This window comes from Paenibacillus sp. R-74696 (assembly GCF_055814915.1).
Map to the genome: position 1 here is coordinate 1 of NZ_JBPULM010000013.1, position 57,493 is coordinate 57,493.

The 57,493-nt window shown below is 48.6% G+C and carries 58 protein-coding genes and 2 riboswitches (1 of these 60 cut by a window edge); of the genes, 49 read left to right on the forward strand and 9 right to left on the reverse strand.

The genetic code is table 11. From position 1 onward, the window contains the following. Window positions 1-117: 117 nt before the first annotated feature. The gene (locus tag ACSR9A_RS02175) at window positions 118-648 is read right to left on the reverse strand and encodes a transposase (protein ID WP_338553784.1); all 531 of its coding nucleotides are present in this window, start codon (window positions 646-648) and stop codon (window positions 118-120) included. A gap of 216 nt (window positions 649-864) precedes the next feature. Between ACSR9A_RS02175 and ACSR9A_RS02180 the strand changes: the two genes are divergently transcribed. The 10 genes from ACSR9A_RS02180 to rsmI all read left to right on the forward strand — a co-directional run bounded on the left by ACSR9A_RS02180 (window position 865) and on the right by rsmI (window position 8,334). After that, window positions 865-1,056 (forward strand): sigma factor G inhibitor Gin, encoded by a 192-nt coding sequence (locus ACSR9A_RS02180; RefSeq protein WP_081418785.1) that lies wholly within the window; start codon window positions 865-867, stop codon window positions 1,054-1,056. 104 nt (window positions 1,057-1,160) lie between these two features. Continuing rightward, entirely contained in the window at window positions 1,161-2,687 is a 1,527-nt protein-coding gene (locus tag ACSR9A_RS02185; protein ID WP_473755463.1) for an aminotransferase class I/II-fold pyridoxal phosphate-dependent enzyme, read from the forward strand. 108 nt (window positions 2,688-2,795) lie between these two features. Beyond that, window positions 2,796-3,422, forward strand: a complete 627-nt coding sequence (gene tmk / locus ACSR9A_RS02190) for a dTMP kinase (protein ID WP_473755388.1) — start codon at window positions 2,796-2,798, stop codon at window positions 3,420-3,422. A 68-nt stretch (window positions 3,423-3,490) separates the two neighbouring features. Further along, a complete protein-coding gene (locus ACSR9A_RS02195; RefSeq protein WP_099517854.1) occupies window positions 3,491-3,820 on the forward strand; it encodes a cyclic-di-AMP receptor in 330 nt (109 codons plus the stop codon). A gap of 16 nt (window positions 3,821-3,836) precedes the next feature. Next, on the forward strand, window positions 3,837-4,280 hold the full coding sequence (locus ACSR9A_RS02200) for a YaaR family protein (RefSeq protein ID WP_338553787.1): 444 nt from the start codon (window positions 3,837-3,839) through the stop codon (window positions 4,278-4,280). Window positions 4,281-4,319: 39 nt separating this feature from the next. Further along, window positions 4,320-5,297 (forward strand): DNA polymerase III subunit delta', encoded by a 978-nt coding sequence (holB, locus tag ACSR9A_RS02205; protein ID WP_473755389.1) that lies wholly within the window; start codon window positions 4,320-4,322, stop codon window positions 5,295-5,297. Between the two features lie 4 nt (window positions 5,298-5,301). Continuing rightward, window positions 5,302-6,105, forward strand: a complete 804-nt coding sequence (locus tag ACSR9A_RS02210) for a PSP1 domain-containing protein (RefSeq protein ID WP_046234497.1) — start codon at window positions 5,302-5,304, stop codon at window positions 6,103-6,105. A gap of 121 nt (window positions 6,106-6,226) precedes the next feature. Next, the gene (locus tag ACSR9A_RS02215) at window positions 6,227-6,646 is read left to right on the forward strand and encodes an initiation-control protein YabA (RefSeq protein WP_445933818.1); all 420 of its coding nucleotides are present in this window, start codon (window positions 6,227-6,229) and stop codon (window positions 6,644-6,646) included. A gap of 121 nt (window positions 6,647-6,767) precedes the next feature. Beyond that, a complete protein-coding gene (locus tag ACSR9A_RS02220) occupies window positions 6,768-7,424 on the forward strand; it encodes a tRNA1(Val) (adenine(37)-N6)-methyltransferase (protein WP_473755464.1) in 657 nt (218 codons plus the stop codon). 31 nt (window positions 7,425-7,455) lie between these two features. Continuing rightward, window positions 7,456-8,334, forward strand: a complete 879-nt coding sequence (rsmI, locus tag ACSR9A_RS02225) for a 16S rRNA (cytidine(1402)-2'-O)-methyltransferase (RefSeq protein ID WP_473755390.1) — start codon at window positions 7,456-7,458, stop codon at window positions 8,332-8,334. Between the two features lie 120 nt (window positions 8,335-8,454). Here rsmI and ACSR9A_RS02230 read toward each other — a convergent pair whose 3' ends face one another. Further along, window positions 8,455-8,709 (reverse strand): AbrB/MazE/SpoVT family DNA-binding domain-containing protein, encoded by a 255-nt coding sequence (locus ACSR9A_RS02230; protein ID WP_012772023.1) that lies wholly within the window; start codon window positions 8,707-8,709, stop codon window positions 8,455-8,457. A gap of 280 nt (window positions 8,710-8,989) precedes the next feature. Here ACSR9A_RS02230 and ACSR9A_RS02235 point away from each other — a divergent pair, with 280 nt between their 5' ends. From ACSR9A_RS02235 to ACSR9A_RS02300, 14 genes are all read left to right on the forward strand, one after another. After that, window positions 8,990-10,285: an HD domain-containing protein gene (locus ACSR9A_RS02235; protein ID WP_473755391.1), complete on the forward strand. Its 1,296-nt coding sequence runs from the start codon at window positions 8,990-8,992 to the stop codon at window positions 10,283-10,285. A 116-nt stretch (window positions 10,286-10,401) separates the two neighbouring features. Continuing rightward, window positions 10,402-11,175 carry a TatD family hydrolase gene (locus ACSR9A_RS02240; protein ID WP_341280302.1) on the forward strand — a complete coding sequence of 258 codons (774 nt, stop codon included), beginning with the start codon at window positions 10,402-10,404 and terminating at the stop codon, window positions 11,173-11,175. Window positions 11,176-11,359: 184 nt separating this feature from the next. Next, a riboswitch (cyclic di-AMP (ydaO/yuaA leader) is annotated at window positions 11,360-11,567 on the forward strand. Between the two features lie 244 nt (window positions 11,568-11,811). Further along, entirely contained in the window at window positions 11,812-12,957 is a 1,146-nt protein-coding gene (locus ACSR9A_RS02245; RefSeq protein WP_473755392.1) for a resuscitation-promoting factor, read from the forward strand. Window positions 12,958-13,189: 232 nt separating this feature from the next. Then, on the forward strand, window positions 13,190-13,738 hold the full coding sequence (gene rnmV / locus ACSR9A_RS02250; protein ID WP_056034944.1) for a ribonuclease M5: 549 nt from the start codon (window positions 13,190-13,192) through the stop codon (window positions 13,736-13,738). A gap of 9 nt (window positions 13,739-13,747) precedes the next feature. Continuing rightward, window positions 13,748-14,662, forward strand: a complete 915-nt coding sequence (gene rsmA / locus ACSR9A_RS02255; protein WP_341280305.1) for a 16S rRNA (adenine(1518)-N(6)/adenine(1519)-N(6))-dimethyltransferase RsmA — start codon at window positions 13,748-13,750, stop codon at window positions 14,660-14,662. 103 nt (window positions 14,663-14,765) lie between these two features. Next, a complete protein-coding gene (yabG, locus tag ACSR9A_RS02260) occupies window positions 14,766-15,656 on the forward strand; it encodes a sporulation peptidase YabG (RefSeq protein ID WP_341280306.1) in 891 nt (296 codons plus the stop codon). A 203-nt stretch (window positions 15,657-15,859) separates the two neighbouring features. Then, window positions 15,860-16,129: a biofilm formation stimulator Veg gene (veg, locus tag ACSR9A_RS02265; protein WP_056034935.1), complete on the forward strand. Its 270-nt coding sequence runs from the start codon at window positions 15,860-15,862 to the stop codon at window positions 16,127-16,129. 174 nt (window positions 16,130-16,303) lie between these two features. Beyond that, window positions 16,304-16,492, forward strand: a complete 189-nt coding sequence (locus tag ACSR9A_RS02270; RefSeq protein WP_056034932.1) for a small, acid-soluble spore protein, alpha/beta type — start codon at window positions 16,304-16,306, stop codon at window positions 16,490-16,492. A gap of 144 nt (window positions 16,493-16,636) precedes the next feature. After that, window positions 16,637-17,491 carry a 4-(cytidine 5'-diphospho)-2-C-methyl-D-erythritol kinase gene (gene ispE / locus ACSR9A_RS02275; protein WP_338553799.1) on the forward strand — a complete coding sequence of 285 codons (855 nt, stop codon included), beginning with the start codon at window positions 16,637-16,639 and terminating at the stop codon, window positions 17,489-17,491. Window positions 17,492-17,574: 83 nt separating this feature from the next. Beyond that, window positions 17,575-18,405 carry a pur operon repressor gene (purR, locus tag ACSR9A_RS02280; RefSeq protein ID WP_341280307.1) on the forward strand — a complete coding sequence of 277 codons (831 nt, stop codon included), beginning with the start codon at window positions 17,575-17,577 and terminating at the stop codon, window positions 18,403-18,405. 32 nt (window positions 18,406-18,437) lie between these two features. Further along, complete coding sequence (locus tag ACSR9A_RS02285; protein ID WP_099521529.1) at window positions 18,438-18,836, forward strand: RidA family protein; 399 nt, start codon at window positions 18,438-18,440, stop codon at window positions 18,834-18,836. A gap of 129 nt (window positions 18,837-18,965) precedes the next feature. After that, entirely contained in the window at window positions 18,966-19,253 is a 288-nt protein-coding gene (gene spoVG / locus ACSR9A_RS02290; RefSeq protein WP_020620824.1) for a septation regulator SpoVG, read from the forward strand. Window positions 19,254-19,481: 228 nt separating this feature from the next. Beyond that, window positions 19,482-20,882, forward strand: coding sequence for a bifunctional UDP-N-acetylglucosamine diphosphorylase/glucosamine-1-phosphate N-acetyltransferase GlmU (glmU, locus tag ACSR9A_RS02295; protein ID WP_473755393.1), 1,401 nt, complete (start codon window positions 19,482-19,484; stop codon window positions 20,880-20,882). A 132-nt stretch (window positions 20,883-21,014) separates the two neighbouring features. Next, on the forward strand, window positions 21,015-21,662 hold the full coding sequence (locus ACSR9A_RS02300; protein WP_473755394.1) for a 50S ribosomal protein L25: 648 nt from the start codon (window positions 21,015-21,017) through the stop codon (window positions 21,660-21,662). Between the two features lie 245 nt (window positions 21,663-21,907). Here ACSR9A_RS02300 and ACSR9A_RS02305 read toward each other — a convergent pair whose 3' ends face one another. Then, a complete protein-coding gene (locus ACSR9A_RS02305; RefSeq protein ID WP_473755395.1) occupies window positions 21,908-22,447 on the reverse strand; it encodes a GbsR/MarR family transcriptional regulator in 540 nt (179 codons plus the stop codon). A gap of 285 nt (window positions 22,448-22,732) precedes the next feature. Here ACSR9A_RS02305 and ACSR9A_RS02310 point away from each other — a divergent pair, with 285 nt between their 5' ends. The 6 genes from ACSR9A_RS02310 (at window position 22,733) to ACSR9A_RS02335 (ending at window position 28,048) form a co-directional block, all read left to right on the forward strand. Further along, the gene (locus tag ACSR9A_RS02310; RefSeq protein WP_473755465.1) at window positions 22,733-23,557 is read left to right on the forward strand and encodes a carbohydrate ABC transporter permease; all 825 of its coding nucleotides are present in this window, start codon (window positions 22,733-22,735) and stop codon (window positions 23,555-23,557) included. 23 nt (window positions 23,558-23,580) lie between these two features. Continuing rightward, window positions 23,581-24,420 carry a carbohydrate ABC transporter permease gene (locus ACSR9A_RS02315; RefSeq protein WP_473755396.1) on the forward strand — a complete coding sequence of 280 codons (840 nt, stop codon included), beginning with the start codon at window positions 23,581-23,583 and terminating at the stop codon, window positions 24,418-24,420. A 40-nt stretch (window positions 24,421-24,460) separates the two neighbouring features. Further along, window positions 24,461-25,819 (forward strand): ABC transporter substrate-binding protein, encoded by a 1,359-nt coding sequence (locus tag ACSR9A_RS02320; RefSeq protein ID WP_473755397.1) that lies wholly within the window; start codon window positions 24,461-24,463, stop codon window positions 25,817-25,819. 3 nt (window positions 25,820-25,822) lie between these two features. Continuing rightward, complete coding sequence (locus ACSR9A_RS02325) at window positions 25,823-26,719, forward strand: HAD family hydrolase (RefSeq protein WP_473755398.1); 897 nt, start codon at window positions 25,823-25,825, stop codon at window positions 26,717-26,719. Between the two features lie 7 nt (window positions 26,720-26,726). Beyond that, entirely contained in the window at window positions 26,727-27,071 is a 345-nt protein-coding gene (locus ACSR9A_RS02330; RefSeq protein ID WP_473755399.1) for a DMT family transporter, read from the forward strand. Between the two features lie 62 nt (window positions 27,072-27,133). Next, window positions 27,134-28,048 carry a metallophosphoesterase family protein gene (locus ACSR9A_RS02335; RefSeq protein WP_473755400.1) on the forward strand — a complete coding sequence of 305 codons (915 nt, stop codon included), beginning with the start codon at window positions 27,134-27,136 and terminating at the stop codon, window positions 28,046-28,048. Here the strand turns inward: ACSR9A_RS02335 and ACSR9A_RS02340 are convergent. Further along, a complete protein-coding gene (locus ACSR9A_RS02340) occupies window positions 28,045-29,187 on the reverse strand; it encodes a WG repeat-containing protein (protein WP_473755401.1) in 1,143 nt (380 codons plus the stop codon). The two genes, ACSR9A_RS02335 and ACSR9A_RS02340, sit on opposite strands and share 4 nt — an antisense overlap. A 211-nt stretch (window positions 29,188-29,398) precedes the next feature. On the opposite strand from ACSR9A_RS02340, the gene ACSR9A_RS02345 reads away from it, so the two are divergent. The 8 genes from ACSR9A_RS02345 (at window position 29,399) to ACSR9A_RS02380 (ending at window position 39,480) form a co-directional block, all read left to right on the forward strand. Next, complete coding sequence (locus ACSR9A_RS02345) at window positions 29,399-29,992, forward strand: TetR/AcrR family transcriptional regulator (protein WP_473755402.1); 594 nt, start codon at window positions 29,399-29,401, stop codon at window positions 29,990-29,992. Window positions 29,993-30,120: 128 nt separating this feature from the next. Continuing rightward, window positions 30,121-30,573: a hypothetical protein gene (locus ACSR9A_RS02350; protein WP_473755403.1), complete on the forward strand. Its 453-nt coding sequence runs from the start codon at window positions 30,121-30,123 to the stop codon at window positions 30,571-30,573. A 54-nt stretch (window positions 30,574-30,627) separates the two neighbouring features. Next, on the forward strand, window positions 30,628-31,488 hold the full coding sequence (locus ACSR9A_RS02355) for an NmrA family NAD(P)-binding protein (protein ID WP_473755467.1): 861 nt from the start codon (window positions 30,628-30,630) through the stop codon (window positions 31,486-31,488). 274 nt (window positions 31,489-31,762) lie between these two features. After that, entirely contained in the window at window positions 31,763-32,374 is a 612-nt protein-coding gene (locus ACSR9A_RS02360; protein WP_473755404.1) for a hypothetical protein, read from the forward strand. Window positions 32,375-33,347: 973 nt separating this feature from the next. After that, window positions 33,348-33,908 carry an aminoacyl-tRNA hydrolase gene (gene pth, locus ACSR9A_RS02365; protein WP_473755405.1) on the forward strand — a complete coding sequence of 187 codons (561 nt, stop codon included), beginning with the start codon at window positions 33,348-33,350 and terminating at the stop codon, window positions 33,906-33,908. A 128-nt stretch (window positions 33,909-34,036) separates the two neighbouring features. Continuing rightward, window positions 34,037-34,270, forward strand: coding sequence for an anti-sigma-F factor Fin (gene fin / locus ACSR9A_RS02370; protein WP_046234476.1), 234 nt, complete (start codon window positions 34,037-34,039; stop codon window positions 34,268-34,270). 447 nt (window positions 34,271-34,717) lie between these two features. After that, the gene (gene mfd, locus ACSR9A_RS02375) at window positions 34,718-38,245 is read left to right on the forward strand and encodes a transcription-repair coupling factor (protein WP_473755406.1); all 3,528 of its coding nucleotides are present in this window, start codon (window positions 34,718-34,720) and stop codon (window positions 38,243-38,245) included. Between the two features lie 77 nt (window positions 38,246-38,322). Next, window positions 38,323-39,480: a peptidylprolyl isomerase gene (locus ACSR9A_RS02380; RefSeq protein ID WP_473755407.1), complete on the forward strand. Its 1,158-nt coding sequence runs from the start codon at window positions 38,323-38,325 to the stop codon at window positions 39,478-39,480. Between the two features lie 108 nt (window positions 39,481-39,588). Here the strand turns inward: ACSR9A_RS02380 and ACSR9A_RS02385 are convergent, their stop codons facing one another. Further along, the gene (locus ACSR9A_RS02385; protein WP_473755408.1) at window positions 39,589-40,473 is read right to left on the reverse strand and encodes an AraC family transcriptional regulator; all 885 of its coding nucleotides are present in this window, start codon (window positions 40,471-40,473) and stop codon (window positions 39,589-39,591) included. Between the two features lie 158 nt (window positions 40,474-40,631). On the opposite strand from ACSR9A_RS02385, the gene ACSR9A_RS02390 reads away from it, so the two are divergent. From ACSR9A_RS02390 to urtE, 6 genes are all read left to right on the forward strand, one after another. Further along, entirely contained in the window at window positions 40,632-42,032 is a 1,401-nt protein-coding gene (locus tag ACSR9A_RS02390; protein ID WP_473755409.1) for an MATE family efflux transporter, read from the forward strand. Between the two features lie 446 nt (window positions 42,033-42,478). Continuing rightward, the gene (urtA, locus tag ACSR9A_RS02395; protein WP_473755410.1) at window positions 42,479-43,741 is read left to right on the forward strand and encodes an urea ABC transporter substrate-binding protein; all 1,263 of its coding nucleotides are present in this window, start codon (window positions 42,479-42,481) and stop codon (window positions 43,739-43,741) included. 108 nt (window positions 43,742-43,849) lie between these two features. Continuing rightward, a complete protein-coding gene (gene urtB / locus ACSR9A_RS02400; RefSeq protein WP_473755411.1) occupies window positions 43,850-44,755 on the forward strand; it encodes an urea ABC transporter permease subunit UrtB in 906 nt (301 codons plus the stop codon). Between the two features lie 110 nt (window positions 44,756-44,865). Next, complete coding sequence (gene urtC, locus ACSR9A_RS02405) at window positions 44,866-45,867, forward strand: urea ABC transporter permease subunit UrtC (RefSeq protein ID WP_473755468.1); 1,002 nt, start codon at window positions 44,866-44,868, stop codon at window positions 45,865-45,867. Further along, window positions 45,836-46,615, forward strand: coding sequence for an urea ABC transporter ATP-binding protein UrtD (urtD, locus tag ACSR9A_RS02410; RefSeq protein WP_473755413.1), 780 nt, complete (start codon window positions 45,836-45,838; stop codon window positions 46,613-46,615). The genes urtC and urtD overlap by 32 nt, the downstream gene beginning before the upstream one ends. Further along, the gene (gene urtE / locus ACSR9A_RS02415) at window positions 46,593-47,306 is read left to right on the forward strand and encodes an urea ABC transporter ATP-binding subunit UrtE (RefSeq protein ID WP_473755414.1); all 714 of its coding nucleotides are present in this window, start codon (window positions 46,593-46,595) and stop codon (window positions 47,304-47,306) included. The genes urtD and urtE overlap by 23 nt, the downstream gene beginning before the upstream one ends. Window positions 47,307-47,474: 168 nt before the next feature. Here urtE and ACSR9A_RS02420 read toward each other — a convergent pair whose 3' ends face one another. Then, window positions 47,475-48,494, reverse strand: a complete 1,020-nt coding sequence (locus ACSR9A_RS02420; protein WP_473755415.1) for an iron chelate uptake ABC transporter family permease subunit — start codon at window positions 48,492-48,494, stop codon at window positions 47,475-47,477. Between the two features lie 119 nt (window positions 48,495-48,613). Beyond that, a complete protein-coding gene (locus ACSR9A_RS02425; protein ID WP_473755416.1) occupies window positions 48,614-49,210 on the reverse strand; it encodes a TetR/AcrR family transcriptional regulator in 597 nt (198 codons plus the stop codon). A gap of 145 nt (window positions 49,211-49,355) precedes the next feature. Here ACSR9A_RS02425 and ACSR9A_RS02430 point away from each other — a divergent pair, with 145 nt between their 5' ends. Next, on the forward strand, window positions 49,356-49,991 hold the full coding sequence (locus ACSR9A_RS02430; protein WP_473755418.1) for a DUF2306 domain-containing protein: 636 nt from the start codon (window positions 49,356-49,358) through the stop codon (window positions 49,989-49,991). Here ACSR9A_RS02430 and ACSR9A_RS02435 read toward each other — a convergent pair. Both ACSR9A_RS02435 and ACSR9A_RS02440 read right to left on the reverse strand, forming a co-directional pair. Further along, entirely contained in the window at window positions 49,988-51,820 is a 1,833-nt protein-coding gene (locus tag ACSR9A_RS02435) for an alpha/beta fold hydrolase (protein WP_473755419.1), read from the reverse strand. The genes ACSR9A_RS02430 and ACSR9A_RS02435 overlap by 4 nt on opposite strands. A 93-nt stretch (window positions 51,821-51,913) precedes the next feature. Next, a complete protein-coding gene (locus ACSR9A_RS02440; RefSeq protein WP_473755420.1) occupies window positions 51,914-52,489 on the reverse strand; it encodes a TetR/AcrR family transcriptional regulator in 576 nt (191 codons plus the stop codon). A 198-nt stretch (window positions 52,490-52,687) separates the two neighbouring features. On the opposite strand from ACSR9A_RS02440, the gene ACSR9A_RS02445 reads away from it, so the two are divergent. The 4 genes from ACSR9A_RS02445 to ACSR9A_RS02460 all read left to right on the forward strand — a co-directional run. After that, the gene (locus tag ACSR9A_RS02445; RefSeq protein WP_473755421.1) at window positions 52,688-53,863 is read left to right on the forward strand and encodes an asparaginase; all 1,176 of its coding nucleotides are present in this window, start codon (window positions 52,688-52,690) and stop codon (window positions 53,861-53,863) included. A 145-nt stretch (window positions 53,864-54,008) separates the two neighbouring features. Beyond that, window positions 54,009-54,158, forward strand: a riboswitch (guanidine-I (ykkC/yxkD leader). A 183-nt stretch (window positions 54,159-54,341) separates the two neighbouring features. Continuing rightward, on the forward strand, window positions 54,342-55,358 hold the full coding sequence (locus ACSR9A_RS02450; protein ID WP_473755423.1) for an ABC transporter substrate-binding protein: 1,017 nt from the start codon (window positions 54,342-54,344) through the stop codon (window positions 55,356-55,358). A gap of 5 nt (window positions 55,359-55,363) precedes the next feature. Next, window positions 55,364-56,164 (forward strand): ABC transporter permease, encoded by an 801-nt coding sequence (locus ACSR9A_RS02455; protein ID WP_473755424.1) that lies wholly within the window; start codon window positions 55,364-55,366, stop codon window positions 56,162-56,164. A 490-nt stretch (window positions 56,165-56,654) separates the two neighbouring features. Beyond that, on the forward strand, window positions 56,655-57,493 hold the 5' portion of the coding sequence (locus tag ACSR9A_RS02460; RefSeq protein WP_473755426.1) for an SPFH domain-containing protein. It continues 34 nt past the right edge of the window; only the first 839 of its 873 coding nucleotides appear in the window; its start codon is at window positions 56,655-56,657; its stop codon lies beyond the right edge, outside the window.

Consider the following 57,493-nt stretch of genomic DNA (forward strand, 5'->3'; position numbering starts at 1 on the left):
CAAAACCTTATAAATTTGAGTTTAAATATACATAAAAAGAAGCTGATCCTCCATTTCTGGCTGAGGGACAGCTTCTTTTTAATGATAATAAATATGATGCAGCTATGAAGAAGCAAGTTAACGGTGGTAGTACGAGGCTTCATATTTTCCTAGACGGAGAATGCCTTCTTTTTTTTGCTTGCGGAAGGTAACGGATAATAGGAGGCGTGGAACGATGAGCCACAGATGCCAACAGATTATGCTGATCATGAGCGATTCCGAAATCCATGGATATAAGATGCCTGTCCCGCAAAGTCCTATCCAGAATAACTGGCGATGTACGCGGCGAAAAAGCTGAAGCTTAATATCGTTGGCAGGCTTAAAGCCGAACCAAGGTGGCGTGATGCCCCAGACCCAGCGGCGATCAGCTGCCTCATCCACTCGAATAAAGGTTAGCAGCAAGATAATGAGATGAATGACCTGAATGACTGCAAAGCCGAACAACCAGCTGAAAAGTCCATCTCTTCCATACATAATAAGCTGAAAAGCCACGAATATAACCGCAATAAGGATATGGCTTTGGACAAGCTCTGGCCTAATAATTTTGCGTTTAACAAGCTGGTATTGATAAATCGTTGCAGCTTGCTGCTCAGATAATGATTGACGCATCTTTCTAACATCCCTCCATAACGTTCAAGCCTGTCCTATATATATCGGTTAATTAGAGTCTTCCCGCGATAGCATACGGGTAATTTTGTATTCACCATCTGGGCTCTCGCGGCATACGATATATAAATATTTGAAATGGGCTATGAAACAAGTTTAAAAAGCTAGAATATATGCCATAATAGTAGCTATAGAGTTGGGATGAAAGGCGGGATTCGAATGCTTGAAAATCATCAGCTTCATTGTATTATATGCGGTGAGCATAAAGCCGAGGGTGAAGGAATTCGCATCGTTACTGAATTTATATGCCAATCATGCGAAATTGAAATGGTGCAAACCGACGTTAAAGATGCTAAATATCCGTTCTTTATCCATCAGATGAAGCAAATCTTCATTGAAAAAAACGCTTGAGCGAACTCTAACTATAGAATTCGCTCTTTTTTTCTTGAAATATAAGCATGTTCAAATCCTTTAAAATAGATTTAAGTTTATAGTGAAAGGAACGGCTATCTTTGATGCAATATGTACATGCTCCATTATATGAAATGCTGCTTAAACATACAGATTCGCAGCCGGTTAGTTTCCACGTACCTGGGCATCGCTACGGCGAGGCATTTAGAGTGGATAAGCCTGAGTTGGAAGGCGAAGGGCTGGAGCCCATTTTTATAAAAGAAATGAAAGAGACTTTTGCAGCGATTATGAAGCTGGATGTGACAGAACTGTCCGCTACGGATGATTTGCATCATCCGGAGGGAGCCATTGCCGAAGCGCAAAGCTTGGCAGCACGCTGCTTTGGCGCGGAGGAAAGCTTTTTTCTCGTGGGAGGGAGCACCTCTGGCAATCTAGCTATGCTGCTGGCTGTATGTGAGCCTGGGGATTATATTCTTGTACAGCGCAACGTGCATAAGTCAGTCATTAACGGCTTGAAGCTGGCGGGTGCCAGGGCGGTATTTATAATGCCGCAAATCGATGAACCCACAGGAATTGCGACGCAGCCTTCCCTAGCACAGGTGGAGATGACGATGGACTTATACCCGCAGGCGAAAGCTGTATTTCTCAATAATCCTAATTACTATGGGATGAGCGTGAACCTCCAGCCTTACGCTGAAGCGATTCATCAGGGAGGCATGCTGCTGCTTGTCGATGAAGCGCATGGTGCCCATTACGGCCTGCATCCTGAGCTGCCAGGCTCAGCGATTGCGGCCGGAGCTGATGCCGTCGTGCAGTCCACTCATAAAACGCTCACTGCACTTACAATGGGAGCGATGCTTCATGTGCAGGGGGAGCTTATTAACCGATTCGCAGTACGGGAAGCTTTAGCTACGATCCAAAGCTCAAGCCCTTCTTTTCCAATAATGGCCTCGCTTGATATTTCCCGTGCAATGATAGAGGCAGCAGGAGCTGGATGGTTTGAAGATGCGCTAGCTGCTGCGGCATATTTGCGTATGGGAATAGAAGAGAGCTGTGCGGCAATTGAGATATTAACACCGTATGCTGATAGGTTAGCAGTATCTCCTGTTTACAATCAATTAGATCCATTGCGAATTGTATTATGGGATCGAACGGGTGCGTTAAGTGGTTTTGAGATATTGAAGCTGCTGGAACAGCAGGGGTGCTGGGCAGAAATGGCGGATACGCGCCATGTCGTTCTTTTGCTGGGAATAGGCATTCAGTTCGTGGACGTGGATCGTCTTATTCAAGCCTGTCAGGCGGTAGAGATGATTATCGCTTCTAAAGGACGGGTAATAGCTGAACAACCGCCTGCAAGAGCTGGGAGCCCTCTGTTTTTACCAGAATCGGTAGAGCCTATTACCTTTTCGAGAGCAAGTATTGGGTCCGTGGTAAGAGTAAAGCTGGAAGATGCGGTAAATTGTAGGGCGGCAGAGATGGTCGTTCCTTATCCTCCAGGCATACCAATTGTATATCCCGGAGAACGGCTGACTGTGGAAATACTGGGCTATATAAAGGAGCTTGCAAGCAGTGGAGCGAAGTTCCAAGGAGCGGTAGATCCAGCCATGCAATCCATTGCAATCGTGGAATAAATATGATTAAGCGGCAAAAGCTCGTATACAAGGGAAAGTCGCTTTGTTAAAATGGAAGTAAGCATTTCGCTGAAAAATTCAGTTTCATAGATTAGGAGTTACGAACCGTTGAATAAGGGTATTTTCATTACAATAGAAGGCGGCGAAGGAGCGGGGAAAACGACACTGATTGAGCAGCTTGCGCATAAGATGCAGCAGCAGGGCAAAGCAGTGTTGACCACTCGTGAGCCGGGAGGCATTCCTATTGCGGAGAAGATCCGATCGGTCATACTGGATCGGAATCATACCGCTATGGATGCTAGGACAGAAGCACTCTTGTATGCGGCTTCAAGGCGACAGCATCTTGTAGAGAAGGTCATGCCAGCACTTACAGCAGGCAAGCTTGTTATTTGCGACCGTTTCGTGGACAGCAGCCTAGCCTATCAGGGACATGCGCGCGGACTTGGCATGGAAGAGGTATGGTCGATTAACCAGTTTGCAATTGAAGGTGCGATGCCGCAGCTCACGATTTACATGGATGTGACGCCAGAGGTAGGTCTTGCCCGTATTGGACAATCGGATGAGCGTGAGATTAATCGGCTTGATTTGGAGGAAATCGCTTTTCATGAGCGAGTAAGGGAAGGTTATTTTATATTGCTGGAGAAGTTTCCTGAACGAATAGTCCGAGTCGATGCGAATCAGGAGCCGGATATTGTGCTCAACGATGTTTTGACCGCAATAGAGAGCCGGATCTAGCATTTATTTGGATAAAGCAGAGTTAACAGTTTACGTTTAAACGACAACAAATAATGGGAGGAATCAGGATGAAATTAGTCATTGCGATTATTCAGGATAAGGATAGCAACCGCTTGTCGAATGCGCTTGTGACAGAAGGATTTCGGGCAACGAAGCTGGCAAGTACGGGCGGTTTCCTGCGCGCTGGCAATACAACATTTATGATTGGTATTGAAGACGAGCGCGTACATGAAGTGTTTCAAGTGATTAAAACCAACTGCAAAGTGCGCGATCAACTAGTTACGCCTGTATCGCCAATCGGCGGCTCAACGGATTCTTATATTCCTTTCCCTGTAGAAGTACAAGTTGGTGGGGCTGCTGTATTCGTCGTTCCGGTAGAACGCTTTGAACATTTCTGATTGGACGTGATAACGGGTGAAAATTGATCCAGGCTTTCGTCCGCTTGGGGCGAATCGCGCGAATAACGACCTAGCTTCCAAGCAGCCGCAGATGAAGAGCTTCGGCGATGTTATGGTTCAGCAGGAAGCACAGCGGACACAAGAGCAGTTGCAGCAGAAGCTGCAGGACATTCATAGGCAGGGCGATCATTTATCCAGAGTGATGACGGTGCGCGAATTAAAGCTGTACCGCCAGATGGTAAAGAAATTTCTGGAGGACACCGTTAGGCGCGGTATTGGGCTTAAAGAGCTGAGAGGCTTTGACCGCCGAGGCCGCACGAAGCGCTACAAGCTGCTTGACGAGATTGATGCAGAGCTCGTTAACATGGCCGAGGAGCTGCTGGAGACCGAAGAAGGGCGTATTGAATTGCTAGCCCGAATTGGTGAAGTGCGTGGCATGCTAATTAATTTATTGTTTTAGGTCGGGAAGGCTTCGATCGAGGAAGGAATATTTGAGCTTATGAGCATGGAGCAGCTAACCGGTCAATGGAAAGCGAAGCGTATTTTACAGCATGCGCTGCAAAGCGGTAAAGTGTCGCATGCTTATTTATTTTATGGACCGAAGGGCAGTGGCAGACTGGCGATGGCGGAAGCTTTCGCTAAAGCATTATTCTGTACAAGCGGTGGAGATGATGCCTGTGGCCACTGCTTGGAATGCCGCAAGTTCGATAATAACAATCAGCAGGATATGATTCGAATCGCTCCGGAAGGTCAGTCGATCAAGATTGATCAAATTCGCGAGCTGCAGCGGGAGCTTGGGCTGCGGGGCAGCGGGGCGAAACGAAAAGTATACATGATTGAGCGAGTAGAGACGATGACGCTTCAAGCGGCGAACAGCCTACTGAAATTTTTGGAGGAGCCGCTATCCCCTGTTGTAGCGATATTAATAACCGATAATGGACAAGCTGTTCTGCCGACCATTCGTTCGCGCACACAGTGGGTGCCGTTCCTCCCGATGTCTTCCGCCGAGATGCTTCAAACGTTAACAAATGAAGGACTGCCCTCCATTCTTGCCCGCGCAGCTGTACAGCTGAGCTCAGGATTGGACGGTGCTAGGGAAATCATCCAGCAGAATCAGTTTGCAGAAATCCGAAACGTAGTGATACAATTAGGGAAGGACAGTCTGACCCGATTCACCGCGGCAATGATTACCGTCCAGCAGCAGTTCATTAAGAAGGATATTGGTGAAGATCCACAACTGCTGTTATCTCTGTTTGTATTATGGTTTAAGGACATGATTAAATTTCAGGCCGGAAGGCAAGAAGATATTGTATATATAGATCAGTTGGAATGGATAAGCAAGCATGCATTCAGCCGGCCAGTTGAAGGCTGGGTCACTTGCATGGAGCATACACTCGAAGCAAGCAAGCGTATTCGGTCGAATGTATCTGCTCAACTCGCTTTAGAGCAATTAATGGTAAACTTACAGGAGGGCTAAATCCTTGTATAATGTCGTGGGTGTCCGCTTTAAGAAGGCGGGTAAGATTTATTACTTTGATCCAGCCCTGCATCCCGTTGACAAGGACCAGCATGTCATTGTTGAGACGGCCAGGGGGATCGAGTATGGCAAAGTAGTGGTTGGACAAAAGCAAGTCGGTGAATCGGATGTTGTCCTTCCGTTAAAGCGCGTTATACGAATCGCCAGCGACGTGGATGCGAAGGTAGTAGAAGAGAATCGTTCTGCTGCTCAAGCTGCATTCTCAACCTGTTCAGACAAAATAAAAGACCATCAGCTGAAGATGAAGCTGGTTGATGTCGAATTTACGTTCGATCGCAACAAGATCATTTTTTATTTTACAGCTGAGGGCAGGGTAGATTTTCGCGAGCTTGTGAAAGATTTGGCTAGCGTATTTCGTACCCGGATCGAGCTGCGGCAAATCGGGGTTCGTGACGAGGCGAAGATGCTTGGCGGCATCGGACCATGTGGGCGGATATTATGCTGCTCCTCATGGCTGGGCGATTTCGAGCCAGTCTCAATCAAGATGGCGAAGGATCAGAATTTGTCGCTCAATCCGACAAAGATCTCTGGTTTATGCGGTCGCTTGATGTGCTGCTTGAAATACGAGCATGACAATTATGAAAGCTCGAGAGAAGAGCTTCCAGCCATCGGCAAAATCGTTATCACTTCGCTTGGTGAAGGCAAGGTAACGGGAATCAATGTTGGTTCCAAAACTGTGTACGTGCACTTGTTTGAAGTTTCGGGGAAACCGAAGGAACTTCCGTTAGACGATGTCATTTTGAAATGACAGCATTAAGAACAATTCATAGCATGTCCAAACGACCAAGCGCAATGCTTACAGCTAAGGTGCAAGACGATGCTTGAAGCTCTGGGGTGGGAACTTGGAGAAAAAAGAGATTTTTGTTCAAATGGATCAGCTTGATAGCCAAATGGGCGAGTTTCATCGCCAAGTTGGGGATCTGAAGCTGCGAGTGAAGGAACTGCTTGAAGAGAATAAGCGGTTAAGCATGGAAAACCATCAGCTGCGCAAAATTTTGAAACGGGAAACTGTTCCGCCACAAGTGGAGGAGCCTTTGCCAGTCAAGGCAGCAGGAGCTTCAAAATCAGCTGCGGGCAAGACGATGGGGACGAGCACAAAGGTAGAGCAGCAGGCAGAAGCAGCCGATCTGTTCACCTCCGCGGAAGATGCAGCTGCATATTCCGTAGGAGAAGGGCATGATAATTTGGCCAGACTTTACCATGAAGGCTTTCATATCTGCAATGTCTATTATGGGCATTTGCGGACAGAAGGAGATTGTCTCTTCTGCTTATCCTTCTTAAATAAATAATGCAATCGGTCAACACTATGCCGTCCTTGCTAAGAGGACGGTATCTTTATGTCAAGGGAGCAGTGGGAAAGTCGTGGAAGATCAAATCAAGCTGGAAGCCAATGAACGATTGGACGATTTAATGATGGATACCGGACTGCGAATTATCCAGAGCAGGGAAGTATTCAGCTTTTCAACAGATGCGGTACTGCTTTCCAACTTCGCAAGTATTCCGAAGAAAGGAAAGATTATTGACCTTTGTACAGGGAATGGAGTCATTCCATTGTTACTGACAGGGCGGACGAAAGCGCAAATTGATGCGGTGGAAATTCAGCCTAGACTTGCCGATATGGCTAGGCGGAGCGTTAGCCTGAATGGGCTGGAGCAGCAAATTAATATTGTAGAAGCGGATTTGCGACATTTTGCAGCGAATAAAGCGATTTATGGAACTTATGATGCGGTGACGGTAAACCCGCCTTATATGTCGGCTGAAGCAGGCGACTCTAATGAAAATGAGCATTATGCGATTGCCAGGCACGAGGTGCATGGTACCTTGCAAGATATTGTTGAAGCATGCTCAAGACTTGTGCGTCCAGCTGGAAAGGTCGCTATGGTTCACCGCCCATCACGCTTTGTAGAAATTATTGAGACGATGCGCAAGTATAAGCTGGAGCCGAAGCGGGTACAGTTCATTCATCCGAATAAAAAAGGCGAAGCGAATATGGTGCTTATTGAGGCTATGCGCGATGGAAGACCAGAGCTGAGACTGCTGCCGCCGATTATGGTATATGATACTTAACCTAGTGGAATGCTAGAAGGAGGGCTCAACAATGTTTGTACAAAAAAGCTTTAGCGGGCCACAGCAAAATGGTGCCGGGACGTTATATTTAGTCGGAACACCAATCGGAAACTTAGAGGATATGACCTTTCGCGCGATTCGCACGTTGAAAGAAGTTGATCTTATAGCTGCCGAGGATACGAGACAGACACGTAAGCTTCTTTCCCATTTTGAAATTGCTACACGCCTTGTCAGCTATCATGAACATAATAAGCAAGCGAGTGGCACTGAGCTTATAAGATTACTGCAAGAGGGCCAATCCATTGCTCTTGTAAGCGACGCGGGGCTGCCTGCTGTCTCCGATCCCGGTGCGGATTTAGTAGCCGAGGCGGTAGAGCAGGGTATTTTTGTCGTTCCGATTCCTGGTGCAAATGCGGCCTTGTCGGCTTTAATTGTATCCGGCTTGCCAACGGAGCGTTTTATGTTTGCTGGATTTCCGCCGCGCGAGAAAAGGTCGCTTGCGAAGTGGCTGCTTCAGCTTCATGCACAGGAAGGCACCTTGATGCTGTATGAGTCGCCGCATCGCTTACGGAAGACACTGGAGGCCATACTGGAGCATCTGGGAGATCGCCGCATCGCGATGGTGCGGGAGCTGACGAAACGTTTTGAAGAAATGGCGCGTGGGACAGTAACGGAATGTATCGCTTGGATTGAGGAAAATCCGCCTTTAGGGGAGTACTGTCTTATAATAGAAGGAAGTAACTCGGATGAGAATACGGGGGAACTTGCTGCCGCTTGGTGGGCGGAGCTGAGCATGGAAGAGCATGTGCAGCATTACGAAGCAGAGCTTGGACGTAAGGACGCGATTAAAAAGGCGGCTACAGATCGTGGTCTATCAAAACGTGATGTTTATAATGAAGTAAACCGCTAGCAAAACAAAAAATAGAGAAAAAAAAGACCTTCCTGGCCGGGTTCTAGCGCAGGAAGGCAATAAGGAGTATTAAAAGGTTAGAATTAACTAGTTGAATAAGGCTATTATAACCTATTTTTTTTATTTTGTCACAGGTGAAGGCATTTCTGATAAACAAATGTGACAAACAATTTTTCCTTTGAAGTAAGATACGTTCTCAGCGTTACCACAGAAGATACAAGCTGGCTCGTATTTCTTCAACATAATGCGCTCGCCGTCTACATAAATCTCTAGTGCATCTTTCTCTCCGATACCAAGCGTACGGCGAAGCTCGATAGGAATAACAACGCGACCTAATTCATCAACCTTACGGACAATACCTGTGGACTTCATCATAATAATTTGTTTCCCCTCTCATCAAAAAGTGTATTCGTCACTTTTCGACATAGTTTCTCTTTTTATGTCTACTATAATACCAACGTTTCCCATAATAGTCAACTGAAATTATTGAAGCAAATTGCAGCTACTAAGGGAGTTTGACTATATAGTAAGGTCATATTACTCTTACTATAGAATACAACAGCTTCGACATTTTGGAAACTGTTTTGCGACATTCTTCGACATATTTTTTACTTTTTTATGTCGAACCAGAGAACAAAAGGAGTTGATTTGTTGAATGAACCGACAGCTATCGGAAGAAAAAGTTTTTAAGGACCCTGTTCATAAATATATTTATGTCCAGGATCAGACAATATGGGATTTAATCAACACGAAGGAGTTTCAAAGATTACGGCGTATACGGCAGCTTGGAACCTCTTATCTCACTTTTCATGGCGCTGAGCACAGCCGATTCTCCCATTCCCTTGGTGTGTACGAAATCACTAGAAAGATTATTTCGCAATTCGAGCGGAATGGTTTTCCCGGCTGGCCGCAGGAGGAGCGGCTATTGGCGCTTTGCGCTGCCCTGCTGCATGACGTTGGTCATGGGCCACTTTCCCATTCGTTGGAGCAAGTATTCGATACCCATCACGAGCAGTGGACCTGCAGCATTCTGCTTGAGGATACCGAGGTCAATCGTGTACTACGAAATGTAGCAGACGACTTTCCTGAACATGTAACTGCTGTTATTAATAAGACATATCCAAATCCAATTGTCAGCGGGTTGATTTCCAGCCAGCTTGATGCGGACCGTATGGACTATTTATTGAGGGATGCCTATTTTACAGGCGTTAATTACGGCAACTTTGACCTGGAGCGTATTTTGCGCGTGCTCCGCCCTATAGATGGAAAGATCGTTGTTAAAGAAAGCGGCATGCACGCCGTAGAGCATTATTTGATGTCCCGCTATCAAATGTATTGGCAAATTTATTTTCATCCGGTGACAAGAAGCTCGGAAATCATCCTTAGACAAATATTTCGTAGAGCGAAGGAGCTTTATGAGGGTGGCTATGCTTTTGGCTGGATGCCGGAGCCGCTCAAACGGCTGCTTGACGGGACAATTGACGTTAAACAATATTTGAAGCTGGATGAGGCCTATTTGCAGACGGCCTTTACAGAATGGGGCGACGAGGGCGATGAGCTGCTCGCAGAGCTATGTGATCGTTTTCTGACGCGTCGCCTCTATAAATACATTATGCTGGATAAACCGGATATTAGCCTCTTTAATGAAGTAAGACAACAATTTGCAGCGATCGGATTGAATCCGGATTACCATATGGAAATTGATTTTCCATTTGATCAACCCTATGATGTGTATCAGCCCGATACGAAAAAAGGCGGAAAAGAGGAAAAGACGCCGATTTTGTTAATGGACGGGTATGAGGCTGTCAGTGAAATTTCCACGAAATCCGACATCATTCGTTCCATCACCGGGCTTCATCAGGGCCAGTCCCATTTGTATTATCCGGAAGAGAAGCTGCGTGCTTCTGCTGATCAATTAAGCGATAAAGTACGAAAGTTATTTAAAATATAGGAAAGTATTTGATTTTTCCATACTTTCTCTATATTTCTCGGACTGAAACACGCCGCCAAAGGACGGCTTTCGACCGTTTCACCTTAAACTATAATATAGAAGGAGTTTGCTGAGCTATGATTTCTTTATTCGACACACACACGCATTTGGACTCCCCACATTTTGACGAAGACCGCGAAGCCGTTATCGAAAGAGCGCGTGCAGCAGGGGTGGATTTAATGGTCAATATTGGCTTTAATAGGGAAACGATTCCAACTACGCTTGCACTTGCAGAAAAATATGATTTTATATACGCCGCGGTCGGCTGGCATCCCGTTGACAGCATTGATATGCTGCCAGAGGATCTTAATTGGATTGAGGATTTGTGCTCTAATCCTAAAGTGGTAGCCATTGGCGAAATCGGACTGGATTACCATTGGGATACGTCCCCTAAGGACGTACAACACCGTGTATTTCGCGAGCAAATTCGATTAGCCAAAAAGCTGAAAAAACCAATTATTATTCATAATCGCGATGCTCATGAGGATGTTGTCAAGCTGCTGAAGGAGGAAAATGCATCTGAAGTCGGAGGCATTATGCATTGTTTTTCCGGCAGTCCAGAAACGGCTCAAAAATGCCTAGATATGAACTTCTATATTTCGTTCGGTGGACCGCTTACATTCAAAAATGCAAGGGTGCCAAAAGAGGTGCTTGCGATGGTTCCGAGCGACCGAATTTTGATCGAAACGGATGCCCCATATTTGACCCCTCATCCATTCCGTGGGAAACGAAATGAGACGTCTTATGTGTCGCTCGTTGCGGAAGCGGCAGCAGAAATATTAGGAAAATCGGTGGCCGAAATCGCCAATTTGACGACCGAAAACGGTAAAAAATGTTTCGGAATTGAGTAAAAACGGCTATAAAAGCGAGAATAAGTGACCTTTACGGCGATAAAACTAATTTTTCATGCTGAAATAGACTCTCTTTTCCGTAAATATCCTAAAATTTCGCTTAAATCGGTTTTTATCTGATCTTTACAATTAGGCTCCGATGAAGGTATGATTCATTTCAGAGCTTTAAATTTTTGTATTGGATTTCCAGTTTGCGCTTAATCTTCGAACTTTGGAGAGCGGGGGAACCAGGCACGATGCTGTGAGGAAATTACGGATCACATTGCACGCGCACTTGAATTTCTTCTAGGGGTGAATTTGGCGGGGATTGCCATGAGCATTCTTCCGACGATAGGGCAGCTCTCTTGCCCGAACCCGACAGCTAACCTCGTAAGCGTTTATAGAGAGTGATCAACCTCGTGCATCCACCATTCCTGAATAGTCTATTCGACGTTCCCAGGAAGCCACGATACAGATCCTCTGTCGACGGGCTTTCTTTTTATTTTTGAATATTGGGTAAACCGTCGTCATAGGGTAAATCTAGGAGGTTGCAGAGGAAATATACTGGAGCGTGCTAGAAGCACGCCAATATACTATAGTCGCGTCAATGGTATCATGCGTAATTCGACGGCGGGGCTATGAAGGAGGACCGATGAAGTGGGCATTATTCAAGCAAGTGAGACCCATGGGAAACGATCATCCAGCATGTCTTTCGCATTGCGATGGAAGCGTGAAAACTTGCGTTTGATTCTTTTGAGTACTACGATCTCAATCGCTATGACTTTCATGTTTTTGGTGTTGTTGTACGGATCGGCTGACAAAAGCGTATCCGTAGTAGTGAATGGACAAGAAACTGTTGTTTCAACGAAACAATGGGTCCTGCAACGCCTACTGGATGAACAAGCTATTACAATTGGCCCGCATGATGAGGTATCTGTACCTCTGAATACGGCAGTAAAGGAAGGGGACCGCTTTGAGATTAAGCATGCGGTACCGCTACTTGTAAAAGCTGATGGCAAGACATCAACGGTGTACACGACAGAGAAAACCGTGCAGGCAGCGATAAAGAAATTAAATATTCCTGTTGAAGATGATGATAAAGTATTACCTTCGCTTGGCTCGGGCGTCAGCGCGGATATGACCGTAACGGTCATTCGCGTCGATACGAAGCTAGGCAAGTCGTCCAGCACAACACCGTTCACCATTGTGAAGAAGGAAGATCCGAACCTGGAAGTAGGCAAGGAAAAGGTTGTGCAGACGGGCAAAGAAGGCGTCGTAACGATCAAAATTGAGAAGCAGTTTGAAGATGGCGTGCTTGTCTCCAAGAAAGTGGTAGACAAGGTAGTCGAATCGGCTGCGGTTAATCAGGTCGTTGCAATCGGTACGAAAAAGCCGGAGCCTAAGGTTACTGTGCTGTCCACAGCGACAACCAGCAACAATGTATCGGTAGACGGCACCACGCTCACATCCAAAAAGGTGCTTAGCAACGTCACCTTGACGGCTTATTCAGCTGGCTTAGCTTCGACGGGCAAGAGCGAAGGCCACCCGGATTACGGTATTACGGCTTCAGGTGCTAAAGTATCGGAAGGACGGACGATTGCCGTTGACCCGGATGTCATTCCACTCGGTTGGTGGGTGTACATCGAGGGTATTGGTTTCCGCCGCGCTGAAGATACCGGAAGTGCGATCAAGGGCAATAAGATCGATGTATATTTTGACAGTGAAAAGCAAGCTAATCAATTCGGGAAGAAAAAAGGTTTTACCGTCTATGTGATTGGTCCTAATAAGCCATCGCTTAGCTAATTAGCATCAGTTCTTTATGGATTGTGCTCTAGTTTATCGCAATTATAAGCTAAATATGACAGGTTACGGAAGAGGCCTTGCCTCTTCTTTTTGTTTGCGTAAGATTCGCTTGAATAGCTAATTGGGGGTATAATAAAACAGACGCGAATGAGCGGGTTGTTGTTGCAGCAATCGCCCATTTTTTTGAAATATATGCATGTATAAGTTTCCCTTTGCGAAAGGATTGTTCGATGTGATCAAGGAAATGATTGTAGTAGAAGGCAAAGAGGATACGGTGGCGATTAAGCGGGCCGTTGAAGCCGATACGATTGAGACGAATGGATCGGCCATTGGTGAGGATGTGCTGCGGCGCATTGCGCTGGCACAGGAGCGCCGTGGCGTTATTATATTTACAGATCCGGATCATGCAGGAGAGCGTATTCGCAAAATCGTCGCTCAGCGCGTACCGGGCTGCAAGCATGCTTTTTTACCGCAGGAGCTGGCCTCCTATAAAGGGGATATCGGCATTGAGAATGCGGCTCCTGATGCAATCAGGCAGGCGCTCTCGGAGCTGCGGACAGAAACGGCTGAAAGCGTGGGGGCCATTACTTGGGATGATTTGATGGCGGCTGGCTTAATCGTGCATGAGGAAGCGGCGAAGCGGCGGCTGGTTATGGGCAAGCTGCTGGGCATCGGCTACGCTAATGGGAAGCAGTTCTATAAGCGCTGCACAAGCTTCTGCATTACGCGCGAGGAGTTTGAGAAGGCGCTGCAAGCCATGGAACAACAGGAACAGGGGTGACGAGGGCGTATGACGGAGCAACAAGGGTTGAATAAAAGCGCGGTTAAGACCGCAGAGGTAGCCACGCCTAAACGGACGAAGGAAATAATTGCAAAGTACGGGTTTTCCTTTAAGAAGAGCTTAGGACAAAACTTTCTCATTGACCAAAATATATTAAACAATATAGTCAGTGCAGCTGAGCTTGACGAGACAAAAGGGGCACTTGAGATCGGCCCTGGTATCGGAGCGTTGACGCAGCGCCTTGCGGCAGTTGCGGGTACCGTAACTGCTGTTGAAATCGACAATCGGCTTATTCCGATTTTGCATGATATTTTCGAAAACGAGGCGAATGTGGGCATCGTGCACGGCGATGTGCTCAAGCTAGACCTGAAGCAGCTGTTCGAAGAGCGTTTCAGCGGCGTAACGGGCGTCAGCGTCGTGGCGAACCTGCCTTATTACGTGACGACCCCAATTCTGATGAAGCTGCTGGAGGAGCGCCTGCCGCTGGAAAATATCGTCGTCATGATTCAGAAGGAAGTCGCACAGCGGATGGCAGCGAAGCCGGGCGGCAAGGAATACGGCAGCCTGAGCGTGGCTGTGCAGTATTATTGCGAGCCTAAGCTCGTCTGTACAGTTCCTCATACGGTGTTCATACCTCAGCCGAATGTAGACTCGGCGGTTATTAAGCTTGCGCTGCGGGACAAGCCGGCTGTTGATGTGCCCGATGAGGCACATTTCTTCCGCATTGTGCAGGCCAGCTTCGCACAGCGCCGCAAGACGCTCTACAACAATTTGACGGCGCTTGTGGGCAAAGAACAGCGGGAGGCGCTGACAACGCTGCTGCAGGGGCTTGCGATCGATCCTGCGCGGCGGGGTGAAACGCTGTCACTGGAGGAATTCGCCAAGATCAGCCGCGCATTTTTGGAAGTGGGCTGGAGAGGCTAAATAAAGATGGGCGCCGCCGGGCAATGGCTCCGGGGCGCCCGTTTGATTTTTCCGCACACTACACGCCATTTGCCCATAGGATAGACGAAGAGGTGATTTACCTATGGAGCAAGGGGAGCTGGTCGTCCGCAAATCGTATGGCGGTGACGTGCTATTCCGCGTAGAAGCTGTTCGAACGGATCATGCCCTGTTGAAAGGCACGGATTACCGATTGCTTGCGGATGCACCGATTCCTGATTTATCGGTTGTTCGCGATCCAAAGAAAGAAAAAGCTACGCAGCTGGTCCGAGTGAAAGTAAATGACTCGCTCAGCCGCATACGTCAGCAGCATGAGCAAATGGCCGTTCAGGTGAAGGCGGATATTCGGCATGCGATGCCACAAAGCCAGCCTTTCTTCGAGGTGCCCGGCAAAGTGCTGCATTTGGACGGTGACGGCAATTATTTGCGTAAAAGCATGCAGCTGTACCAGACGATGAACGTACCGGCGCATGGCGTGCATGCGCATGAGTCACAGATGGCTGATTTGCTTTATCGGCTGCTGCCTCAAGTGAAGCCGGACATTGTGGTCATTACGGGGCATGACGGCGTGCTAAAAACAAGGCTGGAAGCAGATCTGCACAGCCTGAGCAGCTATAAAAACTCGCAGAGCTTCTATAACGCGGTCCGCGTAGCGCGGGATTACGAGAAGAATCGCGACGGCCTTGTCGTCATTGCAGGAGCGTGCCAGTCGCATTTTGAAGCGCTGCTGCAAGCCGGCTCGAACTTCGCAAGCTCGCCCGGGAGAATTTTGATTCATGCGTTAGACCCGGTATACATTGCAATCAAAGCAAGCTATACGTCCATACGCGATACCATTAACCTGGCAGATGTCATTCATGGCACGATCAGCGGTATTGATGGCGTAGGCGGCATTGAGACGCTGGGAAGGTACCGCATTGGCTTGCCAAAGCCTAAAATTAAGGCAGCAGAGTCATCCTTGCAAAGCATTTCTTAACAAATGGCCGAGTGCAGTTGAGACTCGCAACCGTTCTCGGCTCCATTGATTTCATAATTTTTCGATAAATTATTCATGGAATGATAAAAATGGATGAAAACACCGTTGACAATTAAATAAGTTGACTGATATAATATTTTGCTTTGTTTGACAACCCCTCTCCATTTTGTTATAATGGACAAGGAAAGAGGTGGTAGTGGACAATGGCAAAAAATGCCCTACTGGATATAAAACGCAATTTGGAAGCTCATGTGGGCTCCAAGATTCGTCTGCGAGCAAATGGCGGTCGTCGTAAGACCGTTGAGCGCACCGGTGTGTTGGAAGAAACCTACCCTTCTGTTTTCATTGTTAAACTGGATCAGGAATCGCAGTCATTCAAGCGTGTTTCCTACAGTTATGCGGATATACTGACGGAGTCGGTGGAAGTGACCGTATGCAATGATGAAGGTCAAGTCCGAATTACCCAGACATAACATCAGATCTATAGATGCCGATAGGCTATACTAAACGCGGAGACGAAAGTTCTTCGCGTTTTTTTTCATTTTCCAAGCTGGAAGCGGTCGGTTGGTGGTCAAGCGTATAGGGCGGCTAGGTTGTCGCATACTAAGGGGGCATAACCAATTCAGCAGCAAGGGAGGGCCTCACGCATGAGCCGTAGAAGACGCAGTGTAATGTCCGAGGAATTGAAGTATGAGCTGGCGAAGGATCTAGGTTTTTATGATACGGTACAAAAGGAAGGCTGGGGCGGCATACGCGCCAAAGATGCTGGCAATATGGTCAAGCGGGCGATCCAGATGGCGGAGCAAGCCGCGGCAAATGGAATCAATCGGCCTTAACTGGGCATCTGGAATGCAACGCAAAAACGGCAATAATCGGCTAAGAGTCGCCGCTCTGTATATAAGCGGCAGGACTCTTAGCTTTTCTTCTGCCCGTTTGCTATAATATTGGATAAGTTAATGATAGGAACGGGAGAGCTTAGGATGAAAATTTATGAAAAAGCTCCGGCTAAAATCAATTTGTTGCTCGATGTGCTTCGCAAGCGTGAAGATGGCTTCCACGAGGTCGAGATGATCATGACGATGGTAGACCTTGCAGACCGTCTCGAAATGCAGGAGCTGCCGCGCGACACGATTATCATATCGAGCCAGGCCGGCTACATACCTTTAGATGAGAAGAACCTAGCGTTTCAGGCAGCGCGGCTTATTAAAGACCGCTATGATGTGCGTAAAGGTGTATATATTCATTTGGACAAAAAGATTCCGGTTGCCGCTGGGCTTGCCGGCGGCAGCAGCGACGCGGCAGCAGCCCTTAGAGGGCTGAATAGGCTGTGGCAGCTGAACATCCCTGAGCAGGAGCTGTGTACGCTTGGAGCGGAGCTTGGCTCTGACGTACCGTTTTGCGTAACGGGCGGGACTGCCATCGCTACCGGACGCGGCGAGCGTCTGGAGCCGATCGAAAGTCCGCCGCAGTGCTGGGTCGTCCTTGCGAAGCCCCCAATCAATGTTTCCACCGCAGACGTTTACGGCAAGTTTCGGGTAGCGGGCATTGACCAGCATCCGTCTGCTGCCGACATGGTGTCAGCTATTCAGCGCGGTTCCTTCGCCGATGTGTGCGGGGGACTTGGCAATGTGCTTGAATCGGTAACGCTTGATCTATATCCGGAGGTGCGCCAGCTCAAGGAGAGCATGATTCGTCTCGGAGCGGATGGCGTGTTAATGTCAGGCAGCGGGCCGACGGTATTCGGGCTAGTATCGAAAGAAGGCAAGCTTCCGCGTATTTATAATGGGCTGCGCGGTTTTTGCAAGGAAGTTTACGTGGTAAGAATGCTAACATAAAAGTGACGTTTTCCTTGATTAAATCCGTATAAAAATGTTATATTAACATTATAATATTCGGATTTTAGCAGGGGGAGAATTCCTTGAAAAAGTTAAAACGCAGCGCAAGACTGGTAGAGATGACGCAATACCTGCTAAGTCGCCCACATACGTTAATCTCGCTAACAGCTTTTGCGGACCGCTATCAGTCAGCCAAATCATCCATTAGCGAGGATCTGGCGATCATTAAAGAAGTATTTGAAGAAGAGGGCATTGGCGAGCTTAACACCCTTGCGGGCGCCGCAGGCGGCGTAAAGTTCGCACCGAAGATGCATGCCTCTGATGCACGCGACATTATGAATAATATTTGTCGTCAGCTGGAGCAGCCTGAACGGGTGCTCCCTGGCGGTTATTTGTATATGACGGATATGCTTGGCCAGCCTGAGCTGCTGGCTGATATCGGCCGCATGTTTGCGACCGCTTTTGCCGCTAGGAAAATTGATGTCATTATGACGGTAGAGACGAAGGGCATCCCGCTCGCTTACGCAACGGCTGCCTGCCTGAATCTGCCCGTCGTTATCGTACGCCGAGATAATAAGGTGACGGAAGGCTCTGCGGTTAGCATCAATTACGTCTCTGGCTCTAATAAACGCATTCAAACGATGTCTCTTGCTAGGCGCGCACTTAAGGAGCAGTCCCGCGTGCTTATTATTGATGACTTCATGAAAGCAGGCGGCACCATTCAAGGGATGATGGATCTGCTCTTTGAATTCAAGGCGACCGTTGCCGGCGTTGGCGTCTTTGTAGAATCGGGCGAGGTGGAGCTCGAAGAACGACTGCTTGAAGATTATGTGTCGTTAGCGAAGCTGACGGCTGTAGATTTGAAGACCAAGCAGACGACGGTCATACCAGGCAATTATTTTCGCACAGAATAACGATTATAACTAAAGAAGGGTTGGAATAAATGATGTCACAGCATTTAGAACCGAAGGTTATTGCAACAGATAAGGCGCCTGCCGCTATCGGACCTTATTCACAAGCGATTCAGCTTGGAGGACTTCTTTTTACATCGGGGCAAATTCCGCTTAACGCAGCTGGCGAGCTTGTGACGGGCGATATTACGGTCCAGGCGAACCAAGTATTCCGCAACCTGGAGGCTGTGCTTGCCGAAGCGGGAGCAACACTGCAAAATGTAGTGAAGGCAACCGTCTTTATGAAGGACATGAACCAGTTTGTGGCGATGAATGAAGTGTATGCTTCTTACTTTGGCGACCACAAACCAGCACGTTCGGCAGTAGAAGTAGCAAGGCTTCCGAAGGATGTCCTTGTCGAAATTGAAGTGATTGCAGCGATTCCTGTCGAATAGCGTCAGATAAAATTCAAATAGAAAATTTTTTTAAAAATATGCATGTTTTTTCCAAAATAGGAGAAGGAATTGGCACAAAAATGTGGAATATTACACCAAGTCCCAGATAGGCAAAGGTGGTGAACACAAGTGCAAATTACTGATGTAAGACTCCGCCGTGTCAATTCGGAAGGTCGCATGAAGGCTATTGCTTCCATCACGATTGACAACGAATTCGTCGTTCACGATATCCGTGTAATCGACGGAAACAATGGAATGTTTGTTGCAATGCCGAGCAAGCGTACCCCCGATGGAGAATTCCGAGATATCGCTCATCCGATTTCTTCGACCACTCGGGAGAAAATTCAAGCTGCCGTACTCGCTGAGTACGAGCGCGCTGCAACGGAAGAAGAAGTGGCCATTGAAGAGGGTGCTTAATAGCAGCTTCGTTAGAGGGCAAAGATCAGTATCTGCATGAAGAGATAAGGGGGCCAAGGGGGCTCCCTTTTCTTTTTGCCCAAGATGGGATATATTCTTGTAGATAGATGGATGCGGCAGGCCATATATATAATAGGACAACAAAGATTCAGAGCCTGGTAGAGAAAAGCGGTTTTCATGTTGCAGGCGCTTGTGCTCACTAGACTTTTAACTTGGGAGGAATAGCAATTGAAAGTAATGGCGATTGTGCTTGCAGCAGGTCAAGGCAAGCGGATGAAATCCAAACGATATAAAGTGCTTCATCACGTATGCGGCAAACCGATGGTAGGCCATGTGCTGGATACGGTAAAACAGGCGGCTAGCGAGCGGACGGTTGTCATCGTTGGCCATGGCGCAGAGACGGTTAAAGCTTATTTGGGCGAGCAGGCGGAATATGTGCTGCAGGAGCAGCAGCTCGGTACGGGCCATGCGGTGCGTCAAGCTGAGGCGCTGATTGGCGCAGAAGACGGCAAAACGATCGTTATTTGCGGCGATACGCCGCTGGTGCGTGCAGAGACGATTCAGGCGATGCTGGCTTTGCAGCAGTCGAGCGGAGCGGCGGCAACGGTGCTGACGGCTTCTTTCGTTGATCCGACAGGCTATGGACGAATTATTCGCGGCGAGAGCGGCGAGGTTGAGAGAATCGTCGAGCAGAAGGATTGCACGCCAGAGGAAGCAGCGACGAAGGAAATCAATACGGGTACGTACGTGTTTGATAACCGCAAGCTGTTCGAGGCGCTTGCCAAGGTAACAAGCAATAATGCCCAAGGCGAGTTTTATTTGACCGATGTCATTGGCATTTTCCGCCAAGCAGGCGAGTCCGTTCAAGGCTATTGCACAGAGGATACGGCGGAAGCGATCGGCATTAATGACCGTGTAGCGCTTGCTGAAGCGGAAGGCTTAATGCGGGCGCGCATTAACCGCAAGCATTTAATTGAAGGCGTTACGATTATTGATACAGCATCGACTTACATAGAAGCAGATGTGCAAATTGGTGCCGACACGGTTATTTACCCAGGCACGGTGCTGCGCGGTTCTACGGTTATTGGCGAGGATTGCATCATTGGGCCAAATGCGGATATTCAGAATTCGGTCATCGGAGACGGCGTTAGCGTTAAATATTCGGTTATCGCCGAATCTGAAGTCGGCAATAAAAGCTCTGTTGGGCCATACGCGAATTTGCGTCCCGGTTCCAAGCTGGGGGAAGACTGCAAAATCGGCGATTTTGTCGAGCTGAAAAATGCTACGCTTGGCGACGGCAGCAAGGTATCGCATTTGAGCTATGTGGGCGATGCAGTAGTCGGTAAAGACGTGAACATCGGCTGCGGAGCGATAACGGTCAATTACGACGGCTTCAATAAGTCGGTGACGGAAATTGGCGATGGCGCCTTTGTCGGCAGCAACGTTAATTTAATTGCTCCAGTGAAGATTGGCGACGGCGCTTTTGTCGTTGCTGGCTCGACGATTACAAAGGATGTGCCAGCAGGCGATCTAGCGGTTGCGCGTGCCCGTCAGGAGAATAAGGAAGGCTACGCCGAGAAGATTCGTAATCGTGCGAAAGCGAAGAAGGATAAGAGCAAGAAGGGTTGATTATATATAACGGCGACGCGAATGCTGCCTCTAAAGCTGCCCTAAAAAAGGAAGCGCCGTTTAGGTTTGTTTATTTTTTGGCTCATTAGGGTAAAGCTATATGGAATATCACTTTTCTAGGAGGTTTCCATGATGTCTAACTCGATGATTGCCGAAACAAGAACTGCTCTTACAAACGGTGAGCTGCGCTCCCTGAGACAGCGGGGCAAAGTGCCTGCCGTGGTATATGGCAAACAGCTGTCCCAATCTACATCTGTTTTGCTTGAAGAGAAAGAATTGCTGGCTTTGCTCCGTTCGCATCCAAAGGCCGTACTGGAACTGAATATTCCATCCCATGGCAAAAAGCCGGTTATGATAACGGATGTACAGCGTGATCCGGTATCGCGCCAAGTGCTGCATGTGGATTTTCATCAAATTAACATGAATGAAGAAGTGAAGACGCAGGTTCGTATCGACTTCCTGGGTGAAGCGAACGGGGTGAAGGAAGGCGGCATTTTGCAGGTGATGCTCCATGAGCTTGAGGTGCAGTGTTTGCCGGGCAGCATTCCAGATTCCATTGAGCTGAACGTGGCGGATTTGGAGATGGGCAGCAACCTGCTCGTCAGCGATATTGAGGTGCCGAGCGGTGTAGAAGTGAAGTCCGATCCCGAGCAGGTCGTTGTGACCGTGCTGGCTTCTCAGAAGGAAATTTCCGAAGAGGAAGCAGCGGAATCGGCAGCCGAGTCGTTTGCTCACGAGGTACGCTCCGAGGATGCGAAAGAGGTTGGCAGCAGCTCGTAGCCTGCAGGCTCGCAGCTCCTAGCTCGTAACTGGTAGGACAAGCGCGACCAGCAGCTTCTGCTGGATCATTATTATATAGGTATTGAAGAAACGTTGTCACACGATAAAAGCGGCTAGCGGCCCCATGCATTTGCATGGGGCCGCTTTTTGTTTGTCCGTTAAGGTAGTTGCCCTCAAGCGTCAATGCAATGGATGGCAGCGCCTCGCAACGCCTCGCGACGCCAACATTGAGACGTAGGGCATGCTCAGGTACCTTTTTCGAAAAAGGCTCCCGCCTTGAGCTGGTCCACGAATTGCTGGAGCCAAGCGTAATATTGCACAGCATGCCGCAGCTTCTGCAAATCCTCCAAGCAGCGCATACGCTCCTCCTCGCTCGTCTTCATGTCCAGAATCAGCTCGCTGAGCAGCGGAATAGTCGATTCGGCCGCTTCTGTCATAACATCCACTTCGTGCTGAAGCTTTGAGGTGAAAAAGTTTTGGAACGTTTTGAAAAAATCGGTCTCCGCCTGATACAGATCCTGCCGCTCCCGCTTCTCTGGCCGCTTCATAATCATTTGCGATGACATTAACGAGCGCACAGCGTAGCTCATGTTGCTTTTGCTCATATTCATATGCGCCTTCATCTCATCGAGCGTCATCGGCTTATCCTCAAAAAACATAATGCCATATAATTGTCCGAACGAATAGTTCGCCCCGTATAAATTCATCGTTTGCGCGATTGCGTCAATCATCGTTTGGCGCAAGGCTAGCCGCTGCGTCTCCTGCTCCTCCGTATGGTCTGGCATAACCATCCTCCATTTCTCCCGTCTGCCTCTTGTCCATATTATAGCGAACTCTTAAAAATTCAGCTTTATATTTGTATCTTTACAAGAAATTAAGCTGGTGATGACGATGCGTTAATAGTTCTACGACATAATGAGTATACAATAAATTTTGAATTCATAGATTTTTATTTCGGTAAAACGGCTAAAAAGGTCATTAATTAAATTTTTATTGAATGGAGAGTTTAGGTGTTGAAACGGACAGGATGGTTGAACGAGTTAAAAGCAGTGCTGTTTACGCTGCCGGCAATGATTCCAATTACGGTCTTCTGGCTGGCGCCGCTGGTGTATGTCTTTTATTTGAGCTTTGTGGAATGGGACTTTATGAGTCCGGAAAAGCTGTTCGTCGGCTTGGACAATTATGTATATTTGCTGCAAAATCCCGCCTTCTACCAGTCGCTGAGGGTGACGCTTCTATTCTGTCTCGGCAGTGTGCTGCCTATTATGGCAGGTGGGCTGGGGCTGGCGCTGCTGCTGGGGCGCTCGCTTAAGGGCTCCGCTCTGTATCGAACGCTGGTATTTGCGCCCTGGGTAACGCCAACGGTGGCCGTTTCAATCGTCTGGTCATGGATATTAGAGCCTAAGGTGGGGCTTGGCAATACGATTTTAGGGGCGATAGGGCTTCCGGCAATTGGCTGGCTGCAAGACCCCAAATGGGCATTGGTCGGGGTGCTGCTGGTGGGCATCTGGAAATCGGTCGGATGGGCGATGATCTTCTACATTGTAGCGCTGCGAAGCGTGCCGACGGATATGCTGGAGGCGGCAGGGCTGGATGGAGCCGGGGCTGTTCAAAAATTTCTGCACGTAACGCTGCCGCTTATCTCGCCAACAACGTTCTTCCTGTTCGTTGTGCAGACGATCGAGGCGCTGCAAGCTTACGATTCCATTAATGTATTGACGCAGGGCGGTCCATCAGGCTCGACTCGGACGCTGCTGTATCTGTATTACCAATCGGCCTTCGAATCATTCCAGGTTGGCGAAGCGTCGTCGATTTCTATCATTATGATCGTCATTTGCGTTCTATTATCCGTTCTATCCTTCACGGTCAGCCGCAAAATGGTGCATTACAACTAGCTAATAGGGAGGAATTTGGAGTTATGAAGGCTGTTTACCAAGCAGGGCTGGCGCTGCGGCATATTAGCTTGCTGGCTATTGCGCTCGCAATGGCATTTCCATTCTATTGGATGATGACAAGCGCGCTGAAGACAAACGATGAGATTTGGCAGTTTCCACCGACATTATGGCCGGAGGTGCCGTTATGGAGCAATTATGTGGAGGCGTGGCTTGCAGCACCCTTCGGTCAATACATTGCCAACAGCGTAATTGTTGCGGGCGCCATTGTCCTTTTGCAAATTATTAATTCAGCGATGATGGCTTACGCTTTGACCCATATGAGATTTCGGTTAAAAGGTTTTTTGACCAGCATTATTATGCTCGGTTACATGATTCCAAGCACAGCGGTGTATTTGCCCAGCTATATGATTTTATCCAAGCTCTATTTGCTGGATTCATATGCGGGCCTAATTATATCAAACGCGGTCAGCGTCTTCTCGATTTTTCTCATCAGACAGGCCTTTCTGCAAGTGTCGCATGAGATGGTGGAGGCCGGGCAAATCGATGGTGCATCGCACAGCCGAATTTTATGGACGATTATGGTGCCGCTGACCCGTGCCTCGTTCGTAGTGCTTGCGCTCATTACGTTCATCTCGCAGTACAACAATTATTTTTGGCCGATGCTTATTACGAAAAATCCCGATCTCCAGCTCGTGTCGGCGGGACTGCGCAGCTTCTTCGTGGAAGGGGGTGCTTACGGGCTGAAATGGCCGCTCATTATGGCGGCAAGCTCTTTCACAATTATTCCGCTCTTGCTGCTGTTTCTGTTCGCCCAGCGGACGATTATGCAGAGTGTTAACTTATCTTCTGGCATTAAGGGGTAGCTTTAAGCAATTAAAATAATCAAAAGTGGAGGAATGGACCATGTTGAAAAAAATGAAATGGGTGAGCGCGATGTCGCTCTCACTTGCAATGGTGACGCTTAGCGCATGTGGACAGACGGCAAACACGCAGACAGGTGGAGCGAGCAGCAGCAGTACGCCTGAGCAATCGGCAGCAGCCTCGGAGGCGCCGAAAGCGCCGGTGCAAATTGAGTTTTGGTACGGCCTTGGCGGCAAGCTGGGCGAAAATGTAGAAGCCATTATTAAGAAATTCAATGAATCGCAAAGCGAGGTCATCGTCAAAGGTGTAGTTCAAGCGGATTACAATGAAACGGAGCAAAAGCTTCAGGCAGCTATTGCGGCTGGACAGCCTCCCGCTGCGGTGCTGGCCTCCAATGTGGATTGGGCGGCTAAAGGGTATTTTGAGCCGCTGGATGGCTATATCGCCGCTGCGCCAGATTTTAAGAAAGAGGATTTTATCCAAACGTTTCTAGAGCAAGGACAAGTAGCAGGCAAGCAGTATTTTATGCCGATGTATGGTACGACTCAGCTCATGTATTATCGCTTGGACACTTTCAAGAAAGCGGGCATCAAGCCGGAGGATATCAAAACGTGGGAGGACCTTGCGGCAGCGGCTGAGAAAATGGCGGTGAAGGAAGGCGGCAAAACGACCTTCTATGGCTGGGAACCGATGTGGGGCGCAGACAATATGATTGATGCGACGCTCAGCAAGGGCGGCAAAATTTTGAGTGATGACGGAAAGACGGTTGTATTCGATTCGCCGGAATGGATTGAGACATGGGATTTATTCCGCAAATGGCTGCATGAAGATAAAACGATGGCGATTCACTCCGGTGGACAAGGCTGGGAGTACTGGTACAAAACGATTGATGATGTAATGAAAGGCCAAGCGGCAGGCTATACGGGTTCAAGCGGTGACCAAGGCGATCTGGATTTCAGCATCGTTGGTGCTATGCAGCAGCCGGGCTGGGAAGGTGTAGGCGAAGGCAAGCCAGTCGCTCGAGCAATTATGGCGGGCGTTCCTGCAAAAGCGAAGGATGAGCAGAAGGAAGCGGCCTTTAAATGGCTGTCGTTCTTCACGGGAAGCGAAAATACGGCATCGTGGTCGATGAACACAGGTTACATTGCGGTACGTTTATCTGCACAAGATGATCCAGCTTTCAAGGCATTCAGCGAGACAAATCCACAAATTAGGGTGCCTTTGCAGCAAGCGTCGCATGGCTCGAAGCCATTCCTTGACCCGACTGGAGGCAAAATCAGCGATGCGCTGACTGTAGCGGCTGATCAGGTGCAAATCGAGAATATTTCGGCAGAGAAGGCGCTGAAGCAGGCTAAGGAAACTGCGCAGCGCGAGCTGGATAAGGCGCTAAAGGGCAAATAAGCGATGATGGATCGTTTAGCTCGTCTAGCTGGAAGGGAAGATGGCATAGAGCAGGAACAACAGCGAAGTCAGGAACAGCAGCGAAATCAGGAAAAAGCGCAAGGGAAGCAGCATCCAGTTGCTAGCCTTAAGGTTGACGAAGGCAAGCCCTGTGACGTTGAAGCCATTCTTTTTGATAAAGATGGAACGATTATTGATTTTGTCTCGATGTGGGGGAATTGGAGCGAGCTGCTGGCGAGCCGTTATACGGCGCGCCTTGCGGCTAAAGGCTTGCTGCTGTCCAAAGGGATGTTCCCCTCCCTCTGGGGAACCAGCCTTGATGCGGCGGGGAATGTATGCGCGTATGACCGCAACGGTCCGCTTGCGATGGGGACGATGAATGACTTGTATGCCATTGCAGCCTTGCAAGGCTATAAGCTCGGCTTGTCTTGGGGCGAATCGATGCAGCTAGTTAGGGAAAGCAAGGAAGAGGCTGATTTGGAGCTGAAAAGACGAAAATCTGCCATCCCGCTTGCAGGCGTTGTCCCTTTTATTGAACAGTGCAAAAAGGCAGGGCTAAAGCTCGGCATCGTCACGGCCGATGATACCGAAGCGGCGCGCGAGCATTTAGAGTGGATGGGGCTGCTGCCCTATTTCTCCGTCGTTATAGGAGCGGATCTCGTGCCGCGCAGCAAGCCGTATCCCGACATGCTGGAGCTGGCTTGCCAGGAGCTTGGTGTTGTCCCTTCGTCGATTGCTATTATTGGCGATACCGATGGCGACATGAGAATGGGGCAGGCAGCAGGGGCGGCATTATGTATCGGTATAGCGAATCAGGCCGCGAGCGTGCTTCCCTCGGCGGATGTCATCATTGCTTCCTATTCGCAGCTTGTTGTGGAGGAAGCTCATACTGAAGGGTGAGTAAATAGTGGGCTATCTATGGCTGGCACTGGCAATTGTGCTGGAGTTGTCAGGAACAATATCGATGAAACTATCGGCGAGCTTTACGCGCGTGGTCCCGTCGATTGCTATGTTTATTTTTTATGGAAGCAGCTTTACCTGCCTGAACTTTGCCCTGCGTTATATGCATGTAAGCGTTGCGTATGCGATATGGTCAGGTATAGGCATTACGCTCATTACAGGGGCTGGCTATATCTGGTTCGGCGAGCGAATCCCGCTCTCGGCTCTGCTATGGGTCGGAGTTATTGTGATCGGCGTTGTTGGGCTGAATATGAGCATTAGCGCGCATGGGGCGGCGGTTAGAGGAAATTAACGGAGCTAGAGCAGCGAAGCAGCTAAGGTTAAGGAAGCAAAGCAGCAAAAGGAGTTTTAATGATGAAGAAGGTTAGTTTGTGGTGTGAAAAGAATACGGCGCTTAACCTCGGCGAGCCGCTGATGTTTTTTCAAGTCATTACGGATACGCATGTAACGGTTGACCCGAATCATGTGCATAATCAGCAATTTGAGCGCGCGCTTATGGATATTCAAGAACGGGCGGCAGCTTCGGGCAGCGCTGGCATTATGCATGCTGGCGATATTACGGATCATGGGGAAGAAGCGGAATATGTACAGTTTTCAGCGATAGTCGAGCGTGTGAAGCAGAACGGCAAGCTTCCGCCTGTGCTTTATACGATTGGCAACCATGATACGTGGAAGGATTGGGAGCAAGGGCAGGAGCTTGGAAGCTTCAAGCATTTTACGGGGATGGACAGCGTTTATTATGATCGCTGGATCGCGGGCTTCCATTTTATTTTTCTCGGGTCGGAGACACAGACGCCTAAAAATGCGGAGCTATCCAGCACGCAGCTGGCATGGCTTGGAGAGAAGCTGGAGGAGCATCGCGGGGATTCGCGTCCCGTATTTCTATTCCTTCATCAGCCGCTGAAAAATACCGTTGCCGGATCGCTGGAGGAGCAGGAGTGGTACGGCGTGAATCAGGACGAAGAGCTGCGCGAGGTGCTGGCCGGCTGGCCGCAGGTGATTTTGTTCACCGGGCACACCCACTGGGAACTGGGTGCGCCGCATACGGTGTTTGATGGGCAAGGCGAGATCGCGACTATGTTCAACGCGGCATCCGTCGCGTATTTATGGACGGATGAGGATGCGCATAAGGCCGGCAGCCAAGGCTATTATATTGAAGTCTACGAGCAGGGTGTGCGTGTCCGAGGCCGTGATTTTGTGGCGCGCCAGTGGATGGAAGCCCAGGACTATTTTGTGCATAACGGTCATGCGGGTGAAAAAGAAAGCTAGCTCCGCCATTTTTCGTCTTCAATATTGTTCCAAACGATGACGCCTGTCTTATTGATATAAGCATGCATGGCGGGCGTTTTCGTTTTGGAATTTTCACGGAGCTCGACGACAGCAAGCTCTCCCCGGAACGGCTCGGCATAGCTATATGCAGCCGTCGGTTTGATCGCATAAGCACCTTGCTGATTAATATAGCCAAAGGATGAGCCTGCTTGAACAGGGGCTAGTCCGTTTGAGAAAGGGCCACCGGAACTTACGTTCATGGTTGCTCTTTTTCCTTGTTTATTAATGAAAAAGGATTTGCCGTTGCGTTCAACGTAGGCAAGGCCCTCTGAGAAAGGCTGAACAGCGGTGTAATTAGGCTCGAACAGAAACTCGCCGCTCTTGTTAATAAAACCGTAGGTGTCTCCAGAAGACACGCGTGCAGCGCCCTCCGTAAATGAATCGGCATAGTTGAAGCGCGCAGGAATAACGAGCTTTCCAGTTTGATCAATAAACCCGTATTTGATTGTCACGCCTTCCTTGCTTTTTTTTAGATAGCCCACTAAAGCCATGCCATCTGAAAAATTGGTTGCACTGCTGAACTGATAAGGAATAACGAGTTTGCCATCCGTATTAATATAGCCGCTGCCTTTACCTATGGTTACGATGGCTAGCCCTTCGGAAAATTCACGGGCTTTATGAAAAATAGGCTCGGTTATTTTTTCACCCTTGGCATTCAAATAACCATACTTCTTCTGCAGCTGTCCATCTGCTCCCTTAACTTGCTCCTTGTATATGACACGCTCGTTCTGCATAATGCCGACGCAGCGCGTCTGAGGGCATTCAAAAAGCTTCGTTCCTTCAGCCGAAAAATAGATGATCGTCTTCTGTTTATTGTCAGTAACTTGGACGGGCTCATTCGGCTTTAAGGAGAAGGAACGCGAGCCGCCGTCGTAAACGGGCTCAATGACGATTTTCCCGCTTTGATTAATATATCCGTATTTGCCGTCCTTTTTAATCAAATACAAATAATGGCGGGCTTCAGCCGCCGGTTTCGTCTCCTTTTGCGAACCAGTGTCTTCCGCACCGCTGGCAGATACCGTGCCTGTAATCAGGCTGGTAATGATGGCAAACATAAGTAATGTACGAAATAACCGCATATGCTCATTTCCTCTCTTGTAGCTAGTATGGTTGGATATGGAATTATTTTCTCTATGTTTAATGGACGTTGTTGGTGTGGGTTAGGTTGCAGTAGTAGTATATTAGGGAAGTCTGATCTTATAGCGGGAGGCTCCCACTAAGGCGTGCTCCAAATAATATTTGACTAAACAGTCTGGAATGGGTATGATACGTGTTGGAGGTGAGCGGACAGTGGGCCGAAATAAGGAGTTTGATACGACGGTCGTTTTGCATAAGGCGATGAAGGTTTTTGGCGAATATGGCTACGAGGGAACGTCTCTTCAGCAGCTGCTTGACCATCTGGGCATTGCGCGCCAAAGTCTTTATGACACCTACGGAACGAAGCGTGAGCTGTTTATTATGGCATTGAAAAGCTACTTCTCTCAAAAGACGGCATTAGCCATCTCCTATCTAGAAAAAGCTGACCATGTCGTCGATGCGATTGCCCATGTTTTTGACGAAAGCATCATCGTACTGATGGACCCAGAGCTTTCGAAGGAATGCTTGATTTTGACTAGTGCAACGGAGATGATGCCTGGCGATGCCGATATCAAGGCTATCATTGAGACGAATATGGCTGAGCAGGAGCATGCTTTCCATCAGGCGCTCATTCGAGCGAAGGCGCAAGGCGAACTGCAAGAGGGGCACGAAGATCAAGATCTGCTTATGCTGGCGCGCTATTTGAACCATTCCAGATTCGCACTGACTTTCCATGCCAAATATTTGACGGATCGCGAGGCGCTGAAAGATATCGCATCCATGACACTGCGCGTGCTTCGAAGCTAATTTTTGCTGCGGGTGGCATGCGTTTTTAATTTGCCTTTTCCGGACTGAATGGTCTATTATTTTTGGTCATTTCGGACTGTTCAGTCTATAAAGTATATACAAATTATAAAAGCAAAGGAAGGATTACGATGAAAAAAACTACGCTTAAAAGGCTGGCCATTTTTATTCTAACGATGGCCCAATTGATTTTAGCGCTCGATTTTACGATTATTTACGTTGCTTTACCGTCTATCGGCAGTCATCTCGGTTTCTCTTCTAGCTCGCTGCAATGGATCGTTAGTGCTTATGCGCTCACATTTGGTGGATTTCTGCTGACTTGGAGGGAGAATGTCGGATTTGCTTGGACGGCGACGGATGTTTATGGTGGCCATGACGATTTTCGGAGCAGGATCACTGCTTGGCGGCTTTGCTGGTTGCCAATTGCTGCTGATTATCGCACGAGGTCTGCAGGGGCTTGGGGGAGCTATTCGAGTCGCTTATTTTACAATGGCAGCTTTCGCCCTTATAGGCGCAGCAGCAGCCTGGATCACGTTGAAAACACGGAAATCTCCAGGCTCATCTGCAAACGAATCTCCAAATGAATCTTCAAACTAAACGGTGAACCTACAAAAAATATGAAATAGGAGTGTTCAGAAATAATGAATAAAAAAACCATTTTAATTACTGGAGCTAGTGGGAAAACAGGCAGTCGATTGGCGAGAAGACTTATAGAGGAAGGGCAGCAGGTACGTCTGGCGAGCCGAAAAACCAATTCTGCCGGGACAGAGGGGCATACGGACCACATCTATTTTGACTGGCATGATGAACGTACGCATGGGCCTGCTTTGAGCTATGTAGATGGCCTTTATTTAGTTGCGCCCGTTCTTGAGGTGGAGCCTGAGAAGGTGATGATTCCTTTTCTGGAGCTGGCAGTCGCAGCTGGTATAGGGCGGGTTGTGCTGCTGAGCAGTGCTTCGGTCGATGAGTCCGGCCCGCTCTTCGGCAAGGTGCATCAGGCGGTTCGCAAGCTTGCGCCGGAGTGGGCGGTGCTGCGCCCTTCCTATTTTATGCAAAATTTCACGGAAGCCTTTCACGGGGAACAGATCAGATCAAGCAATCAAATCGTTACCGCGACCGGGGATGGAAAAATAGGGTTTGTGGATGCAAATGATATTGCGGAGGTTGGTGTGAGGGCGCTTCTGGATGAACGGGCGCATAATACGGCTCATCTTATTACGGGCCCGCGCTCCATGAGTTACGCGGAATTATGTAAAATCATTGGAGACGTCGCCGGAAGGGAGATCAGCCATATCAGCATAAGCAAGGAGCAGCTTATGGCTGGAATGGTTGCTGCGGGTATGCCGGAGGAGTACGCTGCCATTCTCGCTCGGTTGGACGAAGCGATTCAGCAGAAGGGGGCGGAGGATATTTCAACCGATACGGTGCTGCGTGTAACGAGCCGTCCGCCAACCTCATTTGAAGCTTTTGCTGCTGCCCATGCTTCGGTCTGGAAATAACGAGGGGAGATAGAACAATCAAAACCTGACTGTCGGCTGGAATGGTCTTATTCCTATCAAGAAAACAAAACCATCATGCGCCGACAGTTTAGTTTTTCACCCTGTCTATTGATACAGATATTATGTTTATTTCTGCGTCTCCTAATTTTGAAATGTTTAGGAATTTGCATGAAACATCGCCAATATGATCAATTTTTACATATGGTAATTTACTTCCAGTAGATATTGCTATATGATAATTGAGAAAGTTAAAAAATAGAATTGGTGGTGTAATGTGAGAAAATATCTGAATTTAGCTCTCTCATTGGCAATTTTTCTATTATTTATGATTCCATCTGTTGTGAGTGCCGATCATATTACTCCTAAGGCTGAGTTGCCAGAGTATTATCCGAGATCTAATGTTATTATTAAAACAGGTGACGTGTTGTATTCTTCCAAAACATTTGGGTCATCTACAGCATTTGTTGGCCATATCGCGATTGTTGCATCAGATATGAGGGTGTACCATGTAAATCCTGCAGATGATGGAGCAGGATCAGGAGGGAAAGCCGATGCTCTGTATAACTACTTTGGTAGACATGGCGAAGGAGAAACAATTAGAGTTTACCGAGCTGCACATGGTAGTAAAGCGGCAGTTTGGGCAAAAGATAATTATCATATGGTAACGAATTATAGTATTCCGGTATTTAGTTGGAACGATTTCAAATTAGGAACTATTAACCCTAACTACTGCTCAAAATTTATTTGGCAAGCTTTTTATTATGGAAATAGTAATACTGATTATATTATTGGTTATTATAATCCTAGTAAAGAAGCTTATGTAACGCCTGCCCAAATTATTGACAGTTCTGATCTAACATACGCTGGATCATTTAAAACCCCATAAAATACGTTTTTATTGTATGAGTAATTACAGTCTAATATTAATAGAATTAAAAAGAGGCTTTCAGATTTATGATCTGAAAGCCTCTTTTTTAAAAAATAGTGATCTTCTATGTTTTTATTGATCTGTTACAGTATTTTTCAGATTTTTAATATACTCTAATTTTGTTTTTTTTGGTGAAAAAACTTGTTTATAATAAAGTTTTTAAAAATGATAAATAAAATTTCAGGTATTAGAACGATGAATATAAATAATGCTATAATAAATGGCAATGATGAAGTGAAAATCACATAACCTTGATCTTCCTTTGAACGTTCTATCAGTAATAACCACATAGGTACTGATATGACCCACATTAGAAGTGTAGAGGTAATTAAATACCTCACATTACTCCACAGTAAACAAAACAAAACTGTAACAAGTACAGGAATAATCCATGTTTCGAGTGTTTGCTTTATGCTTAATATTATAAAAGCTATGATGGGATAAAGAATTGTTATTATTATTTGACTTTTTTTGTTGTACAATAAGCCCAATTCGACCCACTCCTTTTTACGAATATTTCCTTTTGTTGATTGTAGCATACAGTATTCGTTCATGCTAGCAGTTCTACCAGCATACTAACAGAAAGAAAATTATTGAATGGAAGACGAATAAACGCTTCATATTAACTAAGGCTAACAGGTAGACGGCGTGCATTAATGCTTTGTATATTTGTTATTTAGATTAATGTCATGCTGTTGATTCTGAAGAAGTCATATAAATATAGAGGAATGAGTGTTTGTTAAATAGCGAGTGTAACAGTAGGGAGGTCATTTTTTTCACGTGGAACATTTTTCGTAAAGAAGGGGTCCGCCATGTTATCGTCCATATCGGTTATCTGATGCAATATATTGACCGCAATGAAGGAAAATAAGGTAAAATGGAGAACATAACAATCGATAAGGATCGAGACAGCAAGGAGTGAAAGACCGCTATGAAATGGATTGTGGGACTAGGCAACCCTGGGACGCAATATCAGGGCACAAGGCACAACGTTGGATTTATGGTTATTGATGAGCTCGCACGGCGATGGGGCATCCAAGTGACGCAAAGCAAATGCAAAGCGCTGATTGGCGAGGGCAATGTGAATGGTACGAAGGTTGTGCTGATCAAGCCGATGACGTATATGAATTTATCTGGTGAATCGGTGCGTTCGTTCATCGATTATTTTAAATCCGATGTGACCGAAGGGCTCGTCGTATACGATGATCTCGATACGGAGGTTGGGCGTATCCGTCTTCGTTTCCAAGGTGGGCCCGGCGGACATAATGGTATTAAATCTCTTATTTCGCATTTAGGCACGCAGACGTTTGACCGGATTCGCATGGGGATTACACGTCCGGAGCCCGGCGGCAACATTGCCGACTACGTGTTGTCCAATTTTCCGAAAAGCGAGCAGGAGCAGTTGAAAACGATGATTGATCAGGCTTGTGATGCAGCAGAGTTTTCACTGAAAGCGTCGTTCGAGGAGACGATGGCGAAGTTTAATCGCTAATTTGGTGAAAAAGGTCAAGCTGTTCATGCCGTGCAGGCTCTTTTTCCCGATGCTGCTATAGAAGATGCGTAAAATAGGCTAAAGCCGGGCATACTGAAGGGTATAACCATTCTTCAGGAGGCATACATATGGCTGTAAACTATATTTGCAAACACTGCCGTACGCCTATAGGGACGATTGCAGGCGGTGGCGAAATTACTGAGCAGCAGCTCGGTTTCGATTTCTTGACCCTTGAAGAACGCAGCGATATAATTACGTATGACCAGCACGGAGACGTGACGGTTAAGGTGATTTGCGATTATTGCCGGGAAGCGCTAGAGGCGAATCCTGAGCTGAACTTAATCGCGAGCCCGTTGCAGTAGAAGGTAAGTCATTTGAAAGCAGCTTGTAAAGGGCATTGAATGAAACACGCCGCGCCACCAAGGACGGCGACAGCCGTTTCACCTTGAGCTCACAAGTAATGTAAGGCCTTGGCGGCTGGCTGAGGCTTCTTTTCGATGATAGCGATTCATACATGCAAAGCGTAGAGCTCACCTTTTTAGGTGGGCGGTTTTGCTTGAAATTTAAGAATTTATAAGTTGTATGCTTATAAGCCGCTTAAATTTCTACGCGAAACGACAGCCTTGCCGCCAGAGGACGGCATCAGCCGTTTACGCTTGAAATATAGGAAAGTATATCAATACGCTATCCTTTCTCTATATTTCTCGGAATGAAACGCGCCGCACCGCCAAAGGATGGCGACAGCCGTTTCACCTTGAAATTTAAGGATTTATAAGTGGTCTGTTTATAGAAATGGGGTGCCGAGACGATTGAAAGCGTTAATACAGGCTTTTGCGGCTGATCCGGATGTGCAGTCCATAATAGCCGGAATCCGTTCAGGAATGCGCGAGCAAATGGTATCAGGGCTTGCTGGTTCATCCAGACAAGTGCTGATGGCCGCAGTGAAAGAAGAGATAGACCGTCCGATGCTTGTCGTGACACATAATATGTTTTCAGCGCAGAAAATTGCGGAGGATCTTCAGGAATGCTTCTCTTCGGATACTGTGCTGCTCTATCCCGCTAATGAGCTGGTAGCTGCCGAATCGGCGATCTCGAGTCCTGAGACGCTGGCGCAGCGAATGGACGTGCTGATCAAGCTGTCCGAAGGCTTCCGCGGGATTGTTGTCGTGCCATTTTCCGGTGTGCGGCGCTACTTGCCTGTACCCGGCGTTATGGCAGAGGCGAAAATTACGATTAGCGTGGGCGATGTTCTGCCGATTGACAGCTTCCTGCGAAAAATGACCGGGCTGGGCTACATTCGCGTAGACCGCGTTGAATCTCGTGGTGAAATGAGCGTGCGCGGGGGAATCGTCGATTTTTACCCGTTGACTGAGGCTTCTGCTTACCGGATTGAATGGTTCGGCGATGATGTCGATTCCATTCGGACATTTGACGCCGCTGACCAGCGGTCGCAAGGCAATATTCAGACGTATACGGTTCCGCCATGCCAGGAAATTGTTGCGAGCGCAGAGCGCTTTGCATCAGCAGCTAGCCATGCGGCGGCCTTGCTGGAGCAGCAGCTTGGCAAAATGTCCGATCGTACGGCTAAGGAGCGCCTTCGCTTGGAAATCGGCAGCGAGCTAGAGAAGCTGCGCGAGCATATATATTTCACCGATATTTATAAATATATTTCCTTGCTGTATCCGGAACGCCAGACCATTATGGACTACATGCCGGAAGATACGCTGCTCATTATGGATGAGCCTACCCGCTTGATCGAAACGGCGAAGCAGTTGGAGCGCGATGAGGCAGAATGGGCGACCCATTTGCTGCAAAACGGCAAATCGCTGCCAGGCTTTGAGCTTGCGTGCAAGTCGGAGGAAGTTTTGTATGGTAAGCGGTTTCCTACCTTGTTCTTATCCCTGTTTTTAAGGCAAATTCCGCATTCGCAGCCGCAAAACATTCTCAATATGACGAGCCGGGCGATGCAAAACTTCCACGGACAAATGAATGTGCTCAAGGCAGAGATGGACCGCTGGCGCAAAATTGGGGCTAACGTGCTCATGCTGGCCGGAAATGCGGAACGTATGGAGCGCATGCGCCGCGTGCTGTTCGATTATAATATTGAGCCGCCTACGCTGCTGGAAGGGAACCTGCAATCTGGTTTCGAGCTGCCCTCTTCGCATCTGGTTGTCATTACAGAAGGAGAGATGTTCTCCCAGAAGCAGCGCAAGGCGCGCCGTATCGACAAGAAGATAGACAATGCCGAGCGGATCAAGAGCTACACCGAGCTGAAGGTCGGCGACTATGTCGTGCATCAGAACCATGGCATCGGCAAATATGTCGGCATCGGAACGCTGGAAATTGCGGGCATTCATAAGGACTATTTGCACATCGTATACGCAGGCGGGGATAAGCTCTCTGTTCCGATTGAACAAGTCGATATGATTCAGAAATATGTCGGCAATGAGGAAAAAGAGCCGAAGATCAATAAGCTGGGCGGCAGCGAGTGGACAAGGGCGAAAAGCAAGGTGCAGTCGTCGGTTAAGGACATTGCCGATGACTTGATCAAGCTGTATGCGCAGCGCCAATCGGCGCCGGGCTTCGCCTTTGGACAGGATACCGCTTACCAGAACGAGTTTGAGGAAATGTTCCCTTACGATGAGACGCGGGATCAGCTGCGGGCCATCGAGGAAATCAAACGGGATATGGAGAAGCCGATGCCAATGGATCGTTTGCTATGCGGCGATGTGGGCTACGGCAAGACGGAGGTTGCTGTACGGGCAGCGTTTAAGGCGGCTATTGAGGGCAAGCAGGTTGCGATTCTCGTGCCAACTACCATTCTTGCGCAGCAGCACTATGAGACGTTCCGCGAGCGTTTCTCCGGGTATCCGTTCAATATTCAAGTGCTGAGCCGTTTCCGCTCCCGCAAGGAGCAAAACGATACGATGAAGGGCCTCAAAGCCGGGACCGTCGATGTTGTCATTGGCACGCATAGGCTGCTGTCGCAGGACATTGTGTTCAAGGATCTGGGCCTGCTGATTGTCGATGAGGAGCAGCGGTTCGGCGTATCGCATAAAGAGAAGCTCAAGAAGCTGAAAAACAACGTCGATGTGCTGACGCTGACGGCAACACCGATTCCGCGTACCCTGCATATGTCGATGCTGGGCGTTCGCGATCTATCGGTTATTGAGACGCCGCCAGAAAATCGTTTCCCGGTACAGACGTATGTGGTCGAATACAACACTGCGCTTGTCAGAGAGTCGATTGAGCGTGAATTGGCCCGTGGCGGCCAAGTCTATTACTTGTACAATCGCGTTCAGGGAATCTACCAAATGGCGGAGCTGATTTCAGAGCTGGTGCCGGATGCGAAGGTAGCGGTCGGGCATGGGCAAATGTCGGAGCAGGAGCTGGAGAAGACGATACTCGACTTCCTCGACGGCGAATCCGATGTGCTGGTCAGCACGAGCATTATTGAGACGGGTGTTGATATTCCGAACGTCAATACGCTCATTGTCCATGATTCGGATAAAATGGGCCTGTCGCAGCTTTATCAGCTGCGGGGACGGGTTGGCCGCTCCAATCGGATCGCATATGCTTATTTCACCTATCAGCGCGATAAGGTGCTGACGGAGGTTGCCGAGAAACGTCTGCAATCCATTAAAGAGTTTACGGAGCTTGGCTCCGGCTTCAAAATCGCGATGCGCGACCTTGCGATTCGCGGTGCCGGCAACTTGCTGGGCGCAGAGCAGCATGGTTTTATTGCGTCGGTCGGCTTTGACTTGTACTCGCAAATGCTTGCCGATGAGATTGGCAAGCGCAAGGCGGAGCTCGATGGCGCTCCTGTGCAGGAAAGCAGAGTCGTCAGTACGCTCATTGATGTCAGCGTAGATGCTTACCTGCCATCTGATTATATTTATGACAGCATTCAGAAGATTGAGATTTACAAGAAGGTGGCGTCCGTTCGCTCCTTCGATGAGGCGGAGGATTTGACCGAGGAAATCATCGACCGGTTTGGCAATCTGCCGCAGGCGGTAGATAATCTGATGACGGTGGCAAAATTGAAGGTGTATGGCGCGATGTATGGCATTGAGCAGATTAGCCAGCGCAATGATGAACTCGTCGTTCGATATGCTGCCGCCGAGAAGAAGCAGATCGATAGAAAGCAGGTCGACAAGCTGTGTCTGCATTTTGAAAATCGCTTCCACCAAGGCAGCTCGCTGGAGGACAATCCGGTAGTTACCCTTCGAGGCAAAGGACTGGATATGGATCAGCGTCTGCTGCTGCTTGAGCAGTTTTTGAAGCGTTACGCTGATGCACGAATTGTGAAGGAGGAGCTGCAGGATACAGCTCCTTGATTTCCTGTAAATTCGCAATAGGGCCCACATATCTGTTACAATACAATCAACTTTATGATTTGAGAGGAGATTTATTAATGTTGCACAACACACGCAAATCGACTTGGCGCAGAATGGCTCTGCTCGTAGTCGCGGCCGTGCTGGTCATGTCGGTTTTGGCGGCTTGCGGCTCGAAGAAAGAAGAAGGAAACGGTACAGCGTTCAGCGGTACAAGCGAAGGAGCGACTGTTGCTACTTATAAGGACAATGGCAAAGTAACCGAAGCTGAATTCACAAAGTATTTGGCGGTATTTAATTTCTTGCAGCCTGGCTATGAGTCCGTAACGGCTCTGCCACAGTTCCAAGAGCAATTGCTGCAGCAGTACATTGCTTACAAAATTTTGGCGGCTCAAGCAAGCGAAGAAACCGTGAAGCAGGCTACTACAGATACGGACAAGCAGTTTGCGGATTTTGAAGCGGCACTGGAGCAACAGGCCGAACTGAAAACGCAGCTGGAAGCGAAAAAAATCACGAACAGCGATGTAAAAACCTACATGAAGCTGATGCTGGTAGTCGTAGATCACATGAAATCCAAAGTGACCGACGAGGAGCTTAAGAAAGAGTTCGAAACGAATATTGCCAAATATTCGACTGTTACGCTTCGTCATATTCTAGTTGCTACTTCCGAGACAGATCAGGAAACGCAAGAGACGAAGGAGCTGCGCACGAAAGAAGAAGCGCTGAAAATCGCCAAAGAAGTAAAAGCGAAGCTGGATGAAGGCGGCGACTGGGCGGCTCTTGCTAAGGTCTATTCGGACGACTCGGGCTCCAAAGAAGTTGGTGGTCAAATTGAGAATGCAAAGCCAAGCGACTGGGTTGAAAACTTCAAAAATGCAGCTATGACGCAAAAAATCGGCGTTATCGGCGAGCCAGTAGAAACCGAATATGGCTATCATGTCATTATGGTTGAGAAACGCGATGAGCTGACGTATGACAAGCTTGATGATACGACAAAAGAAGCAGTAGAGAGCGCTGTAGCTTACGCCCATATGAGCACTTTCATGAGCGAAGATATGAAAAATCAAGAAGTGAAAATTACGCTGCCTGAGCAATCTCCTGCACCAGGTGCAGAGCAATCCCCAGCAGCAAGCGACGATGCGAAAGCGACTGATGATGCTGCTGCATCACAAGAGCCGGCTGCATCGGCTTCACCTAGCGCGTCGGTAGAACCGTCCGCATCGCCTGCGGCGAAGTAATAAACGCCTATCGCACATGCGATGAGTGTATAGAATAAGCAAAATCCCCATGTCCAGCTAACTAGCTGGGGCATGGGGATTTTTGCTGTACACGCTTGGTGCGCGCGTTTAGCCATGCGAAAAGCGCTGGCGGTATTGGCGCGGCGAGAGCCCCTCATAACGCGAGAAGCAGGAGGTGAAATAGGCAGGCTGATTAAAGCCAACCTCCTCGGCAATGCGGGCGACCGCAAGGTCGGTTTGAAGCAGAAGCAGCTTCGCCTGTTCCAAGCGGAAGCGCATTAAATAATCGAAGGGCGCGCAGCCGAACTCTTTTTGCATGCATCTGGCAATGTAGACGGAATGGAAGTTAACCGCCTCGCTTAGCTCCTGCGCCGTTATGTTATCGCGGTAGTGCTCACGCAAATACGAGGCGGCTTGCTCGGCACATTGCGCGGAGGGAGAAGGTCCGGCAACCTCTAGGGAGGCAGACAGCTGTTCCATAATTTCTTGAAAAGCGAGCTGCTGCTTCCATTTGACGCCGGAAATATGATCATTCGTATTCAACTGCACGAGCTGCCGCAGCAGGCTGTCCATACGCGAAGGCTGGAGCAGCCTCGCAAATTGCGGGAGTTGTTTTGTAAAGGTTGGCATCGTGTAAAAGTTATTGTTTTGTATACGCTCGAGGCTGCTGCCGCCAGGCTGTTGATCGGCGAGCCTTTCTGAAACACTCCATGCTCCGGTCGTCTGAAAATGTATCCAGTAGTAAGCCGTGGTTTCTTGGCAGGCCTTCGTCGCGTAATGGTAGGCATCAGGCCGCAAAATGAGCGCATGACCACCACGCACCTCATATTCCCGCTCTTCTTCCCCGATATAAAGGCAGCCCTTATTCACGACGAGCAGGTCGAACACGCCAATATTTCTTCTGCTCGGGTGTTTTCGTCCTGCCGGGGCGATGGAAAGACCGCCTATAATATAATGGGGAAGCGGGGGAATCGTCAAATGAATCATCGTCATACGGCCGTGCCTCCTCCTTGCCTTGAAGTTTGTATTTTAATAGTTTCGGTTTTGAAAATGATACATCATGCTCAGTATAGCATCTATAATTTGAGAAGACGAATGACACTAGAGCAACGGATGAGCGAGTAAGGCTGGCTCCAGAGGGAGATAGGAAAATGGCAGTAACGAACAAAAAATTATCGTTGTGGCTGCTGGCATGGCCGATTTTTATTGAGTTATTTTTACAATTTTTGCTTGGCGCGGCAGACACGCTGATGGTAAGCCGGATATCCGATCAGGCAGTTGCCGTTGTCGGCTTCTCCAATCAGCTGTTTCAGGCGCTCACGACGCTGTTTATTACAGTGGCCAGCGGGGCAGGCATACTCATTGCCCAAAAGCTGGGATCACGCAAAAACGAGGAGGCCCGGACGATTGCGATAATGGCGGTCAGTGTGAGCGGCATTATCGGGATTGGGCTGAGCGTCGTACTATATACGATGCCAGGGCAAATCGCTTCGCTGCTCAAGCTGCCGGAGCATTTGATGCCGCTTGCTGAAACTTATATTTCCATCGTAGGCGGGGGCATGGTGCTCATTTCCTTGATGGCAGCGCTTAGCACGGCGATTCGCAACACCGGCAATACGAAGGGACCGATGTATACAGCCATAGGCATGAACATTATACATGTCGTTCTCAACTATGCGTTTATTTTTGGCGCCTTCGGCTTCCCGGAATGGGGGCTGAAAGGGGTAGCGATATCGACGGTCATCTGTCGTTTGCTTGCCGTCACGGTGCTGTTTGTTATGTTTATGCATGCTTTTGAACGTACGATTCGGGTTCGTGATCTTGCAAATTTCAGCCGCAAGCTGTTTGGCGATGTGCTGCGAATCGGTTGGCCGCTTGGCGTCAATATGTCCTGCTGGGTATTTACACAGCTGCTTATTTATACGTTTTTGGCGATGCTCGGCACGACCGAGCTCGCGGCTCGGACGTATTTAAATACACTGGAATCGTTTTGCTTCATGCTGGGGTATTCCATTGCTTTGGCGGTGCAAATTCAAATTGCTCATTTGTTTGGAGCCGGCCGAATGAAAGAAGCGTATGGCATAGCGTATCGCGCCATGTGGATCGGGCTTGCCATCGTTACGGTCAATGCCACGCTTATCTTCCTATTCGGCAAGCAGCTGCTCGGATTATTTACGGTTAATCGCGAAATTATAGCGCTCGGCGTCTCGCTGCTAGGCCTCAACCTCATTTTGCAGCCAGGAAAAATGGTCAATATGGCGATGGGGAATGCGCTAAATGCAGTCGGTGACACAAGGTTTACGATGTGGAGCTCGCTAATCTCCATGTGGCTCATTGCAACGGCGCTCGCCTACTGGGTCGGCATCGAGCTTGGCTGGGGGCTGCTCGGCATTTATGCTTGCATGATTTTGGATGAGTACATTCGGGGTGCGCTAGCTCTATTTCGCTGGCGGGGGCGGAAATTTCTGCTCAAAGCCGAGCTGCAGAATGAACTGGAGCAAAAGGCTGTACAAGGCACGCTAGCCCCGGGCTCGGGTGCCCTTGCTAAGTGAAGATCGGTTTAAAACGTTGGAGCGATGCTTGAGGTTTTTGCATCAATAAAACAAGGAATAGCAGCTATGCGCTAAGCGTGTAGCTGTTTTTTTATGCTTGAGAACAAGAGCTGCGAAAGGGGCATCATCCTTCGTAAAAGTGATTTGGAAGTCTAATTGTATGTCAGATAAAATAACTTAAACATGAAGAGGAAAGCGAGTCAAAACGAAGATGAGGCATTAGAATCATCTTTGGACTGAATAAATATGTCACAAAAACAATTTTTTTGTCGAATATAATAGAAAAAGAAAAAGTTGTGTTAGATATATTGACATGAGATAAATTGCCAATCTATAATGAACCTGCGAACGTTCCCTCTGAACGAACGATTCATACATAATTTCTCTTAACGTTCGGTTTTAGATATCTCTTATACAAATAATGCTTAACTTAGGGGAGTGGAGAAATGAAAAACAGAAATTTCATTCAAGCGGGGATTATTGTATTGCTTATTAGCCTAATTGTATCGGCATGCGGGGGAAATAAAGAGACAGCCTCAACAACACCTTCTGACGCGGCGGGGGAAAGTAATGGGGCCGCTTCGTCAGATGGCATTAAAGTAGGCATTCTTCACTCGCTTAGCGGTACGATGGCAATTAGCGAAGTGTCAGTAAGAGATGCAGAGCTGATGGCCATTGAAGAAATTAATGCGGCAGGCGGCGTGCTGGGCAAGCAAATTGTTCCGGTCGTTGAAGATGGAGCGTCGGATTGGCCGACCTTTGCTGAGAAAGCCCGCAAGCTGATTTCCGAGGATAAGGTGGCGACAGTGTTCGGGGGATGGACCTCCTCAAGCCGTAAGGCAATGAAGCCGGTATTCGAGGAATTGAATGGCTTGCTCTGGTATCCGGTGCAATATGAGGGGCTGGAGGCATCGCCAAACATTTTCTATACGGGAGCAACGACCAACCAGCAGATTGTGCCGGCTGTAGACTGGCTGCTCGAAAATCGCGGCAAAAAAATGTATCTGCTCGGCTCCGATTATGTATTTCCGCGCACGGCTAATCTGATTATTAAAGAGCAGCTCAAGGCTAAGGGCGGCGAGCTGGTAGGCGAGGAATATACGCCGCTTGGACATACGGATTACAGTACCATTATTAGCAAAATCAAAGAAGCGAAGCCGGACATCGTATTTAATACGCTGAATGGCGACAGCAACGTCGCTTTCTTCAAGCAGTTGAAGGATGCAGGTATTTCCGCCCAGGATTTGACGACATTGTCGGTATCGGTAGCGGAGGAGGAAATCCGCGGCATTGGGGTAGATGTGCTGGAAGGGCATTTGGCGGCATGGAACTACTATCAGACGACAGATACCCCGGCCAATGCGGCTTTTGTAGCCAATTATAAGAAGAAATACGGGGAGGATCGAGTGACGGCTGACCCTATTGAGGCTGGATACACAGCGGTGTATTTGTGGAAGGCGGCCGTAGAGAAGGCGGGCTCCACTGATGTTGCCAAAGTAAAGGAAGCGGCGAAGGAGCTGGAGTGGGATGCGCCGGAAGGCAAGGTGCGCATTGACGGAGAGACGCAGCATATTTACAAAACGGTAAGGATTGGCGAGGTTCAGGCGGACGGACAGTTCAAGGAGCTGTGGAATTCTGGCGAAGCGGTGAAGCCAGACCCTTATTTGAAAAGCTATGAATGGGCAGCAAGCATCCAGCCATCCGAGTAGAAAGCTTAGGCGCATGCTTTCGGAATGCTTGTGGGCATGAAATGGCTACCTATCGCAGCAGCGGTATAATGGCGATGGCGCAAGCCATCGCAGGAGGTGAAGAGCGGGATGGACGTATTTATATTGCAGCTGTTCAATGGCATTAGCGTAAGCTCGATTTTGCTGCTGATTGCACTGGGGCTGGCGATTACATTTGGCTTAATGAAGGTCATTAATATGGCCCATGGCGAGCTGATTATGATTGGCGCTTATTCCACCTATTTGACGCAAAATCTGTTTCACGCCTATATGCCGGGCTTCTGGTTCAACTGGTACTTTGTTCTATCGATTCCAGCGAGCTTCCTGATTGCATTTTTGTTTGGACTTCTGCTTGAAGTCAGCCTGATTCGCCATCTGTATGGCAGGCCGCTTGACAGCTTGCTTGCAACCTGGGGCGTCGGCCTTGTGCTTCAGCAGCTGGCACGGTCCATTTTCGGCGCTCCCAATGTGGCGGTGACCAGCCCCTCTTGGCTAAATGGTGGCATGCGCATATTGAACGATGTCGTGCTTCCATACAAAAGGCTGTTCATCGTCGGCTTGGTCGCGGCCTGTCTGATCGCCATGTACTTCTATATTTACCGCAGCCTTGAAGGTCGGCGCATGCGTGCCGTTATGCAAAATCGCGATATGGCGGCATGCCTCGGCGTATCAACCCGTCGCGTAGACGCAATGACCTTTGCGATTGGCTCAGGCATTGCAGGAATTGCGGGCTGTGCTCTAACGCTGTTGGGGCCGATTGGGCCCTCTCTGGGCACCTATTATATTGTTGATGCATTCATGGTTGTCGTGCTTGGGGGTGTCGGCAAGCTGGTTGGTACAGTGCTTGGCGCGCTCGGCATCGGCGTGTTTAATACGATGTTTGAATATTGGACGAATGCTTCGCTCGGCAAGGTGCTGGTGTTTCTGTGTATCGTAGCATTCCTGCAATGGCGTCCTTCCGGGTTTGTGGCAATGCGCACACGCTCGCTTGATTAATAGAGAAAGGGGTGACGGGTGTGAAAATAGAGCAGCGAAGGTTATCACCCCAGCGTTTGTGGATTTTGGCAGGTTATGCAGCTGCGGCCGTGGCGTTGTTCTCGGCTCCGATGTTTTTAAGTGATTTTCGCCTCAACCTGCTGGCAAAATTTCTTGCTTTTGCTATTGTGGCGCTGGGGCTGGACTTAATTTGGGGCTACACGGGCATTCTTAGTCTCGGCCATGGCATTTTCTTCGGGATCGGTGCTTATGCGATGGCGATGTACTTGAAGCTGGAGGCAAGCGGCGGGAAGCTGCCGGATTTTATGGGCTGGAGCGGGCTCAAGGAGCTGCCGCTGTTCTGGCAGCCGTTCAGCAGCTTTGGCTTTGCGGTAGCTATGGGTATTGTCATGCCCGCGCTGCTGGCGCTATTTCTCGGGTTTTTCACCTTTCGCAATCGCATTCGCGGTGTATATTTCACGATTTTGACGCAGGCGTTGGTCATTATTACGACGACGCTGCTCGTCGGACAGCAGGCTTTTACAGGCGGGACGAACGGCGTAACGGGGTTTAGCAAAATATTAGGCGCTTCGCTCGCCTCCCCTGATACGAAGCGAATTTTATATTTTGTCACGGTGCTGGTGTTGATTGCGGTTTTTGTAGCATGCCGTTATGTCGTTGGCAGCCGCTTCGGCAAGGTGCTCCGCGCCATTCGCGACGGAGAAAATCGCGTGCGCTTCATCGGTTACAACCCTGCGATGTATCAAATGGCTATTTTCACTTTATCTGCCGCGTTTGCGGGTATCGCGGGCATGCTGTTTGTGCTCCATGTTGGCATTATTTCGCCTTCCATGATGGGCATCGTGCCCTCCATTGAAATGGTGCTGTGGGTGGCCATTGGCGGGCGCGGCACATTAATTGGAGCGGCGCTGGGCGCTGTATTGCTCAATTGGGCAAAAAGCGAATTCAGCACCTCCTATCCCGAGGGCTGGACCTATTTTCTCGGTGCAATGTTTGTCATCGTTGTAGTATTCCTGCCGAATGGCTTAACGGGACTGCTTGGCAAAATCAAGCTCGGCAAAAAACGGAGGGTGACGAAAAATGAGCCAACCATCGAGTATCCTGCAATGTAATGACGTGACGGTGGAATTTGACGGCTTTAAAGCGATTCAGGGCATGAGCCTCAACTTGGCAAAAGGGGAGCTGCGCTTCCTGATCGGTCCGAACGGCGCGGGCAAAACGACGATGCTGGATGTCATTTGCGGCAAAGTCCGGCCATCAACGGGGCAGGTCACATTCAATGGCGATATTGATATTACGCGAAAAAAAGAGCATCAAATTGCCGAGCTGGGCATCGGGCGCAAGTTCCAGGCTCCTTCGATTTTCCCCTCCATGACCGTGCTGGAAAATCTGGAGATCGCACTGCGTCAGCGGCGGGGCGTGTTCGCTACGCTGTTTGCTAGGGTGCAGGCAGAAGAACAGAAGCGGATGAGACGGCAGCTGGAGATGATCGGGCTGTCTGATCAAGAGGATAGCCGTGCAGGCGGGCTGTCGCATGGCGAGAAGCAGTGGCTGGAAATCGGCATGATGCTGCTGCAGGAGCCGGATATTTTGCTGCTCGATGAGCCGGTGGCTGGGATGACCGATAAGGAGACGGATAAGACGGGGGAGCTGCTTCAGGAAATTGCTCGGGAACGCTCCGTCGTCGTCGTCGAGCATGATATGGAGTTTGTGCGCAGCTTTGCGAGCAAGGTGACGGTCATGCATGAAGGCAAGCTGCTCAAGGAAGGCACGATGGAGGATGTGCAGCGGGATGACCGTGTAGCCGAAGTGTATTTGGGGAAAAGGCGGGATGAGGATGCTAGCCGTTCGACAGCTTGAGGCCGGATACGGGGAAAGCATTATTTTGCGCGATGTATCCTTAAAGGTGGAGCCGGGTCAGGTTGTATGCCTGCTCGGTCGTAACGGCGTCGGGAAAACGACGTTGATGAAAAGCATTATGGGGCTGCTCAAAGCGCGGCATGGTACGGTGGCTTATAAAGGCGTGGATCTGACGAAGCGCGCACCGGGCAGAAGGGCGAAGAGCGGCATGGGATACGTGCCGCAGGGAAGAGAGATTTTCGGACAGCTCACGGTATACGAAAATATTTTGATCGGCTTGGAGGCCGCGCCGCGGGAGGGGCGAGGGCGTGGACAGGCGAATATGATCCCGCCCGCGGCCATTGCGAAATTTCCGGTGCTGCCGGAAATGTATGCGCGGCGCGGCGGCGACCTCAGCGGCGGACAGCAGCAGCAGCTTGCTTTCGCCAGAGCGCTCGCTTCACAGCCATCTCTGCTGCTGCTCGATGAGCCTTGCGAGGGCATTCAGCCCTCCATCGTGGATGATATCCGCGAGGTCATTCGTTCCATTAAGGCGGATGGCCAGACGGCGATCCTGCTCGTTGAGCAAAGCCTCGATTTTGTAAAAAGCGTAGGCGATTATTTTTATATTTTGGAAAAGGGCGCTGTCGCTTGGGAAGGAACACTCGCGCAGTTGAGCAACGACGTGATCAAGAAATATTTGACGGTATAATACCACGATTCATCTCATACCTCGATTTTGACAGCCCCGCCTCAAAGCAGATAATAAGGGATAAAAGAGAAAAAGGCCTACTTCTCTAAAGGTGCAAGCTGCTTTTTAGAGAGGTAAGCCTTTTTCTGTATTCTTATGATGATTGTCGTTGTCTATCCTGTCTGTGTCCTACGTCTTCGTCTTGCGATAATGCTTCCACAATATAATAATGAATAATGGAATGGCAACGGCATTGGTAGTGTGGGCAATCGGTATATCGCCAAGAGGTGATAAGGATTTGCTTAAAATGCTTAAGAGTAATAATACAATCGCTCCAATAATGGCCGAGCCCGGAATAATGATTCGGTAATCATTGCCGCACCATTTGCTGAGCAGGGCAGATGCTATCAGGCCTATACAAGCTACTGGGCCGACAAGCCAAACGGCAAGACCGGTCATAAGAATAACGACTGCGGCGGATAGGCCATATACAGCAGCTCCGGCTGCTCTTTCTCCATAAAAATGCTTAGAAATAAAGAAAGATAGCCCTACAGCAGCGACCAAGGCGACAATAATGAGTGAAGCTAAGGCGTAAGAGCTTTTTCCTGTAATGTATACACCGCTTACTGCTGTTAATACTGCACTGATATCGTAACGGTCATTGGCGTATAGGCGAACAAGCAAAATAGCGAAATGGGCAGCTGTTCCAAGGAATGCTCCGGCAAAAATAAACTGCATCGAGGATGGCGGGATTTTGAGGAAGCGCGTCATCCCATACATGATGATACAGCCAGTCAAACAGCCGGCGATACTGAGAGCAGCCGTGACGACGGGAATAGAAGTGGAAGCCTCTTCACTAAAAATAAACGGCCAAGCTAAAAATAGAGCAAGACTCGACATTTCGGTGAGCCCAAAAGTCGTGGGCGCAGCCAAGCGATTACGCATGAGGCCTTGAAGAATAGCTGCGGAAGCGGCGAGGCCAGCTCCTGCTAATGTCAGGGCTACTGCACTTGGAAGGCGATATTCGCTCATTATCATAAATGCTTTTGAATCCCAGTCTTTATGAATGAGGGCATCGGCGAAATCGCTGAGGCCAACACCGATAAAGCCCGTGGCTAAATGCCAAGCAAAACAAGCAATCACCAAAATAGGCCCTAAAATAAACAAGGCAGACACAAACAGCGGATTCGCTTTCGTACGTGTAGTCATGAATCATTAGTCCTTCCTGAAAAAATCTATTTTCCTTTATATCGGAAATATAGAGGGAATATTACACCCGGACTGTTCATCACCTTAGTATGGCGAACGCTGGAAAATCTATTTTTTAATTAAGAAACGGCGATTGTGGTCTTTAAGAATATTTCTATATTATTTATAGAATAATTCACATATTTGTTATCCTGCGTGAGCCGGCTGACCATAATACCTCCTTCAAGGGAGGAGAATATAAAGGAGGCGGTTGATTCTAGATCGCAATCGGCCCGAAATTCGCCTCTGGCTATGCCCAGCTTCAAAATCTCCTGTAACATGACAAGCGAACCTTCAAAAGCGGCAATTGTATGCCCGCGAAGAGCAGGTAAAGCGTGATCGCTTTCGACTGCACTAATAATAAACGGGCAGCCGCCCTTTAGTGGAGTATTGTTGACCGTATCGCTGTAAATATGGCAAAGCGCCATGAGTTTGCCTAGTGCTGTATCTGCACTCCCCATGGCCATCTCAAAATGCTCTTGCAGCACCTCTCCCGCATAGGCAAAAGCTTCAAGAGCAATTTCATCCTTGCTGCTAAAGCTTCGATAGATGCCGCCTTTCGTTACGCCAGTTGCGTCTATAATATCCTGGATCGATGACCCCGTAATTCCCTTCTGATTAAAAAGCTCCGCCGATTTCATAATAATATGACGGCGTGTTTTTTCTCCTTTACGCATGGGCGGTCAATCTCCTCTCTATGCTTACAGCTCTCGTTTCATGGTTGTCTAAGTATTGTAACATTTTGCAGATGAAACAAATAAGCGAATGAGCTACAATAAAAATACCGAACGGTTCGGTTTTTAAAAGAAGGAGAAATGGCTCATGAAGTCTCTATCAAGCAGGTACTTATATTTCTTAATGGTTGCCGCAGCAGTGATTTACATCGGTTACGTCGTTTATCAAAATTTCTTCTATGATCCACAGGCAACCGCCTTCTTGGAGCATAAAACGAAACGGCCGACCAATGTGGCCGCCTGGCTGATTGTCATGTATGTGCATATTGTGTTCGCAAGCCTTGCGATGGTATCCGGGGCAGTCAATTTTTCAGGAAAAGTATTAGCCCGCTTCAGAAAGCTTCACCGGGTCAATGGCTATGTGTATTTGATTGCCATTCTTGTTGTCGTCCTTAGCTCAGGCTATATGGCCCCTTATACGACAGGTGGGAAAATCAACAGCATTCCCTTCAATATAATCAATATGGCATGGTCAGCGATGACAATTGCGGCAATCGTTCAAGTTAGAAAGAAGCAGGTGGTCAAGCATCGCAAATGGATGGTAAGAAGCTATGTTTTCTGCTTTACAAACCTGTTCATTCATAGCCTCACATTTGTTTCGCAGCAAGGATTTGGCTTTGATTACGTCACCAGCTATACGATCGGCGTCTATGGATCTATTGTCTTGAACCTCCTAATTGCAGAGTTGGTTATTCAATTTATTTATAGACGTAGGCCTGCCTAATGCCCGAGCCATTGCCGCAGTAACTGGGCAGTTTGCTCTGGGTGGGAGATCGGAAAATGATGCCCGTAAGGAAGGCTACCCATGTGGAAATGGCGGTAGCGATCATGCAGCTGATAATTCCGTTCCTGCTCTCCCCATAAAATATGAACCTTCTTCTCATCCCACTGTTCCGGCGCTAGCTGAAAGCTTTGCGGACGCGTCAACTCGCGTAATAGCTCGGCAAGTGTCTTCCTTACCCGCGGTGAGCGCAGCTCATCTTGGACATAACGGGTATATTCGGCTGGAATTTGTGCCTCTGATTCGAAGCAGCTTTGCTTAATCAGCGACCTGATTAGTGCGGCCTCACTCATGCGAGAGAGAGCCATTTCCGTAAGCCAACGCTGCTTATACATGGATGGTGCCGGATGAAAAACGGGCTGCAGCAGTCCAAGCGCTTGAATTCGTTCTGGCAGACGCTCCATGACTTTGGCGGCAAGGAGGGCTCCATAAGAATGCCCGATTAAGGTAACGGGAGTGTCCATTGCTGCAATGGCTTCTATAAGGCTCTCCAAGTGGCCATCAATTACATTGGACTTATGGTGATAGGGGCTTCTGCCTAGCCCAGGAAGGTCGGGGAGCCAGACGTTGGCATTCTGAAAATGATTGGCTAGAGGAATCAGGCAATCCGCTCCGCTAAAGGTGCCAGGTATGAACAAAATCGGATTTCCGCTTTTGTTGTTATTGTGCAATGCAGTCATATTGCCTAGCTTGCCCTGATTGAAGCCCTTATGCACCGTCACTGAATGCGAGAGGCGAAAATCGAGGTCAGCGATTGTATGGCGCAAAGCAGACGGCGTCACCGTGTAGTCCAGCGCATATTTTTGTTGAATATAGCGGGCGGATTCGAGCGAATAAGAATCGTCTACGACAAAGCTCAGTGATTCCTGGGGAATACCCAGTTTGCCGCCCAGTGGGCTTCCGAGCACTTTGGATAAGACGCCAAGCGGTAGAGAGCCGACGGGCTTGGCTACGCGAAGCTCCTTGGCCATCGTTGTAATCAGCTGCATCATATTAGGGCTGTCTTCCTTCGCTTGCAACAAATAATACGTTTGGCTGATAGGTTGCTCTTCTTGGGCAAGTGCGGCGAGAAAGGCGGCGGCGTGATCAAGGTGGAACAGGGGCAGCCAATATTTTTCGCCTCCCGGCACAAGGGCCATCAGTTTTCTGCGTGCAGCATCAACGAGAACGCCGAGACCACCGAGCTGCTCTGTCTCTCCTGTTGCGGAATCGCCGATGACGACGCCGGGGTGGACGACGGACAGGGGATAGCCTTGTTCGGCGCTTTGCTCCCGCAAGTGAAGGTCGGCGAGGAACTTGGCCTGCTCATAAGGCGGCTCATGGCTTAAAGATGCAAGGGCCTGCTCTTTCTGCGATAGATCCTCATTGCGGAATGGGCTTTTAAAGCCGACCAAGTGGATAAAATGGCGCAGCGTCGTCTCCGCATGAATCAGCGAGGCTATTTCAGCCATATGCTGCGAGGCTTGTAAAAACACCAGTTTGGCCTGTTCGTCGCTCAGTCTGATATCCATAGGGCCACCCGCATGAATAATGACCTCTGCTGTTTTCACCCGCGCCAAATCTTCTTTGCTCAAGCCCAATAAAGGCTGCGTCAAATCTCCGCATACCGGCGTGATGAACTCGTTATGCCGAAGGTTCAGCTTGTCCAAAAGCTGCTCATATTTGCTTAAAGAACGAACGAGAACGGTTACGTGCTGCTTGGTTTGTGCAAGGGCCTGTATGAATCGTTGTCCAATAAATCCTGTGCCGCCTGTAACAAATAAATGTGTCATAATCTTGCTCCTTCTATATAAATCATTTTGTAAGTTAAAAGGGGATTACCGTCTAAAAATTAGTACTTATTAGTACTAAAATGGTTAAAAAAATTACTTTAGCAAGGCTGCTAAAGCATGAAACGCATGTGTAACTGTATTCGGGTTCTGGCTGGCATGCTGCAAAAATAAAGCTCCCTCAATCGTAGACAGCATAAGTGCGGCGGTTGGTTCGACCGGCAAGTCGGGCTTGAGCTCTTTGCGCGATATTCCCTCGTGCAGCAATTGTTCAATAAAGGAAAGCTGGCTTTGGAAAAAGCGGCGGAACTGCTCGCGGAACGGTCCGTTCTCCAGCGGCGCCTGCGTATAGAGGGTCAGAAATGGGCAGCCGCCAAGGCAGCGCGCATCCTGCTCGGTCAATAGCCAGGCGAGCTTGTCCAGACGCTCAAGTACAGGTAGATTATTTTGCCTGCTGATGTGCTCGAACAAGCTTGCATATTGGTTGATCATCCGTTCAATAATGGCGGACAGCAGCTCTTCTTTGCTTTTGAAATAATAGTAGATATTCGTTTTGGACACTTTGCTGGCAGCTACGATGTCATCCATGCTCGTAACCAAATAACCTTTGCTCAAAAATAACTGTTGGGCCGTATGCAAGGCGACCTCGCGGTTGGATTGTTTTGTTTTCATATTAGTACTGTATAGGACTAAAATTAATTTGTCAATGATTGCAGATACGCAAATTGTTTTAATAGAGACTTCATACCGCCGTTAAATATATGTTAGTTATTATTACACAACTAGGTATAAAGTCACTTGTTCTATTTATACATGTGAGATAATATAACGCAATAGAGATTATAATATAGTTAAGTGGAGGGAACCAAGATGATGCTGTCTATTAAAAGGATGACTGTTTTTTCGCTTTCTGCCATTATCGCACTCGTAACATTTATTTCTCCTGTAGGAGCCGCTGAGGCTGCTATCCAGGCAATTACTTTCCCAGAGGTGCCTGCTTCCTTCCAAAAATCGAAGCTCCCTAACATTTTGGTTATTGGTACAGGCGGTACAATTGCTGGACAATCGACTGATGAGACAAGCTTTCAAACGTACCGTGCGGGTACGCTTTTAATTAAAGATATGGTGAAGAGCCTGCCGAATTTGGATAAGATGGCGGACGTTGAGACTGTGCAATTTGGCAATAAAGGCTCATCAGCTTATCTGATGGACGATCTGGCAAGCCTGTCGATGACAGTGGATGCAGCGTTGAAGAAATACGACGGTGTAGTCGTTACGACGGGTACGGATACGATGGAAGAGATCGGTTATTTCCTCGACCTTACGGTCCGCAGCTCGAAGCCAGTTGTTATTACAGGTTCTATGCGTCCATGGACGGTAATCGGAAGCGATGCTCCGGCGAACTTGTTCAATGCAATCAAGCTGGCGGCAAGCGGCAAGACGAAGAAATTCGGCACGGTGCTTATGCTGAATGATGAAATTCATGCTGTGCGTGAAGTGACGAAAACAAATGCACTTCGTCTCGACACTTTTGAATCGCCTGGATTTGGTCCACTCGGCTACATTGATGAATCAATCATTCAAATTTACCGTGTGCCGACAAGAGCGTTGAAAACCGACGCAGAGTGGGCGACGCCATTTGATCTGTCCAAGCTGCCGAAGGCGGGCTTCTCGAAGGTCGAAATTGCTTATTCGTATCAAGGTGCTGGCGGTGAGGCTATTAAAGGCTTCGTAGACGGCGGCGCAAAAGGGATTGTTACAGCGGGTACGGGAGCTGGCGGCATTTCCGCTGCAATGAGAGAAGAGCGTACGAAAGCGATTGAAAAAGGCGTTATTTTCGTAACGACGACAAGAACCGGATCGGGCAATATTTACGGCGGCAGCGAGGGGATTTTAGCAGGAGACAATTTGAACGCGGCTCATGCTCGTATCCTGCTTATGCTGACTCTGACGTACACAAGCGATTTCCCGACTATGCAAAAATGGTTCACAGTTTATGGTGCACTGGAAGTGCCTGAAGATACAGCGGTGAAAGCTGCTGCATAATAGAAAGCATTTTAGATGAAATTCACGTAAATTAATATGACATGAGTATTGACAGAGTGTTGGTTGCCCTACTATAATACAGATAAATGTAAGGTTATCTAACAAAAGATCATATAGTTCCTATGCTGGCTGTACACATCGGGAACGACAAGCTGTCTAGGGTTCCGTTGACAGGTCGCAAGCTTGCCTCGCGTCTTATCAAGTCTGGTCCAAGAGACGGCGTACGGCGAGTGTGCATCCATTGAGGGATGGCGGCAAGCGCTGTATAACACGGAAGGATAAAAGCCTGGGAGATCACAATCTCCCGGGCTTTTGTTTTTTTTAGAAATATAAAAATGTATGAGTTACACGCTTATACATGCTTATATTTCACCCGCGAAACGGTAGCTTTGCCGCCAGAGGATGGCGACAGCTGTTTACGCTTGGCCCAATCTCTGGTTATTCAGGAGTTGGAGCGATAAAGACAAGGGGTGGGACAATGAGACAGTCGTGGAAGGTTTGGCTCTTGGGGTTGCTTGTCGTGTCGATGTTTGTTGTTGTGGGTTGTGGCAGTTCAGGTGGCAAAGCGGGAGAAGGAGGAGCGGGTGAGCCGATTACAATTGCCCTGAGTCCGTGGCCGGGTTGGTATATGTGGTATGTAGCTGAGGAAAAAGGTTTTTTTGAAAAGCATGGAGTCAATGTAAAGCTGGAGTTTTTCCCGGTGTACAGCGACTCGCTGCAAGCTTTGGCAACGGGAAGGGTAGATGCAAACAGCCAGACGCTGAGCGATACGCTCGCTCCTTTTTCAAAGGGGATTCCGCTTAAAGCGGTTCTGGTCAACGATAACTCCTTCGGCGGCGATGCTATTGTCAGCAAACCGGAAATCCAGTCCATTCAAGATTTGAAGGGAAAAACGGTTGCGACGGAGCTTGGTACTGTCGATCATTTGCTGCTGCTGACTGCCTTGGCGCAAAATGGCATGAAGGAAGAAGATGTGAACTACGTCAATATGACTGTAAATGATGCGGGCCCAGCATTTATTTCTGGAAAGTCTGATGCTTCTGTCCTATGGGAACCGTTCCAGACAATTGCGGTGAAAGAAGGAAAGGGCAAGGTGTTGTTCTCCTCTAAAGATACGCCGGGACTTATACCGGATTTGCTTGTGTTTCGTGAGGAGGTTGTGCAGAAGCGTTCCGCTGAAGTGCAGAAGGTTGTGGATGCTTGGTTCGATGCGCTTGCGTATTATGAGGCCAATCAGGAAGAGGTACTGAAGCTGCTGGCGACCAAGGCGGAGACGACTCCGGAGGATCTCAAGCTGGGGTTTGATGGCATCAAGCTGTTCTCTCAAGCGGATAATCTTCACGCCTTCGAGAAGCGTGATGAATATACCTCGCTTGAATATACGGCGGGGCAGACGGCGGATTTCTTGCGCGGACTCGATATGGTCGGTGACATTGATGACGTGAGCGGACTGTTCGACGCGCAATTCGTCAAAAATACATCAGCAGGGAAGTGATGACGATGAAGGCAGTTCGGCGGCGGAAGCCGCATCGGATACAGATTTTTAAAGATATTGGCTCCCGGGCGTTTATGATTACGGCTAGCTGCTCTTTTCTGCTCCTTCTGCTGCTGTGGTCGCTGCTTAGCTATACGGAGGCTGTGAACCCTGTATTTTTGCCGAAGCCGCATGTCGTTCTTGCCACCTTTATAGAGCTGCTCGGCAGCTCTGATTATTGGAATCATATTGGCGTTAGCTTATTCCGCGTTATGTCAGGCTTCCTGTTGGCGTGTGCGCTAGGCATTCCTATCGGGATATTGGCTGGGACGTTCAAATTCGGCGAAGCGCTGATAGAGCCTCCGATGGAATTTATCCGCTACATGCCAGCGGTCGCTTTTATTCCGCTTATTATGGTATGGGCAGGGATTGGCGAGTGGGCCAAGGTATTGCTTATTTTTATCGGCTGTTTCTTCCAGCTCGTGCTGATGGTGGCTGACAATACGCGAAGGGTGTCGCAGGATTTGCTACAAGCTTCCTTCACGCTTGGGGCGGGGCGCTGGAAGGCAATCGAGACGGTGCTCATACCGGCGATCCAACCGCAATTAATGCATACGATGCGGCTTATTCTCGGCTGGGCGTGGACGTATCTAGTTGTGGCGGAGCTGGTTGCTGTCAACAGCGGGCTTGGATATGCCATCATGAAGGCGCAGCGATTTTTGAATACGGAGGAGATTTTTGTAGGTATTTTCGTTATTGGGCTGCTGGGCTTGATCAGCGATCGCATTTTTGCCTTTTTGAACCGCAGATTGTTCCCTTGGGTATAGGGTTTGAGGACTGAGGTTCCGTTATTGTGGCTTTTGATCCTATTTCGGGACTTAAGCGGACGGGAAATCCGTTATCACCCTAATAATCTCTCCAAAATGGCTTTTGGCAGCCATTAGCTGCTTCTGAGTCCGCTGCCTAGCCATAAGCCTTGATTCTGTTGAAATAGCTGCTGCTGTGTCCGCCGAGTATTTCTTTGTGCAGGGTGTGAACCCCTGAAACGAAGATTGCGATTCCTAGTTGAAAAAAAGAATATCAGTGCCTGCTATATACGAAGCTCGCAGTCCAAGAGGAAGAGTTCCTTGAGGGCTGTGGGCTTTTTTTAAAATATAGGAAAGTATATGATTTTTCCATCCTTTCTCTATATTCCACCCTCGAAACGATAGCTTTGCCGCCAGAGGACGGCTTCAGCCATTTACGCTTGTTTGCATATAAATGTAAAAAGTGATATCATAAATATATCAAATTAATACTAAAGGGGTGTTCTGACAGATGAAAGAGTTCAAAGCTTGGCATGTGAATGGATTTTTGGCATTGCTGGTTGGCGTATTGTCGCTTGTTGGGGGAATCATTCTGATTGTGTTTGGTGCATCGGGCGCACAGCCGGACTTCCTTTCGATTATTGCGGGTGCATTGCTGATTCTTGTTTTTATTATCGCTTCGTCCTCGCTGACGATTGTGCAGCCGAATGAAGCGAAGGTCATTACCTTTTTCGGAAAATATATCGGTACGGTAAGAACTGCAGGGCTGTGGATGACGCTTCCGCTGACGAACAAGCAGAAGGTATCGCTTAAAGTGCGCAACTTTAACAGTCATACGCTGAAGGTCAATGATGCCGACGGCAATCCGATTGAAATTGGGGCGGTTGTTGTTTTTAAAGTAACGGATACGTCCCGTGCGAGCTTCGATGTCGACAATTATGAGCGTTTCGTGGAAATCCAAAGCGAGACGGCTGTTCGCCACACGGCGGCACAGCACCCATATGATACGCATACGGATGAGAACGCGATGTCTCTGAGAGGCAATTCCGAGGAAGTGGCAGAAGAGCTGCTCAAGGAGCTGCAAAGCAGGCTTGCTGTTGCGGGAGTTGAAGTGATTGAGACGCGGCTGACGCATCTGGCCTATGCGCCGGAAATTGCTAGCGCGATGCTGCAAAGGCAGCAGGCGACAGCGATTGTGGCAGCTCGCCAGAAAATCGTTGAAGGCGCGGTTGGCATGGTGGATGCGGCATTGAAGCAATTGGAGGATAGTGGAATTGAGCTGGACGTGGAGCGGCGTGCGGCGATGGTCAACAATCTGATGGTGGCGATCGTATCGGATCGTTCTGCCAC

Bases quoted from the DNA above. Each gene is read 5' to 3' on its own strand.
- ACSR9A_RS02175 (WP_338553784.1), bottom strand. From the start codon at position 648: ATGCGTCAATCATTATCTGAGCAGCAAGCTGCAACGATTTATCAATAC.
- ACSR9A_RS02180 (WP_081418785.1), top strand. From the start codon at position 865: ATGCTTGAAAATCATCAGCTTCATTGTATTATATGCGGTGAGCATAAA.
- ACSR9A_RS02185 (WP_473755463.1), top strand. From the start codon at position 1,161: ATGCAATATGTACATGCTCCATTATATGAAATGCTGCTTAAACATACA.
- ACSR9A_RS02195 (WP_099517854.1), top strand. From the start codon at position 3,491: ATGAAATTAGTCATTGCGATTATTCAGGATAAGGATAGCAACCGCTTG.
- holB (WP_473755389.1), top strand. From the start codon at position 4,320: ATGAGCATGGAGCAGCTAACCGGTCAATGGAAAGCGAAGCGTATTTTA.
- ACSR9A_RS02215 (WP_445933818.1), top strand. From the start codon at position 6,227: ATGGATCAGCTTGATAGCCAAATGGGCGAGTTTCATCGCCAAGTTGGG.
- ACSR9A_RS02220 (WP_473755464.1), top strand. From the start codon at position 6,768: ATGATGGATACCGGACTGCGAATTATCCAGAGCAGGGAAGTATTCAGC.
- rsmI (WP_473755390.1), top strand. From the start codon at position 7,456: ATGTTTGTACAAAAAAGCTTTAGCGGGCCACAGCAAAATGGTGCCGGG.
- ACSR9A_RS02230 (WP_012772023.1), bottom strand. From the start codon at position 8,709: ATGATGAAGTCCACAGGTATTGTCCGTAAGGTTGATGAATTAGGTCGC.
- ACSR9A_RS02235 (WP_473755391.1), top strand. From the start codon at position 8,990: ATGAACCGACAGCTATCGGAAGAAAAAGTTTTTAAGGACCCTGTTCAT.
- ACSR9A_RS02240 (WP_341280302.1), top strand. From the start codon at position 10,402: ATGATTTCTTTATTCGACACACACACGCATTTGGACTCCCCACATTTT.
- rsmA (WP_341280305.1), top strand. From the start codon at position 13,748: ATGACGGAGCAACAAGGGTTGAATAAAAGCGCGGTTAAGACCGCAGAG.
- yabG (WP_341280306.1), top strand. From the start codon at position 14,766: ATGGAGCAAGGGGAGCTGGTCGTCCGCAAATCGTATGGCGGTGACGTG.
- veg (WP_056034935.1), top strand. From the start codon at position 15,860: ATGGCAAAAAATGCCCTACTGGATATAAAACGCAATTTGGAAGCTCAT.
- ACSR9A_RS02270 (WP_056034932.1), top strand. From the start codon at position 16,304: ATGAGCCGTAGAAGACGCAGTGTAATGTCCGAGGAATTGAAGTATGAG.
- ispE (WP_338553799.1), top strand. From the start codon at position 16,637: ATGAAAATTTATGAAAAAGCTCCGGCTAAAATCAATTTGTTGCTCGAT.
- ACSR9A_RS02285 (WP_099521529.1), top strand. From the start codon at position 18,438: ATGTCACAGCATTTAGAACCGAAGGTTATTGCAACAGATAAGGCGCCT.
- ACSR9A_RS02300 (WP_473755394.1), top strand. From the start codon at position 21,015: ATGTCTAACTCGATGATTGCCGAAACAAGAACTGCTCTTACAAACGGT.
- ACSR9A_RS02305 (WP_473755395.1), bottom strand. From the start codon at position 22,447: ATGCCAGACCATACGGAGGAGCAGGAGACGCAGCGGCTAGCCTTGCGC.
- ACSR9A_RS02310 (WP_473755465.1), top strand. From the start codon at position 22,733: ATGATTCCAATTACGGTCTTCTGGCTGGCGCCGCTGGTGTATGTCTTT.
- ACSR9A_RS02315 (WP_473755396.1), top strand. From the start codon at position 23,581: ATGAAGGCTGTTTACCAAGCAGGGCTGGCGCTGCGGCATATTAGCTTG.
- ACSR9A_RS02320 (WP_473755397.1), top strand. From the start codon at position 24,461: ATGTTGAAAAAAATGAAATGGGTGAGCGCGATGTCGCTCTCACTTGCA.
- ACSR9A_RS02325 (WP_473755398.1), top strand. From the start codon at position 25,823: ATGATGGATCGTTTAGCTCGTCTAGCTGGAAGGGAAGATGGCATAGAG.
- ACSR9A_RS02335 (WP_473755400.1), top strand. From the start codon at position 27,134: ATGAAGAAGGTTAGTTTGTGGTGTGAAAAGAATACGGCGCTTAACCTC.
- ACSR9A_RS02340 (WP_473755401.1), bottom strand. From the start codon at position 29,187: ATGCGGTTATTTCGTACATTACTTATGTTTGCCATCATTACCAGCCTG.
- ACSR9A_RS02350 (WP_473755403.1), top strand. From the start codon at position 30,121: ATGAAAAAAACTACGCTTAAAAGGCTGGCCATTTTTATTCTAACGATG.
- pth (WP_473755405.1), top strand. From the start codon at position 33,348: ATGAAATGGATTGTGGGACTAGGCAACCCTGGGACGCAATATCAGGGC.
- fin (WP_046234476.1), top strand. From the start codon at position 34,037: ATGGCTGTAAACTATATTTGCAAACACTGCCGTACGCCTATAGGGACG.
- ACSR9A_RS02380 (WP_473755407.1), top strand. From the start codon at position 38,323: ATGTTGCACAACACACGCAAATCGACTTGGCGCAGAATGGCTCTGCTC.
- ACSR9A_RS02385 (WP_473755408.1), bottom strand. From the start codon at position 40,473: ATGACGATGATTCATTTGACGATTCCCCCGCTTCCCCATTATATTATA.
- ACSR9A_RS02390 (WP_473755409.1), top strand. From the start codon at position 40,632: ATGGCAGTAACGAACAAAAAATTATCGTTGTGGCTGCTGGCATGGCCG.
- urtA (WP_473755410.1), top strand. From the start codon at position 42,479: ATGAAAAACAGAAATTTCATTCAAGCGGGGATTATTGTATTGCTTATT.
- urtB (WP_473755411.1), top strand. From the start codon at position 43,850: ATGGACGTATTTATATTGCAGCTGTTCAATGGCATTAGCGTAAGCTCG.
- urtC (WP_473755468.1), top strand. From the start codon at position 44,866: ATGTTTTTAAGTGATTTTCGCCTCAACCTGCTGGCAAAATTTCTTGCT.
- urtD (WP_473755413.1), top strand. From the start codon at position 45,836: ATGAGCCAACCATCGAGTATCCTGCAATGTAATGACGTGACGGTGGAA.
- urtE (WP_473755414.1), top strand. From the start codon at position 46,593: ATGCTAGCCGTTCGACAGCTTGAGGCCGGATACGGGGAAAGCATTATT.
- ACSR9A_RS02420 (WP_473755415.1), bottom strand. From the start codon at position 48,494: ATGACTACACGTACGAAAGCGAATCCGCTGTTTGTGTCTGCCTTGTTT.
- ACSR9A_RS02425 (WP_473755416.1), bottom strand. From the start codon at position 49,210: ATGCGTAAAGGAGAAAAAACACGCCGTCATATTATTATGAAATCGGCG.
- ACSR9A_RS02430 (WP_473755418.1), top strand. From the start codon at position 49,356: ATGAAGTCTCTATCAAGCAGGTACTTATATTTCTTAATGGTTGCCGCA.
- ACSR9A_RS02435 (WP_473755419.1), bottom strand. From the start codon at position 51,820: ATGACACATTTATTTGTTACAGGCGGCACAGGATTTATTGGACAACGA.
- ACSR9A_RS02440 (WP_473755420.1), bottom strand. From the start codon at position 52,489: ATGAAAACAAAACAATCCAACCGCGAGGTCGCCTTGCATACGGCCCAA.
- ACSR9A_RS02445 (WP_473755421.1), top strand. From the start codon at position 52,688: ATGATGCTGTCTATTAAAAGGATGACTGTTTTTTCGCTTTCTGCCATT.
- ACSR9A_RS02450 (WP_473755423.1), top strand. From the start codon at position 54,342: ATGAGACAGTCGTGGAAGGTTTGGCTCTTGGGGTTGCTTGTCGTGTCG.
- ACSR9A_RS02455 (WP_473755424.1), top strand. From the start codon at position 55,364: ATGAAGGCAGTTCGGCGGCGGAAGCCGCATCGGATACAGATTTTTAAA.